The organism is Lacinutrix sp. WUR7 (assembly GCF_016864015.1).
Taxonomy (GTDB): Bacteria; Bacteroidota; Bacteroidia; order Flavobacteriales; family Flavobacteriaceae; genus Oceanihabitans.
In genome coordinates this window covers 2468358-2526028 of the sequence record NZ_CP045067.1, presented here as the reverse complement: position 1 = coordinate 2526028, position 57671 = coordinate 2468358, and the positions used below count along the sequence as shown (strand labels likewise).

Here is a 57671-nt window from a genome sequence, read left to right as displayed (position 1 = left end):
TACCGTAAAAGTGGTAATGCCTTATAGTAAAACCGAATTATTACAACAAGTCCCAAAGGGTTATGACGTTTTAGAGAAAGATTTCCCGCACCTTTCCTATAAAAGAAAAAGCATTAAAAAATCATTATTTAGTTTACCCTTAACTTTTATGGGGTTTTCTGGTTATTTAAATCCGCTTACCAATGAAGCCCAAGTAGATGCTTTAATACCTAAATATAAATTTCCCACCACTGCTTCGCATGAAGTTGCGCATCAATTAGGCTATGCTAAAGAAAATGAAGCTAATTTTATTGGATTTTTAGCAGCAACAAACAATCCGGATATCTACTTTAATTACTCTGGTTTTACTTTCGGATTAAAACATTGTTTATTGGAAGTCTACCGAAGAGATCCAGTTGCTTATGAAGCATTATTAGACAGTATACATCTTGGTATCATCAAGAATTACCAAGAAACACAAGATTTTTGGAATAGCTATCAAAATATCACAGAGCCTATTTTTAAACTATTCTACACCAACTTTTTAAAGGCTAACAACCAACAAGGTGGCATGAAGAGTTACAGTTATGTGGTGGCACTTTTGGTGAATTATTATCAAAGTGAAACGTTATAATTAGATGAATTTTTCATAAATTAGTAGTATTAAACCATATCTTATGAAAACGACACAAATACTAGTTACTCTTTTTATAAGCTCTTTTTCTTTTGCACAAACCTTAGAGCTAAAGAAAATAGAAAAGGAAAGTTATTCTTTTTTTGACAGCTATACTTTTGAAAAAATTCTGGTTTTAGAAAAAAATTTAAAAACAACAGCACCTTATAAAAAATTTGAAGCGATACCTACAGATAACTTAGTTTTTACGCCACAAAATTTTAATAGACTTACTGCGTATCCAGATTTCACTAGTTATACATTAAAAAATGAATTACGAAAAGTGATGTTAGAAATCCCAGGACAATACAGACCTATTAATCCAGATTCTTTTTAATTTTAAACTTAAAAATAGCATATAAAAAAAAGCGAACATTATGTAATGTTCGCTTTTTTTATGTGATTTAAAAGAACTCTTAGTTTGCGAATTCTCCCTTTTCAGGTTTAGCAAATGTACTAGATGGCATCGCTGTATTCGTAATTTGAACCTCTGTAAATTCTGTACTATGCTTAGCTTCGGTTGGTTTATCATCTTTAAAACCGTAACCTACAATTGTTTTAGGTAATAATACGCCATTCACTTTTTGCCAGTTATTATATCTTCTAAAGTGTAATTCTTTTTTATCTATTCCTGGTACAAAAGAAACGGTATAGCCTAACCATTCCATTTGGTAGGTTGTAGGGTTGTAATATAACACGTAACGATCTTCTGGAGTTTCACCAACTCCTGCGTTATAGGTTATTTGTATTCCTGGATATGTTACCCCTTCAAAAACTAAAGGCTCTGTATCTGCATAGTTAATTCCCTCATCCCCAAGAATAAAAGGCATCGCATAGAAATAGAACATTAAGTTATATTTATATTTCGCCATTTTCCCGTTGTACTCTCCTTCGGTTTTATTTACAAACCACGCTTTTTCACCATCAAAACCAATACTTTCTTTTGGGTTATCTACTAATCCTTCTCTTGAAATTAAGTTCGTAGTTATCACTTCTTTTCCGTCAGGCTTTTCCATAGTGAAAGCTAAGGATTTCATAGATTTCCATGTATCCATTCCGCCATGGGCATCAAATACTTTAGTCAGGTTTTCTGGATAGGTAACTGCTGGAGTTTCTTCTATTACTTCTTCTACACTCTCTGTAGCTTCTTCTGTCTTTGTGTTTTGCTTACATGCCAAAAATGTAATTAGTAAGGCAATTGCAAAAATGTAGTTTTTCATCAAATAGATTTTTTAGTTGGTAACTATGTCGAAAAGCGAAAATAAACATTACAAAAAAAGCTTCCGTTTAACGGAAGCTTTTATAACTTAAATTTAACGTATATACTTAATCAATAATTAGTTTTTCTACCATTTTAAAAGTTTTACTTTTCAGCTCTACAAAATACATTCCTTGTGATAAACTAGACACATTAAAAGTAATCTTATTTTCCTGAGAAACAGTACTTGGTTTACTTACTAATTTACCTTGCACATTATAGATGCTAACTAAAACATCTTCCGCTACAGCGTTATTAAATTGAATATTAACCATGTTATTTGCTGGATTAGGGTACATAGAATAACTAATTGCAGAAAATTCGCCTACAGAAAGCGTGGTAACAAATTCACTCTCAAAAGTATTTGTCGTAATTGCAGGATTAAAATCGAAATAGATATCTGCAACATTAGGAATTATATCTCCGTCTTGGTAACCAGCTAATGGTTTTATTCTAAAGTACACAAAACCATGACTGTTTGGCTCATCCATACTTTCGCTAGGTAAATTAATGTCCTCAAATTGCCAAGTTAAATTGTTGTCTACTCGCGTTACCATATAATCATGACTTGCATATAACATTTTAAAAGTACTAGCATCTAACTGTGCATCTAAAACATCTTCTACTCTAATATCTAAAGCTTCGGCAGTACCTAGGTTTTGAAAATTAATCGTGTAATACAAATAGTCTTCATTTGTAAAATCTTCCAACTTAATTTCTGGTCCGTGTGATTCAAATTTATTATTAGGATCATAGGAGTTCACCACTTCTTGGGTTAGTACAGATTCGTTATTACTAATATCGATATCCTCTACAGTATATACAGCCATATTTGTAACAAAATCTCCAATATTCAAGTTTGTAGGAATGTTCATTTCAATATTTACCAGCTCGTTATTACCAGGCATTAAATTATTAAAGTTTAAAATAAACCCTGTAGCTGTATTTGTTATTGTGTTTCCTGAATCTACATTATACACATTATTTAGTGTAACTGTTGCATCGTATGTAAACGCTACAGTACCAGAAGTTGTTGTACTTCCTAAGTTTTCAATAATTAAAGTGTTATTGTATACTATTCCAGGTCTTGGTGGCACATTAGATATTAAATAAACACCTACATCATCACAGTTTTGAATTGCGGTTATAGGAAAATCGATTTGAAGCGTTTCACCTCCTGTTACGGAAACATCTTCCATTAAAGTAAAAGTCTGACTTAAACAACCGCCATAACCTTCATAGATTGTAAAGCTAATATCATAGGTATTTGTATCTGCAAAATTCGGAATTGTAAAATGTCCTGTGGAAGCATGTACATAATTTAAAACACCATCATTATTAACTTCATAAGAAAACTCCCCTTCGGTAAAGTTAAATTCGGAAGCATCAAAAATAGCATTAGAATTTTCATCCATAAAAGCATTAACTTCTATTAACCCTAGTGTTCCAGCACAAGACGCGGTAAAATCCCAAGGATTATTAGCACAACTAGTAACAGAACCATCTGAAGTCACACCTACCGTTATAGAGTCGCCCGAAGACGTAAATATTAAACCTGATAAATCACCAACATTTCCATAACCTTCATATAAAATAGTGCCATCGGAATCTGTTATTACTAGTTCATCATAGGAATTCTCTGTCGTTCCAGAATTAAAAACAATAACTACTTGCGACCCATCTGTACTAGAAAAAAGAAACTGTGAAGTGTCATTATTCGTATAGCAATAGGTTTGATTTATGGTTTCTCCTGAAGCACAATCTATAATTTGATTAGGATCATTCTTGGTTGTAAAACTTTCTTCCGTACAATCTGTTGCTGGACCATTATCATTATAAGGTACAATAGTAACATAATATGTGGTTTCATACGTTAACATTCCAGGTTCGAAGGTTAATACATTCCCAACATCCACACCATCTAAAACGTTTGTTGCTCCTGGAGTTGTTCCCACATATAAGGTATATCCAGTTACCACTATTGTTGCAGCGTTCCAACTTAAGTCTGTATCTAAATCTACAGCAATAGCTTCATTTAAAGGTTCTATAAGTGAAGCATCACAATTTGGAAGCGCAGATGTATCTAGACAAGTTACGTCAAAATCCCACGGATCATTAGTACAACTAATAACAGAACCATCTGAAGTCACGCCTACCGTTATAGAATCACCCGAAGACGTGAAGACTAAACCTGTTAAATCCCCATTATCACCATAACCTTCATATAAAATAGTACCATCGGTATCTGTAATTACCACGGCATCATAGTTGTTCTCTGTCGTTCCAGAATTGAAAACAACAACTAGTGGCAATCCATCAGTACTAGTGAAAACAAACTGTGTAGTATCTTCATTGATATAACAATAGGTTTGGTTTACTACTTCTCCAGAAGCACAATCTACAGCTATATCTACTGTAGAAGGACAGCTTTCTACAAGTAATTCTAGTTCTACAATATCTGCACATTCCGGCACATTTGATTCCACTCTAACATAAATGGTTTGTGGATTTGTTGTATTCACATAGTCACTTGTAGGATAGATAATTCCTGCTCCATCTTGTGCTTGTTCTAAAGTTGTGTAATAAGATACCGAAGTGTTGTTGGGATCTAATCCTCCCAAGATCTCGTTCGTTTTTAAATCTAGATTAAAGGTTGCTTCATCATTTATACCACAGGCTACTAAAGGTGTTGGTTGTGTTGCTATAACAGCTTCACTTACCAAAATGGTTAAGTATAAAATACTGGAACAGGAAGAATTCTCATAATTTACACTCACATATATTGTTTGTGCATTTGTAATATTAGTATAACTGGTAGGATCTGCAATTTCATTTACTTGGTCCTCAGCATCTGTTAAGGATTCATAATAGGTAATTGATTCATTTATAAATTGAGATTCAATTACTGTTAAATCAAAAACGTTAATACCATCACCATCTGTTTCACAGGACACCAAAGGATTAAGACTTGTAGGTGTTGTAGTCACTACTAATTGGAAAGGTGCTATGGAATTGCAACCTGTAATAAGATTTGTTCCTCTTACAAAAACAGTTTGCGGGTTGCTAATGTTGGTATAATTATCTGCAGTCACAATACTATTTGTATTATTTTCTGCATCTTCTGGAGTTAGGTAAAAAGTTAACTCTACGTCCGAACCTCCATTTATTTGTTGGTCTATATGTGCCACTAAATCAAAGGATGCAACGTCGTTATATCCACATTGTACTGCATCACCAATACCGCTTAAATCTAAACCATTATCTACAAATAAATAGCATTGCACTATACTATAACATTCATCTGTTAAACCATTTACTCTAGCATAAACATATTGTAAGTTTTCAACTATATTCTCATAAACATCTGGTAGCTGATTTATCTCATATTCCGCATCATTCAAAGATGCATAGTAAGCAACCATATAATCTGGATTTTCCCAGGCTACTTCATTATTCATTTCTGTTAAATTAAATGTTGCAAATCCTCCGTTCGTTCCACATTCTATAAGATCTGCATCACCTAAATCTGGTTTAGCATTTACTATTAAATCAAAATCAGTAATTTCAAAGTTTCCAGAAATATTATTTTCCACTCTAGCATATATAGTAAATGGATTACTAGTATAGCTATTATAATTGCTTGTATATGCAATAGCATTTGTTGCATTTTCTGCATCTACTAAACTTTCATAATACGTAACAATACTACAAGTAGATCCTCCAGTAATTACATTTGTTTGCGTTGTTAAATTAAAATCTACATCAAACTCATAAGGTCTACAAACCTCCATGTTTTCTGGATCTTGTCCTATCAAACTGTTAGTCAGCATAACATCTTCTAGTATGGTATTCGATTCAAAACCATTTGGATCGTAATAGGTTATTTCAGCAGTGTACACTTCATCCTCTGTAGGACAAACATTAATACTAGCATCATTACTTACAAACTGATTAGAATTATCATACCATGTATATACATTTCCTGTATTATTTCCTCCGGTAGGGCTAAAACGCCAAGCCTCAATATTCGCCTCCCAAATTCCTGTATTTCTTCCTGGAGGAACCACCGCTTGTGTACCTGCAGGGTTTTGAATCCCTACAACTGCATTTCCATTATTCCAAGCACCACAAAATGGTTTGTTTAAAAGGAATACTTCAACAACATTTGTGGTTTCATGCAGCACAATCATTTGCGTTGTTCTTAAATCATTACAAGAATAATGTGCCATATCCAAAAAACTAACTACAAAGACTCTAAAAGGAGCCGTACCTTTAACCTCGTAAGCAATTTCGCCATTAACACTAGCATCCATATCATGTGCTGCACCAAAAATATTAGCATCACTCAATGCCGTATTCGTATTATTTGGTAAAGTCTCAGAAAACAACCAACCATTAAAACCATTAGCCTTAGAAGTATCAAATGAAACAACACCATTACCTCCAACTATTAGGTCACTATACGTATCCCCATAAAATGAAAAATCAAATGGAAGATTAAGAATACCACTCCATGAATCATCTAAATATAAAGCAGTTCCGAAATCTAAACCATTAAAACTGGATGGCGGATTAAAAGGAATAATATCTACCGTATAATTTGAAGTTTCCTGAATTAGCGGAAAATCAACCGTAAGGTCAGAACAACCTGTACTACAATCCAACTCTTGTGAAATATAAGAAGATTGCGAATAATGATTGAAACTAAATAAAACGGTAAGTAGTAATAAAAGTAATTTTTTATTCATAATAGTGTAAATTTGTGCTTACAATATAGGCAAATTAATGGATTTCAAACAAATAACAAGTACACAAAATTCTTACATAAAAGAACTTGTCCTTTTAAAAGATAAGTCTAAAAACAGAAAACAATCTAGGTTGTTTTTAATTGAAGGCGAACGGGAAATTTCATTAGCGATTAAAGGAAAGTATGAAATAACAACTATTTTGTTCTATCCCGAGTTGTTTTCTGAAGTAGCCTTAGATACGTTAAAAATTGGTGCTGCAGAAGTTATAGAAGTATCTAAAGAGGTATACCAAAAATTAGCGCATAGAAGTACTACGGAAGGTATTATTGCTATTGCCAAAAACAAACTACACAGTATTGAAAGTCTACAATTTAACACCCCAAACCCTTTACTTCTAATTGCGGAAGCGCCAGAAAAACCAGGGAATATTGGCGCTATTTTACGTACTGCAGATGCTGCAAATGTAGATGCTGTAATTATTGCAAATCCGAAAACCGATTTATACAATCCAAATATCATTCGCTCTAGTGTTGGTTGTTTATTTACAAACCAAATTGCGACAGGATCTACCGATGAAATCATTACTTTTTTAAACCAAAACAACATAGCCATTTATAGTGCTATTTTGCAAGAGGCAGTAAATTATCACGAACAAAATTACACCAATGCATCAGCAATTGTGGTTGGTACAGAAGCAGATGGATTAAGCGATGCTTGGCGAAAAGCCTCCAAACAAAATATTAAAATCCCTATGCAAGGAGAAATAGATTCTATGAATGTTTCGGTTGCTGCTGGAATATTGATTTTTGAAGCGAAAAGACAGCGGAATTTTAAATAAAATGTAAATGCTCCTAAATGTCAGCCTGAGCGCAGTCGAAGGCCATTAATACATCATTATGTTCTACTATGTTTACATTCTAAAATGTGCTGACAATTCCTATTATACCGGAATTACTAGTAATTTAGATAAACGCTTAAAAGAACATTCTTATGGAAAATACCGCGATTGCTATACGTTTAAAAGAAGGCCTTTAGAAATAAAATTCAATGAAGCGTTTGGTGATGTTTTACACCCTATTTATTTCGAAAAGAAAATTAAAAAATGGACTCGTGCTAAAAAAGAAGCTTTAATAGCTAGCGATTTTAACAGACTTCAAATTTTATCGGAATGCAGAAATGCTACGCATTATAAATATAAAGACAAATAAGTACTTCGACTGCGCTCAGTATGACAAATAGTTTCTATTTTAACACTTTCATAAATTAATCATGACACCTACTACACTTTTCTATATTATCCTTGCTATTTTAATTATCGATTTTATTATCGATAAAACGCTAGACGCATTAAACGCTAAACATTATAAGGATAAAGTTCCAGAAGAGCTACAAGATGTTTATGATGCCTCTGAATACAATAAATCGCAGGATTACAAGAAAACGAATTATACATTCGGAATTTTAACTTCTACGTTCTCTATAATATTAACACTAGGTTTTTTAATTTTTGATGGTTTTGAAGCTATCGATAATATTGCTAGAAGTTATTCTGAAAACCCAATTGTAGTTGCATTAATTTTCTTCGGAATAATTATGATAGGAAGCGATATACTCACCACCCCTTTTAGTTATTACCAGACTTTTGTTATTGAGGAGAAATTCGGATTCAACAAAACCACAAAAAAGACCTTTTGGTTCGACAAAATAAAAGGATGGTTCATGATGGCGATTGTTGGCAGCCTTATTCTATCTGCAATAATTTGGTTTTATGAAACCACAGGCAACCACTTTTGGCTGTATGCTTGGGCTTTAGTTACTGCTTTCACAGTTTTTATGAATATGTTCTACGCCAAACTCATTGTACCACTTTTCAACAAACAAACGCCATTAGAAGATGGAAGTCTTCGCGATAAAATCTCAGCCTATGCAAAAACGGTAGGATTTACACTAGACAAAATTTTTGTTATTGACGGCTCCAAACGAAGCACCAAAGCAAATGCATATTTCTCCGGATTTGGTAGCGAAAAACGCGTCACTTTATATGACACACTTATTAACGATTTAGACGAAGAAGAAATAGTTGCTGTGCTTGCGCATGAGGTTGGTCATTACAAAAAGAAACATATAATATTTAATTTGGTTGCTTCCGTTTTACTAACCGGTTTTACCCTTTTTATACTTTCCTTATTTATTTCAAAACCAATACTATCACAAGCTTTAGGCGTAGCTACTCCTAGTTTTCATATTGGATTAATTGCTTTCGGAATTTTATATAGTCCGCTTTCCGAAATCACAGGTTTATTAATGAATTGGTTTTCCCGAAAGTTTGAATACCAAGCAGATGATTATGCAAAAAACACCTACAAAGCCGAACCATTAATTACTTCCCTTAAAAAACTATCTAAAAATAGCTTAAGTAATTTAACGCCACATAAAGCATATGAATTTATGCATTATTCCCATCCTTCTTTATTAAAGAGAATTCAGAATTTGAGAAAATAATTTCTTCTTATTACATTTCATGCAACTTTAAACAAAAAAGGGTTGTGCATTAATTTTCTTTGTACTATTTTTAATACTTATGACAGATGTAGAAATAGAAAAAGAAAACGCAGCCATTACCAAAGCATATAAAGAACTGCTTAAGGTAAGCTACAGAACGCTTAGTACTGAAGATAAAAAACTAATCCGAAAGGCCTTTGAAGTTGCTGTAGACGCACACAAAGATCAGCGCAGAAAATCTGGTGAAGCTTATATTTTCCATCCCATTGCTGTTGCTAAAATTGTAGCACAAGAAATTGGATTAGATGCAACATCTATTGCTGCAGCGCTGCTTCATGACGTGGTTGAAGATAACGAAGACTATTCTATTCAAGATATCGAACAGCTTTTTGGTGAAACGGTAGCAAAAATTGTAGACGGACTCACAAAAATTTCTTCGCTTAATAAAGACATGGATGTTTCTATGCAAGCAGAGAACTTTAGAAAAATGCTACTCACACTTAATGATGATGTTCGTGTTATCATTATCAAAATAGCAGATAGGTTGCATAATATGCAGACTATGGAGTCTATGCGACCAGACAAACAGGTGAAAATTGCTAGCGAAACCCTTTATATTTACGCTCCTTTAGCACATAGAATCGGACTATATAATATTAAAACCGAACTGGAAGATCTTGGTTTAAAATACACCGAACCGGAAGTGTATAATGATATTTTGCTTAAAATGAAAGAAAGCAAAGAAGATCAAGATATCTATATCAAAGAATTTAATGATGTTATAAAAAATTCTCTAGATAAAGAAAACCTCAATTACGATATCAAAGGAAGGCCAAAATCTATTTTTTCCATTCGAAGAAAAATAGTGAATCAAGGTGTTTCTTTTGATGAAGTGTACGATAAGTTTGCAGTTCGTATTATTTATAAAAGTGATCCGGAAAACGAAAAATTTCTAGCTTGGAAAATCTATTCCATAGTAACCGATCATTTTAGACCAAACCCTACACGACTTCGCGATTGGATTTCCTCTCCCAAATCTACTGGTTACGAAGCATTACACATTACGGTAATGGGACCAAAAGGACGCTGGGTAGAAGTGCAAATCCGTAGTGAACGCATGAATGAAATTGCAGAAAAAGGATATGCTGCACATTATAAATATAAAAACAAAGAAGAAAAAGAAGATAGCTTAGAAACTTGGATAAACAGACTACAAGAGGCACTAGAAAATCATGGCGCAAATGCAGTAGATTTTGTAGAGCAATTTAAACTCAACTTATACTCAAAAGAAATTTTTGTCTTTACGCCACAAGGAGACTTAAAATCCTTACCAAAAGGTGCAACTCCTTTAGATTTTGCCTTTAGTATTCATACCGAAGTTGGTATGAAAACGAGAGGTGCCAAGGTAAATGGGAAACTGGTTCCATTAAGCCACGAATTAAAAAGTGGGGATCAAGTAGATATATTAACTTCGGAAAGTGCGAAACCGAATCCGAACTGGTTAGACTACGCCACCACAGCAAGAGCTAGAAGTAAAATAAAAACCGCCCTAAAAGAAAGCACAAAACTTGTTGCCGAAGAGGGAAAAGAGATTTTAAGACGAAAACTAAAACAGCTCAAAATCACTTTAAATGAAAATTCTATAAACGAAATGGTAAGTCATTTTAAACTGAAAACAAGTTTAGACTTATTTTATCGTGTTGGTTCTGGCGCTATAGATAACATCATGCTAAAGGAATACGCTTCGTCTAGAAGTAATGCTTTTGTTAGTTATATAAAGAATAAAATTTCTAGAAAAGTTCCGTTAACTAAAGAAGAGATTGAAAAAGACGAAATTACAAACAAATACGATTTACTTGTTTTTGGTAAAGAGGAAGAAAAGCTAGACTATAAATTAGCGGTTTGCTGTAACCCAATTCCTGGAGATTCTGTTTTTGGATTCTTGACTATAAACGAAGGAATTAAAGTACATAAAAAGAATTGTCCTAATGCGGTAAGCATGCAATCCAACTATGCATATAGAATTTTACCTGCCAAATGGATAGATTCTAGCCAACAAGATTTTTCAGCACAAATCATACTTTCAGGTATCGATAATTTAGGTTTAGTAAATAACATAACTAAAATGATATCTTCTAATATGCACGTTAATATGAAAAGCATAAGTTTTCAAAGTGATGACGGCATCTTTTCAGGAAAAATAAATGTCGTAGTGAAAAACAAAAACTTATTAACAAAACTTATGGATAACCTTAAAAAAATTAATGGAATTGATAAGGTTAAAAGAGTATAAAAAGTGTAAATTTACGCCGAAATTATGAGTGTAAAAACAGATACAAAAAACCAGGAAATTGTAAAGAATGTCTTTACTAAATTTCTTGAAAGCAAAGGACATCGTAAAACGCCAGAGCGTTACGCGATTCTTCAAGAGATTTATAATAGTGATGTGCATTTTGACATTGAGTCGCTGTACCTAAACATGAAAAATAAAAAATATCGTGTTAGTAGAGCAACTCTGTATAATACAATAGAATTACTTCTAGAATGTGCATTGGTAAGAAAGCACCAATTTGGGCAAAGCCAAGCACACTATGAAAAATCTTATTTTGATAAGCAACACGATCACGTTATCCTTACAGATACAGGTGAAGTCATTGAGTTTTGTGATCCAAGAATTCAATCTATTAAAAAAACAATAGAAGAAGTTTTTGATATTGAAATCACGAACCATTCACTTTACTTTTACGGTACAAAAAAAGCAACTAAATAACTAAATTATAATGGCAGTAGATTTACTACTAGGTTTACAATGGGGAGATGAAGGCAAAGGAAAAATTGTCGATGTTTTAACCGCTAACTACAATATTATTGCACGTTTTCAAGGTGGTCCAAACGCAGGACATACTTTAGAATTTGATGGCATTAAACACGTTTTAAGAACGATTCCTTCCGGAATTTTTCACGACGAATCTATCAATGTAATTGGTAACGGAGTTGTAATAGACCCTGTAGTTTTTGCTAAAGAACTTGAAGGTTTAGATCAATTTAATCTAGACTACAAAACCAAACTTATTATTTCTAGAAAAGCACACGTCATTTTACCAACGCACAGATTATTAGATGCAGCAAGTGAAGCATCTAAAGGAAAAGCAAAAATTGGTTCTACCTTAAAAGGAATTGGTCCAACATATATGGATAAAACCGGTAGAAACGGAATTCGTGTTGGGGATTTAGAACTTAGTGATTGGAAAGAAAAATACAGAGCTTTAGCGAATAAGCATGAAGCAATGATTGCCTTTTACAATGTAGATGTGCAATACGATTTAGAAGAAATGGAAGCAGAATTCTTTGAATCTGTTAAAGTTTTAAAAGAATTACAATTTATAGATTCGGAAGAATATTTATACCAAGCACAAAAAGCAGGAAAAACCATTCTTGCAGAAGGAGCACAAGGTTCTCTTTTAGATATTGATTTTGGTACGTATCCTTTTGTTACTTCAAGTAATACTACAGCAGCTGGAGCTTGTACAGGTTTAGGTGTTGCACCAAATCAAATTGGTGATGTATATGGTATTTTTAAAGCATATACAACCAGAGTTGGTTCTGGTCCTTTCCCAACCGAACTTTTTGATACCGTTGGAGAAGACATGGCAAGAATTGGTCATGAATTTGGAGCAGTTACAGGAAGAGCAAGACGTTGTGGTTGGTTAGATTTAGTTGCTCTTAAATATGCTTGTCAAGTTAATGGTGTTACCAAATTAATGATGATGAAAGGTGATGTACTTTCTGGTTTTAAAACCCTTAAAATTTGTACAGCATATAAATACAAAGGAGAAACGATTACACATTTACCTTATAATATAGAACCAGAAAATCTACAACCAATTTATACCGATTTTAAAGGTTGGAAGGAAGATTTAACAAAAATGACAGATAAAGCACAATTCCCAAAAGAATTGAATGACTATATCGCTTTTCTTGAAAAAGAATTAGAAATCCCTATTCATGTGGTTTCTGTTGGGCCAGATAGAGTGCAGACAATTTATATGTAGTAACATCATTGCGAAGCAATCTCTTATAACAAACAAAAACCTGTCAAGAAATTCTTCTGACAGGTTTTTTTAGTATTAAAAATATCTTAATCTGCAATAACACATCATAATAATAGTTATTTTTACCACAAATTATAGATTTTGAAGGTAAAACACATATATACATTATTACTATTTTTCTCTTTTGCTTTCGCACAAGCGCAACAACAGCAGATAGAAATTAAATACTCTGGATTTCTTGAATTTAAAGAAGAAGACACTCCTGGTTTAAAAATTATGACACGTGACGATTCTAGTCAAATTCATATTATACATGAAGGTGTAGATATGTGGTGCGACCAAGCACTACTCTACTCCAACGATAATTTTGTGGAAGCCTACGGAAACGTAAAAATGATACAAGGAGACAGTATTAATATGACTTCTAAATATGTAGAATACAGCGGAAAAACCAAGCTTGCATTTGCGAGTGGCGATGTTATATTAAAAGAACCAGCTTCTACCTTAACCACAGACACCTTGTATTTTGATCGCGCAAAACAACAATCGTTTTATAAAAGTGGCGGAAAAGTAGTGCGAGATTCTTCAGGAACGATTACCAGTCAAATTGGTCGTTATTATATGAATGCAAAAAAGTACCAATTTGTAAAAAATGTAAAACTGGTAAATCCGGATTACACTATTGATACCGAACGCTTGGATTTTTTCACCGAAACTGGTCATGCATTTCTTTATGGACCTTCCACTATTGTTACTGAAGAGAGTAAAATCTACTGCGAAAAAGGTTTTTTCAATACCGAAACCAAACAAGGTTACGCTGTGAAAAAATCAAGAATAGATTATGAAAATCGTATTTTTGAAGGAGATAGCATGTACTTTGATAACAACCGAAGTTTTGCTTCTGCAACCAATAACATAAAAGTTACAGACACCATAAACAATAGTATTGTAAAAGGGCATTATGCAGAAATTTACAAACTCAAAGATTCCGTTTTTATAACCAAACACGCTTTAGCTATTTCGGTACAAGAAAATGATTCTGTCTACATGCATGCAGACACTTTAATGGTTACAGGTAAGGCGGAAAAAAGAATTACAAGAGCGTATAAAAATGCTAAGTTTTTTAAAACAGACATGAGCGGAAAAGCAGATTCTATTCATGTAAATCATCAAACAGGATTAACACAGCTTATCAACTTAACTAATGTAAAATTAAACGAAGCATTTGTAACCAAAAGACAACCTATTCTATGGAATCTTGGTAACCAAATGACTGGTGATACTATTCAAATAAAATCGAATCCGAAAACGGAAAAATTAGATTCTCTTATAGTTTTTGATAATGCTTTCATTATTAGTAAAGACACACTTGGTGCAGGTTATAATCAAATTGTTGGAAAAATACTTATTGGCCTTTTTGATGAAGACAACACTCTAAAACAGGTAGACATTAACAAAAATGCGGAGTCTATTTATTTTGCTAGAAATGAAAAAAACGAATTAGTAGGAATTGACAAGTCTAAATCGGGAAGTATTATGATGCTATTTTCTAATGGAGACATTGATGAACTCCGAAAAATCAGACAAGTAGACGGAAAAACTTATCCGGAATCTGAATTTCCCAAAAACGTAAGAAAACTTAGAGGTTTTAATTGGAGAGAAGAAGAAAGACCTAAAAATGTGGAAGATCTCTTTAGCGACGACCCTCCATTAAACCTACCAATAATTAAAGGATTAGAAGACTATGTGCCTCAAGAAGATTTCTTTGACGATGCCATGTTAGAACGAATGGAAAAAGCAGATCAGTCGGAAGCAAAAAAATCTAAGACACCGGTTACTAGTCCAAAAGCATCTAGAAATCTACCTAAAAAGAACATAGCAAAAAGAGCTATGGCTCCTGCTCCTGCTGTACAAAAAGCAAAACCACAGTTAATAGAACCTAAAAAAGATTAGTCATTAAAGAAGATTTTTTAACATATCAAGCGCAAACTTCTACGCATCCTTTAGCCATGGAAATTTCTCATGCAGAAGGATCGTACATTTATGACGCAAACCAAAAAGCATATTTAGATTTTGTAGCAGGAGTTTCTGCTTGTACACTTGGACATAGACATCCAAAAGTAGTTGCTGCACTAAAAGAACAAATAGATAGTTATTTGCATGTCATGGTTTATGGGGAATACATTCAGAAACCTGCAGTAGAGCTTACCAAGTTAATAGCAAAGCATTTACCAAAATCTTTAGAAAAAACATATTTAACAAATTCTGGAACGGAAGCCATTGAAGGTGCTTTAAAATTGGCAAAACGAGCTACAGGAAGAAGTCAAATTATTGCTGCAAAAAAAGCATACCACGGTAACACCATGGGTTCTATGAGTGTTATGGGTTTTGAAGAACGCAAACAAGCATTCAGACCGTTACTTCCAGATGTTTCTTTTATTGGTTTTAATAACGAAAAAGATTTACAACAAATTACCACAAAAACGGCCTGTGTTATTTTAGAAACCATTCAAGGTGGTGCAGGTTTTATAGAACCAACAAACAATTACTTACAAAAGGTTGAAACACGTTGTAAAGAAGTTGGTGCACTTTTAATTTTAGACGAAATACAACCAGGAATTGGGCGTACAGGAAAGCTTTTCGGTTTTCAAAACTACAACTGTACTCCAGATATTTTAGTTACCGGAAAAGGTCTTGGTGGTGGCATGCCAATAGGTGCATTTACCACTTCATCAGCGCTTATGGATTTACTACAAGACAATCCGAAACTTGGCCACATTACTACTTTTGGTGGGCATCCTGTTATTGCTGCTGCTGCTTTAGCAACTTTAAAAGAAGTGACAGAAAGTAATTTAATTGACCAAACCTTAGAAAAAGAAGCCCTTTTTAGAAAGCATTTAGTACATCCGTTAATTACAGAAATTAGAGGAAAAGGCTTAATGCTTGCTGTACTAACTCCTTCCGCAGAAATAACAAATCAAGTTATTTTACGTTCTCAAGACGCTGGTTTAATATTATTTTGGTTGCTTTTTGAGCAAAAGGCAATCCGAATTACACCTCCATTAACCATTTCTAACCAAGAAATAATAGAAGGATGTGGCATTATTATTGCTATTTTAGATAGTATAAAACCGAAATAACACCTTATAACCTACTATTATTCAACTCTAAACAACAAAATCATTGCTGTTCATTACTTTGTTAAAAACATTTAAAGGATTACCACGTATTAACTGTTTAGAATAGTACATTTATTATAGTAGAACTATACAATTGCCTATGGAGTTTAGTCAAAACGACAACAACAATTTACCGCTTACAAAATTTGAATCGATGTTAAAAACAAACAACGTGTTGTTTTTCGATTCAGAGGAGTTCGAGAATATTATACATCATTATCTTAATCAAGGTAAGGTTGCATTAGCAAAAAAAGCCATCAAATTAGGTTTAGAGCAGCATCCTACTTCTGTAAATTTAAGATTGTTTAAAGTAGAAGTATATATATTTGAAAATGAACTTACCAAAGCAGATAAGCTCTTAAATGAGCTTCACAATCTAGAACCACAAAACGAAGAAATTTATATTCAGAAAGCAAACATCTTTTCTAAACAAGACAACCACGCAAAAGCAGTGGATGTATTAATAAGTGCATTAGAATTTGCAGATGACACCACAGATTTATACTCTTTAATAGGTATGGAATATCTGTTTTTAGATAAATTTGAAGAGGCGAAACAAAACTTCATGAAGTGTTTAGATCAAGATCTTGAAGATTACTCTGCACTATATAATATGATTTATTGTTTCGATTTTCTAGATCAGAATGAAGAAGCTATAGAATATTTAATTGAATATTTAAACACGAATCCTTATTGCGAGGTTGCATGGCATCAACTAGGAAAGCAATATTATACGATTAAAGATTACACAAAAGCACTTGCTGCTTATGACTTTGCAATTATATCTGATGATACTTTTGTTGGTGCATATTTGGAAAAAGGAAAAGTTCTAGAAAAATTAAAAAGGTTTGAAGAAGCCATAGAAAGCTACACCTTATCTTTACAATTAGACGATCCTACTTCCTTTGCTCTTTTACGTATTGCACAATGCTATGAAAAACTAGGAAAGGACGATTTAGCAGTACAATATTTTTATAAAACAGTACATGAAGATCCTTTATTAGACAAAGGTTGGATTGCTATTACTAAGTTTTATAACAAAAAGAAAAACTACAATAAAGCCTTATATTATATCAATAAAGCGATAAATATTGACACAGAAAATGTTGTTTATTGGAAGCTTTATGCAAAAATTAACCATCGTTTAAACTTTTTAGAAGAAGCAGAACGCGGTTATAAAAAAGCTTTAAAATTAGGTAATTACGAAGTCGATACTTGGATTGCTCGTGGAGATATCCTTTTAAAACTTGGTGAGCAAGAAGCTGCTATTTATAACTTTTTGCAAGCTGCAGAATTTCACCCAGAAAATGCAGAATTAGAATACCGACTTGGTGGTTTATACTTTCTACAACATGAAACGGAAAAAGGTACATTTCATTTAAAAAATGCAGTTCGTAATAATCAAGAATATGCTTTTATTATTGAAGAACTATTTCCTCAAGTTTTTGATAAACCAATGGTGAAAAAGCTACTAAAAGTAAAATAATACAAAAATTGTCTGCTTAAAATATTACCTTTGGTTTTAGCAAAAAATCAAAGTATGCAAAGACGTTTTATAGATTACTTAATCATATCTTTTAAAGGAATGGCAATGGGAGCAGCAGATGCTGTTCCAGGTGTTTCAGGTGGAACCATCGCATTTATTTCCGGTATTTACGAAGAACTTATAAATACTATTAGCAATGTAAATTTAAATACGCTAAAAGTTTTAAAAACCGAAGGAATTAAAGCTTTTTGGGAAAAAGTAAACGGTAATTTCTTATTAGCTCTTTTAACAGGAATGGTAATCAGTTTTGCTTCTTTTATGAAGCTTGCCAAATACCTTATCGAGCAACATCCCATTTTAATTTGGTCCTTCTTTTTCGGACTAATTATAGCAAGTATTCTTTTTATTGGTAAGCAAATCACAAAGTGGAACTTAGCAACTATTTTAGCGGTAATTGTAGGTGCCATTCTTGCATACTACATAACTTCATTGCCTTCAATGGCTAGTAATGATAATCCGTTTTTCTTATTTTTCGCTGGAGCAATTGCAATTTGCGCAATGATTTTACCCGGAATTTCAGGCTCTTTTATTTTAGTAATTCTTGGTGCCTATAAAACATTAAGTGTTGCAATAGACAGTTTAGATTTTAAAAAAATAGCCATTTTTGCTTTAGGTGCAATTGTAGGTCTACTCAGTTTTTCACGAGTTTTAAAATGGTTATTTAAACACTATCACAATATAACATTAGCTGTGCTAACAGGTTTCATTTTTGGATCCCTAAACAAAATTTGGCCTTGGAAAAAGACTATTTCTGTGATGCACGATACCACAAAAGAAGTGGTTCCATTTTCTACTGTTAGTGATTTAGGAACACTCTCTGTTTATCAAAAAGTAACTCAAGATTTTGAAAGCTATAAAACGATTGTAGAGAAGAGTATTTTACCCTCTAATTATTCCGATGTAAATCAAATAGACGCACAAGTACTTGTAGCAATGTCCTTAATGGTGGTTGGGTTTTTAACCATTTTTATACTAGAAAAAATAGGAAACAAAGTAAAATAAATGGAACAAACCAGAACATTTACAGACAAAATATTTCTAGTCTTAAAAGGATTAGGAATGGGAGCTGCTAACAAAGTTCCTGGTGTTTCTGGTGGTGTAGTTGCCTTTGTTGCCGGTTTTTATGAAGAGTTTATCTATTCACTTCAAAAAATAAATGGTAAAGCTTTCAAACTTTTAATTAACGGAAGATTTAAAAGTTTCTTCACTTATATTAATGGTCGTTTTTTAAGCTTATTGTTCTTCGGAATGATTATTAGCTATTTTAGTGTTTCCAAAATATTAGATTACTTAATAATGCACTTTGAGCTTTATGTTTGGAGTGTTTTCTTCGGAATGATTATAGGTTCCATATACTACATTAGTAAAGATTTTGAAGACTGGAATTTTAAAACCTATCTAGCGCTTTTTATAGGTATTACTATTGGCGTAAGTATTAGTTTTTTAGATCCTGCCAAAGAAAATGATAACCTTTGGTTTGTATTCTTTTGTGGTATTATTAGTGTTTCTGGGATGACACTTCCAGGTTTTTCTGGTTCTTTTATTTTAATTCTTTTAGGTAATTATGTACTGCTATTAGTAGATTCGGTAAATGCTTTGTATGATAGTTTTGCAGACATGATTAAAGGTGATTTTTCCTTTTTAAAAAACACAGAACGTTTAAGAATGCTAAAGGTACTCGTCGTATTTACACTAGGCTCTTTTGCTGGTTTGGTAACCTTTTCTCATGTATTAAGTTATATTTTAAAAAATTACAAAAGCATTACAACTGCTTCCATTATTGGTTTTATAGTTGGATCTTTAGGTGTCGTTTGGCCATTTAAAAAAACGGTTTATAAACTAAATGAAGATGGTGGCTTTTTAATAGATTCCGCTGGAAGAAAAATTATAGAAAACTACAAACGTTTTATACCAGAACTTAACTCAGAAACCTACCTTGCTATACTATATACTATTATTGGTATTGCAGTAGTTTTAGCTTTAGAGTTCTACGGACGAAAAACAAAAAAAACAAATGCGTAAATTCGGATTAATAGGAAAAAACATAGATTACTCATTCTCGCAAACCTATTTTGCTTCAAAATTTAAAGCGGAAGAAATTTCAGATGCAACCTATAAAAATTTCGATTTAGAAAACATCACAGACTTCCCTAGCCTTTTAGAAGACACCAATATTAAAGGTTTCAACATTACTATTCCGTATAAAGAACTTATCATTCCGTATGTAGACAAACTAGATAAAAACGCGAAAAAAATAGGTGCAATAAACACTATAAAGTTTACAAAAAAAGGAAAACTAAAAGGATACAATACCGATTACTACGGATTCAAAAACTCCATACTACCACACCTAAAACCACAGCATACGGCTGCACTAATTCTAGGAACCGGAGGCGCAAGCAAAGCCATTGCTTACGCATTAAAGAAGCTTAATATTACATATACCTATGTTTCTAGAAGCGCTACAAAAGAAAATCAAATTACGTACCAACAACTAACAGAACAAATTGTAAAAAACAACACCATAATAGTAAACTGTACACCTTTAGGCACCTATCCAGACATTATGGCTTGTCCGGATATTCCATATGAAGCAATTACAGAAAAACACTTACTTTTTGATCTTATTTACAATCCAGAAGAAACTACTTTTTTAAAGTATGGCAAGCAAAAAAATGCAACCATAATTAATGGTTACCAGATGCTACAATTACAAGCAGAAAAATCTTGGAAAATCTGGAATAAACAATAAATACTAGCAAACCTAAAAATTGATTTAGTTAATACTAGCTACTTTTTTGAAAGTATAAGCCTTGTTTAGTATCTTTAACCCTATAGTACTTTTACGAACCAATTATTTTTATAATGTCAGAGAAAGATAACCTGCTGCAAGCAGACGGAAAATTAGAAAATCAGTCTACAGAAAATTCTGCTAAAACAGAAGAAAAAAAAGTAACTGAACCAACAGAAAATCAGGAGATACCAGAAAGTCAAGATGAAGTATTAAATGAAATTGAAGCAGTAAATGCGGAAGATGCTGAAGATGAAGACACAAAAGGAAGGCACGAAATAGAAGTGAAAGACTATCACGCTATGGAACTAGAAGAATTAGTTGCAGAACTTGAAAGGTTGGTAAAAGACGAAAAAGCGCAAGCCATTAAAACCCACGTTGAAGAAATAAGAGCAGAATTTAAAACAAAATTCAATGTGCTTTTAGAAGATAAAAAAGAGGAGTTTTTAAACGAAGGAGGTAATGAAATCGATTTCCATTACTCTAGCCCAATACACAAACAGTTTAAAGAAACGTATTTTGTGTATCGTGATAAATTAAAAACACACTACCAAAGCATTGAAAAAAACCATAAAGATAATCTTGCAGAACGTTTACGTATTATTGAAGAAATAAAAGGTTTAATTAATGTAGAAGAAAACATAAATACAACCTACAAGTATTTTAAGGAGTTGCAAGAACAATGGCGAAATGCTGGTGCAATACCAAGAGATAAATACAATAATGCTTGGAACACCTACCATCATCACGTAGAAATCTTTTATGACTTTCTTCATTTAAACAGAGACCTTCGTGATTTAGATTTTAAACACAATCTAGATCAAAAACTAAAAATAATTGAAAGAGCTGAAGAATTAGCACAAGACGATAATTTAAATCGTGCTTTTAGAGAACTTCAAGTTTTACATAAACTGTGGAAAGAAGACCTTGGTCCTGTTGCAAAAGAAAATAGAGACGAAATTTGGAATCGTTTTAAAGCTGCCACCAAAATTATTCATGACAAACGTCAAGATTATTTTAAAGACTTAGATAAGATTTACGAACTAAATCTAGAAACAAAACACGCTATAATTTCTAAAATTGAAGCCATTTCTAAACAACCTGTAAAATCTCATAGTGCTTGGCAAAACAAAATAAAAGAAATTGAAACTTTACGAAAAGAGTTTTTTAGTGCGGGTAAAGTTCCTGTAAAAGTTAACGAAGCTACTTGGTCTAAATTTAAAGATGTTGTTAGAGATTTTAACAGAAATAAAAATACTTTTTATAAAGACTTAAAAAAAGAACAACACAATAACCTAGATAAAAAATTAGCTTTAATTAAAATTGCTGAAGAAAATAAGAATAGTGAAGATTTTGAAACCACTACACCATTAATGAAGAAGATTCAAAATGAGTGGAAAAATATTGGTCATGTTCCAAGAAGAGATAGTGACAAAATTTGGAAACAATTTAAAGGTGCCTGCAATCACTATTTTAACAAGTTTCATGCTACAAAAGATGCCGAAAACAAAGAAAGCTTAGAAATATACAACAAAAAGAAAGAGTTATTAGACACCATGAAAACACTAGAGATGAGTGGTGACAATAAACAAGACTTACAACTTATTAAAGATCATATTGCACAATGGAAGGCTTTAGGTGCTGTACCCCAAAATAAACGTTATATAGAGGGGAAATATAGTAAAGCTTTAGATGCTTTATTTGACGGTCTAAAAATGGATAAAGAGGAAGCTGAAATGATTAAGTTTGAAAACAAATTAGAAAACTTAAGCAATGCTAATGACAGTAGATTCTTAGATAATGAACGTTCTTTTATTAGAAAGAAAATTGATGAAGTAAAAGGTGAAATAAATCAGTTAGAAAATAATTTACTTTTCTTCAAACACGTAAAAGACGATAATCCTCTTGTGAAAGAAGTATACAAAAACATTGAAAAACATAAAAGTACTTTAGCACTTTGGAAAACAAAACTGAGTAAGATTAAAGAGCTGTATTAGTACAAATCTCCTTCTATAAAAGACTAAATCCTATTTGAATAAATAAATTATTCAAATAGGATTAGTTCCTAACTAAACTAACTAAACTAACTAAACTGTTATTTTTTAAGATAAAAAACAACTTTGATATAAGATGACACTTTAAAAGAATTTGATTCTGCTATTAATCTACTCATGAAAGTAGTGCCATTTAATAATATATACGGAGGAAACTTAATTTTGGATTACGAGAGTTAAAAAAAATTACATTTTTTTCGCTTCTTCCCAGAAAACATCCATCTCTTCTAGCGTCATATCTTTTAAGTTTTTATTTAAAGACTTCGCTTTTTCTTCTAAATATTGAAAACGTTTTATAAACTTCTTATTCGTGCGTTCTAATGCATTCTCTGGATTTATATTTAAAAATCTAGCATAGTTAATCATAGAAAACAAAACATCCCCAAATTCGCTTTCCATGGCTTCTTGGTTTTCTGCTTTTACTTCATCTTGAAACTCTTTAAGCTCCTCTTCTACTTTTTCCCAAACCTGTTGTCGTTCTTCCCAATCAAAACCAACACCAGCAACCTTATCTTGTATTCTATTTGCTTTTACTAAAGCGGGTAAACTTTTTGGGACACCTTCCAAAACACTATTTTTTCCTTCTTTAAGTTTTAAGTTTTCCCAATTTCGTTTAACATCTTCTTCATTTTCTACTACCACATCGCTGTAAATATGCGGATGTCTATGTATCAATTTATCACAAATACTATTGCATACATCTGCTATATCAAAGTCTTTTGTTTCGCTTCCAATTTTTGCATAAAACACAATATGCAGCAATACATCACCAAGTTCTTTTTTTACTTCTTCTAAATCCTTATCTAAAATAGCATCACCAAGTTCATAGGTCTCTTCTATGGTTAAATGACGTAAGGTTTCCATGGTTTGCTTTTTATCCCAAGGACATTGCTCCCGTAATTCATCCATGATAGTTAACAATCTATCAAAGGCTTTTAGTTGATTTTCTCTAGCATTCATAATTTGGTATTTTGGTAAATTTACAAACAAAAAATCCAACTACATGAGTTGGATTTTTAAAATATTATAGTTGAAAAGCTTATTCTTCTTCGTCTGAAGATGCTTCCTTTTTATCAAAGTCTAACATATTATGTTTTTCTAATAAATTATACCATTGAATAATTTTTTTAATATCACTAGCATATACTCTATCTTCATCATAATCTGGTAACACTTCAAAAAAGTATTCCTCTAATTTGTCTTTACTTTCTTTATGACTTATAGAAGTTGCTTTACCATTTTCTTTTGTTTTAATTTTACTTAAAACTTCTCTTAAAGGTAATTCTTCTTGTAATGTGTACACAGCAATTTCACTCAAAATGCTGACATTATGTTGCATATTAACAGAAATCTTTTTTTTGTCTAATAAAGATTCTGCAATAAAACCACCACGTGTTTGTGCTATTAATTTATATAATCCTGGTCTTCCAGAAATGGATAATACTTTATCTAAACTCATATACTTATTTTTTTAACGATGGCAAATATCAAGTGTTTGCCAATGCAAAACAAATTTTATCGTTTCTTTTTTTGATTAGGAAATTTCATTTTATAATCTATACCTATTTTCCCTTTAGATATGTTTGCCAGTTTACCTTTAATTAAACGCTTTTTTAATGAAGATAGTTTATCTGTAAACAAAACACCTTCAATATGGTCATACTCATGTTGTATCACTCGAGCTATTAAACCATCATACGTTTCGGTATATTTGTTAAAGTCTTCATCAAAATACTCAATAGTAATTTCTGGTTTTCTAAAAACATCTTCTCTTACATCTGGAATACTTAAACAACCTTCATTAAAAGGCCATTCGTCACCTTTTTCTTCTAAAATCTTTGGATTAATAAAGGTTTTTTTAAATCCTTTAAAAGCTTCTTGTTCTTCTTTGGTAAAAGAATCATCTTCTGCAAAAGGTTCTGCGTCTACGATAAACAAACGTATTGGCAATCCAATTTGCGGAGCTGCTAAACCAAGACCAAAAGCGCCATACATAGTTTCGTACATATTAGCAATTAAGTCGTCTAGTTTCGGGTAATCTTTAGAAATGTCTTTTCCTACTTTTTTTAAAACAGGATCTCCATAAGCTACAATAGGTAATATCATGAGGTTTTTTAAATAATTTCATACAAAAATACAATACTTACGGAACTACTTCGCTAAAAAGCATAAAAAAACTCCTTAAATTTTAAGGAGTCCTTTATATAATAGTCGTTTATTCTTAATTCATTATAATTACCTTTCTAGTAATTGTAGTGATATCTGTAATAATTTGAGCAATGTAAATCCCATTTTCTAAATTAGAAACATTGATGCTTACACTACTTAAATCGGATGTATCGGTGCTTAACATTTTCTTTCCAGTAACGTTATATATCTCTACTTTAACAGAAGTGTTAATACCTAATTTAATATTTAAGTTATCTCCACTAGTAACAGGATTAGGATATACTTTCATCATTGTTTTAAAAATCATTTCGAATTCTTCTGCAGATAAAGTACCTCCTGAATATTCACAAATAGAAAATCCGAAATCTACAGCAATATTACTAGTATCTGCTAAAGCAGCACCTGAAGTTAATTCATAAACAGACAATTCATCTCCACAAGAAGTTTGCGTAAACGTGGATGCACCAACACTTACTGTGGTTGGTCTATCCATACAGTCTGATGTTCCTGTATCATAAATAAAATAAAGATTTGATGCTGTTGCGAATCCCGTTGGAGCACAAAATTGAGCTTGAATTTGAGTTGCCGAGAATAATGCTAATACTAGCATTGTTAAGTAGTAATTTTTCATGTGTATAATAATTTGGGTTGTAGCAAATATATACTTGAAAATATATAACCAGTTAATTTTTAGACGACTGCAATAAAATTTTCGTTGTTCGGTTTTTTATTGCAAATTTCACCGATGAACTACTTGTTATTTTGTAAAATACAATGTAAAACCTTACATAGAATACAAATAACTCTGTAAAATAATGGTAGCACTAATCTCATCTACCAAAGCTTTATTTTTTCGCTTCTTTTTAGATAGACCAGAATCTATCATCGTTTGAAATGCCATTTTAGAAGTAAAACGCTCGTCTACACGTTGCATTGGCATATCTGGAAAAGCATTAGTGAATTTTTTAATAAAACCCTGAATAGCTACTTCACTTTCTGAAACCTCATTATTCATTTGTTTTGGTTCCCCAATAACAACCAATTCTACTTTTTCGGAAGCAAAATATTCTTTTAGAAAAGAAATTAGTTCTTTAGTATGCACTGTAGTTAAACCAGAAGCTATAATCTGTAATTCATCGGTTACAGCTATTCCCGTTCTTTTCGTACCAAAATCTAAGGCTATTATTCTTTTCATAGTACTGCAAATTTAAACTTAATTTTTAAGCTTCAATAGCGATACCATATTTTTAATGTAACCATTTACTTTTATCAATTATAGATTTATCTTTGCACAAGTATATTTTTAAACAAAAGAGGTTTCCGCTTTAACGGAAATGATAATATAATTTTAAATGAAGGCATTACAACAGCTTATTGAAGCAGCTTGGAACGATAGAGAACTATTAAAAGAACCACAAACTACATCAGCAATTAGAGAAGTTGTAAACTTACTAGACTTAGGAAAACTTCGTGTTGCAGAACCTACTACAGAAGGTTGGCAAGTAAATGAATGGGTAAAAAAGGCCGTAGTTTTATATTTCCCTATTCAGAAAATGGAAACTTTTGAAGTTGGTATTTTTGAGTATCATGATAAAATTCCGTTAAAAACGGGTTATGCAGAAAAAGGGATTCGTGTAGTACCGCATGCAGTAGCAAGACATGGTGCATATATTGCTCCTGGTACTATTTTAATGCCAAGTTATGTAAATATTGGTGCTTTTGTAGATGAAGGAACCATGGTAGATACCTGGGCAACTGTTGGTAGTTGTGCACAAATTGGTAAAAATGTACACCTCTCTGGTGGTGTTGGTATTGGTGGTGTTTTAGAACCTTTACAAGCAGCTCCTGTTATTATTGAAGATGGTGCATTTATTGGCTCTCGTTGTATAGTTGTTGAAGGCGTTCGTGTAGAAAAAGAAGCTGTTTTAGGTGCTAATGTAGTCTTAACTATGAGTACAAAAATTATTGACGTTACAGGAGATACACCAGTAGAAACTAAAGGTGTTGTACCTGCACGTTCTGTTGTAATCCCTGGCAGTTACACCAAAAAATTTAAAGCTGGTGAATTTCAAGTACCTTGTGCTTTAATTATTGGTAAACGTAAAGAAAGCACAAACAAGAAAACATCTTTAAATGATGCTTTACGTGAATATAATGTAGCAGTTTAATATGAATAAAACAAAAAATGTATTATGGACTGGTGGATGGGATTCAACCTTTAGAGTTATTCAATTATTTAATCGAGGATTAACAATACAACCTTTATATGTAATCGATTCTGGAAGACCTTCAAGATTTAAAGAAATAGAGACTATACATTTGTTAACTAAACAAATCCATGAAAGATTCAGCAATTCTAAAGGTGAAATTCTTCCCGTTAAACTAATTCCAAGAAAAGATATTCCGTCTAATTTATACTTAAAATTAGTCTATAAACTTATAAAGCATAAACGTAGAATAGGAAAGCAATATTATTGGCTTGCCTGTTTAGCTAAAGAATATAAAGGCTTAGAACAAGGTTTTCATAGAGAAGACAGAGACAGCTTGATCTATTTTAATGAGCTAGAAGAAATTATTGACGAAACAAATGGTAGAAATTGGGTTGCAAGTCCAAAAAACATGGATTTTTTAAGAAAACAAATTTTTAAAAACTATCGATTTCCTTTGGCTGACATCTCTAAATTAGAAATGAAACAATATGCTGAAGAGTATGATTTTATAGATATAATGAATAACACTTGGTTTTGTCATAGTTCTAATAAAAAACCTTGTGGAGAATGTGCTCCTTGCAAACAATATGTAATTGATGGATTTGGTTTTAGACTACAATAATCTAACAATGTCATTATAAAAATCTATAATTTATAGACTAAATAAAGTACAACTCTTAAAAGCCCTAGATTTTTGTTTTATATTTACCTAAACAATTAAATAATGCTAAAAAATATACGTAGAATATTTTTAAGACAGTTGCGAAAAATGAGGTTTTTACCTCCACCAATTTTTGCGAAGTTTTATTATGAATATCATACTGGCAAAAAATTAAACTTAAACAAACCAATAGAATTTAACGAAAAAATTCAATGGTATAAAGTATTTTATCATCCAAAAATATTAAATCAATTAGTAGATAAATATGCAGTAAGAAAGTATGTTGAAGAAAAAATCGGAAACAAATATCTTAATGAAGTATATGGCGTTTTTGAAAAAGCTGAAGATATAAATTATAAAAATCTACCAAATAAATTTGTAATAAAAGCTACTCATGCAAGTAGTTACAACTTAATTGTAACAAATAAAAATGACTTAAATCTAATTAAAACAACCAAATTGTTTAATAAATGGCTTTGCAAAAATCAATATTATAGAATGGGTCAAGAATGGGCTTATAAAGATGTACAGCCTAGATTAATAATTGAGAAAATTTTAAAAGAAGAAGGTAAAAGCTCACTTACAGATTATAAATTTTATTGTTTTAATGGTGTCGCTAAATTTGCAGATGTTCATTTAGATAGAGAAGAAAATCACCAACAAGGCTGTTATGATTTAAATTTTAACTTATTACCTTTTAGAAAAAAATCTAAAAACAAAAACATTTCTACAGAAATAAAAAAACCTAGCAACTATGATGAAATGATTAAATTATCTGAAACTTTAGCTGCTAATTTTCCATTTGTTCGTGTAGATTTTTATTCAATTAATGGAAATGCTATTTTTGGAGAAATGACATTTTACCCTTCAGATGGTAGAAAAGATTTCTTTCCTGATGAATACAATACTATTATTGGCGATTACTTTAAGCTTCCAACGCTAGAAAAAGGGCAAAAAGTTATTACTAAAATAAATTAATTTGTTTGATGCAATTAACTATGATTGAAGAAAATAAAAACACAGGACCTATTGATGTTGTAATACTTTGGGTGGATGGAAATGACGAAAAACATAAAGAAAAAATACGTCCTTATATAAAAGATTCTGAAAAATTAAAGACTAAAAAATTTAGAACGAGATATGATCAGGTAAATGAAATCAAGTTCACAATAGACTCCATTATAAAATATGCTTCGTATGTTAGAAACATATATATAGTTACAGATAACCAAACTCCAAGTTTTTTAAAAAATAGAAATACAGAAGATAAATATACTAAAGTTTCTATTGTAGACCATAGTGTTATTTTCGCTGAACATGGAGAATATTTACCAACATTTAATTGTAGACCCATTGAAAGTCTTTTATATAAAATACCAAATTTAGCAGAACATTTTATTTACTTTAACGATGATTTCTTTTTAATTAATAAAACAAAACCAACAGATTTTTTTAAAGATGGCTTGCCAATTTTAAGAGGGAAATGGTTGAAATTTGATAAAGATATATTTTATAAAAAATTTAAAAAAGCAAAGTTTGGTCATAAAACCATACAGCAAAATGCTGCAAAACTTTTAGGCTTTAAAAAATATTACAATTTTAAACACACACCACATCCATTAAGAAAATCTACTTTCGAAAATTATTTTGAAGCAAACAAAGAGGTTCTTATTAACAATATTAAACATAAGTTTAGAGTTAAAACTCAATTTACACCACAAGGTTTAGCAAATCATATAGAAATTAAAAACAAATCTTGTTTCTTTAAAAAAGATTTACAATTAATATATTTTAGATCGTACAAGAAAAATTTGCTATGGTACAAATACAAATTAAATAATAAAGGAAAAAACAAACTATTCCTAGGTTTACAAAGTCTAGACTTATGTCCTCCAAATATTTTAAAGTACATATTGCAATGGATGGAAAAACGAATGAGTTAAAAACTTATAGTTATCTTAAAAATATTTAAATTAGTTTTTATTCTTAAAAAAGAAAATGCAATACCACTTTTTAATTTATATATCTTACAGCTATGCACTACCAATTGGCATGCCTCTAGAAACTGAAATCACAAAACGTGGTTATACTGTAAAATGGTTTGCAGACATTGAAGATGGTAAAAAAGCAATACAACAAAAAAACAATGCTTTACAAACAATACAAGAAGTTCTAGATTATAAACCAGACATTGTATTAACAGCTACAGATAGTGTTGCCGATTTTATTACAGGATTAAAAGTGCAAGTGTTTCATGGTTTTAATGCACAAAAAAGACCTTCTAAGAAAAACACGTTTAGTCATTTTAGACTTCGTGGTTTTTTCGATTTGTATTGTACACAAGGTCCGTCTACCACAAAAGGTTTTAAAGCGCAACAAAAAAAGCATCCCTATTTTGAAGTTGTTGAAACAGGCTGGAGCAAAGTAGATCCTTTATTTCCAATAGAAAAAAGAGAAAGTAATAATACTATTATGATTGCTTCAACTTTCACCGAAAGTTTAAGTCTAGCATATAACGATTCCGTGTACCAAGAAATTAAAAGGCTATCTAGCGCTGGCACTTTTAATTTTATTATGGTTTTGCATCCTAAACTTCCAGAAGCTATAGTTAGCAAATGGAAATCTATAAATAATGAGCATTTTACTTTTTTCAACACAACAGATCTTACGCCTTTATATAAACAAGCAGATATTATGTTTGCTGATACAACTTCTGCAATTCAAGAATTTTTACTTCAAAAAAAACCAGTAGTTACCTTTAAACATACCTTTAATCACGATTACTTATTACATGTGCAACAAGCTATAGATTTAGAAAAAACGTTTCAAGAAGCTTTAGTGTATCCAGAAAACTTGATTAAAAATATTGAGAATTTCATACAAGATTTACATCCTTATTTTGATGGAAAATCTAGTGAGCGAGTAATAAGTGCTTCCATTTCATTTTTACATAAAGATAAAAGCTATTTAAAACAAAAACCCTTAAATTTGGTGCGAAAGTATAAAATAAGAAAACGCTTAAACTACTTTACTTTTAAAAGCTATAATAAAGCATATACTCTCAAAAAAAACAATGAATAAACTAACAGCAATTATTCCTACAGGAAATGAAATACACAATATAGAAGCTGTTATTGCATCTGTAAGTTTTGCCGATGAAGTACTAGTTGTAGATAGTTTTAGTACAGATGGTACTTTTGAAAAAGCACAAGAATTAGAAACCAAAGTAATACGTAGAGAGTACCAATATTCTGCTTCACAAAAAAATTGGGCTATTCCACAAGCTAAATACGAATGGGTTTTATTAGTAGATGCAGATGAGCGTGTCACACCAGAATTAAAAGAAGAAATACAAGCTATATTAAAACAACCAGAAATAGAACATGTTGCATATTGGATTGGCAGAATGAATCATTTCATGGGAGAACGCGTAAATTATAGTGGTTGGAGAAACGACAAAGTAATTCGACTTTTTAAACGTGATTTATGTACGTATGAAGATAAACATGTACATGCCGAAATTATAGTAAATGGTACTATTGGTAAGTTAGAAAGCAAGTTTTACCACAACACGTATATTACTTTTGATAAGTATTTAGAAAAAATGAATCGTTACGCTTGGTGGCAAGCTAGAGATTATGATAAAAAAACAGGAAAACTAACACCTTATCACTTTGTTATAAAACCTTTTTATGGCTTTTTTAAACACTATATTATGCAAAAAGGTTTTAAAGATGGCATTGTAGGCCTTACCATTGGTACTATACAAGCGTATGTGGTTTTTATGCGTTATGTAAAAATCTGGTTACTTCGTAGGGAAAGGAATTAATTTTTTAATATTATTTTTTCCAGAATTTCAATTTCTTTTTTAAGTCTCTTCTCCTATTGTGGCTATTTTGAAAATCTTCGGTTTCCTTCCACATAAGTTTATAAATAGTATCAAAATCTTCATTAGAAATTTTAGCATATTCATCGCTCATGGTTTTCACCATAGATTTTTGAACAGTTAATCGAGCAAAATTTTTAATTCTTGTTTCTAAAGGCATCGGTTTAAACTCCATTCTATTTAAGTCTACCAAATAAAATTGATACTCCTCTCCTACTTTTTTAATTAAAGTATTACCAGGTGAATGGTCTAAAAAGTTAATATTATTTTGATGTAACTTATAAGTAAACCTTGTAAAAGCTCGTAAAATAACTTCGTGATCTGGATAATTCAAATCTCTAGAAAGCTCTCTATACGTTAAATCACAATCCAATTGCTCACTCACATAATAACTTTTCTTAAATAAAAAAGGAGAAGGTAATTCAAAATAAGCAATAGGTTTTGGCGTACCAATTTGTAATTCCAATAATTTATTAGCGTAAATATAAGAACGTTCGGCTTTACTTTTTCTGAAATATTTATAAACTACCTGATTAACAACATTAGGAATTCGAAATGATTTTACATTAATGGTTAATTCATTTAACTTAAATAGTTTTAACGAATTTCGTTTCTGATTACCATAATCATCGCCTTTAGTATCAAAATTTTGAATATAATCTTTTAATACAGCTTCGAATTCTGAAAAATTACTTTTAATTTCGTAGTTCATATCGCAAAATTACAATTAGTTTTATGGATTCTATTCTATTCATTTAATAAAATTAGTTACACTTTTATAGTTATATATGCACAAAGAAATTAAAAACACCATTGAAATTCTAAAAAATGGCGGAATAATCTTATATCCTACAGATACAGTTTGGGGAATTGGCTGTGATGCTACTAATGCCGAAGCAGTTACAAAAATTTATAAGCTTAAAAAACGTATAGAAACCAAAGCTATGATTTGCTTAGTTGCAGATGAAAGAATGCTAACTAAGTATATAAAAAAAATACCCGACGCTGCACAAAGTATTTTTGATGTTGCCGAAAACCCGATTACCATCATTTATGATGATGCACAAAACCTAGCACCTAATTTAATAGCAAAAGACAAAACCATTGCGATTAGAATTCCGGATGATGAATTTTGCTACCAAATTTGCAGAAAACTTAATGGTGCAATTGTGTCTACCTCAGCAAATATTAGTGGTGCTCCTACTCCAAAATCCTTTAAAGAAATACCTCAAGAGATTATAAAAGGTGTAGACTATGTTGTAAATTTGCACCACGAAAAAAAAACAACAAAACCTTCGTCTATTATTAAATTAGGCAGCAATGGTATTGTTAAAGTTATACGAAAATAAAATTCAAACTTCAAGTATCCAATTCCAATTAATGAATTTGTTATTTGAAATTTAGTTTTTTGGAATTTTTTTTATGAATTACAAACACGCATTACAAAATAAAATATTCAAAATCATTTCGCAATCTGCAAAAGAACTACAGCTAGACAGTTATGTTATTGGTGGCTTTGTACGCGATTTTATTTTAAAACGAGGTACTGCAAAAGATATAGATGTTGTTGCTATTGGTAGCGGCATTGCATTAGCAAAACAAGTAGCAAAAAACTTACCCAACCAACCAAAAGTACAAGTATTTAAAACCTATGGTACTGCAATGCTTCGCTATGAAGACATTGAAATTGAATTTGTTGGTGCAAGAAAAGAATCCTATAACGAAGACAGCAGAAATCCCGTTGTAGAAAATGGCAGCTTGCAAGACGACCAAAACCGAAGAGATTTTACTATAAATGCATTGGCTTTAGATTTATCGGAAGAAAATTTTGGGGACCTTCTAGATCCTTTTCAAGGCATAGAAGATTTGGATGCAAAAATCATTAAAACGCCATTAAATCCAGATATTACGTATAGTGACGATCCATTGCGTATGATGCGAGCTATTCGTTTTGCGACACAGTTGGATTTTATTATTGAAAAAGATTCTCTTGACGCTATTAAAAGAAATAACGAACGGATACATATAATTACCAAAGAGCGTATTGTTGTGGAACTAAATAAAATTTTAGAATCTAAAAAACCTTCTATCGGATTCTTGTTATTAGAAGAAACCGGATTATTAAAACACATACTTCCTGAATTATCTGCTTTAAAAGGAATTGACGAAGTAGATGGTCAAAAACATAAAGACAATTTTTACCACACCTTAGAGGTGGTAGATAATATTGCTCCAAACACAGATAATCTTTGGTTACGTTGGGCTGCACTTTTACATGATATTGGTAAAGCGCCTACAAAAAGATTTAGTAAAAAAGTAGGTTGGACCTTTCATTCGCATGAATTTGAAGGATCAAAAATGGTGTATCGCTTATTTAAAAGACTAAAAATGCCATTGAATGACAAAATGAAGTTTGTCCAAAAAATGGTTTTTATGAGTTCCAGACCTATTGTATTAGCACAAGATGTTACCGATTCTGCAGTACGTCGTTTGGTTTTTGATGCTGGTGAATATGTAGATGATTTAATGACACTTTGCGAAGCAGATATTACTACTAAAAATCCACATAAATTTAAGAAATATCATAACAATTTTAAGATTGTTCGTGAAAAAATTGTAGAAGTAGAAGAAAGAGATAGTGTTCGTAATTTTCAACCCCCAATATCTGGTGAAGAAATTATGAAAGCTTTTAATTTGAAGCCTTCCAAAGAAATCGGACTTATTAAAGAAGTGATAAAAGAAGCTATTTTAGAAGGAGAAATCCCGAATGAATTTGATGCCGCTTTTCAATTAATGCTAAAAGAAGGAGCACGTTTAGGACTAACAAAAAGCGAGTAGTTGGCAGTGTTCCGTAAGTAAAAAAACAAAAAAATGGATTTAGTTAGAACGAATTCTGAAAATAACGACTTTGTTTACTTAGTAAAACAACTAGATTCCTATTTAAAAATAACTGACGGAGAAGAACACGACTTCTATAACCAATACAATAATATTGATGTTTTACAACATGTTATTGTAGCATACATAGATAATAAGCCTGTTGGTTGTGGTGCTTTTAAAGAATTTCATACAAGTAGCGTAGAAATAAAACGCATGTTTACAAAACCGGATGCAAGAGGAAATGGCATTGCTGGTAAAATACTACAGGAACTAGAAAATTGGGCTAAAGAGTTACAGTATAAAACCTGCATTTTAGAAACAGGAATTAGACAAGTGGAAGCAGTTTCCTTTTATAAAAAGAGTAAGTATAAAATCATTTCTAATTACGGTCAATACGTTGCTATGGAAAATAGCTTATGTTTTGAAAAAGAATTAATTCAACAATGAAAAAGGACAATAAAAAAGTAATCTACTGGCTGTTTACTGGCTGTTTATTAATCTTCGTTATGGTAGTAGTTGGAGGTATTACTAGATTAACAGATTCTGGTTTATCCATCTCTAATTATAAATTAATAACAGGAACTATTCCTCCTATTGGCGAAGCTGCATGGCAAGAAGCTTTTGCGTTATACCAGCAATATCCAGAATTTCAAAAACTACATTCCCATTTTACATTAGAAGATTTTAAAAGTATTTATTTCTGGGAATGGCTACACCGCGTCATTGGTCGTTTAATAGGCATGGTTTTTATCATTCCATTTTTATACTTTTTAGCAACCAAACAGCTTAGCAAAAAAACAATAAAAAAATGCATCGTACTTCTTGTTCTTGGAGGCTTTCAAGGTTTTTTAGGTTGGTATATGGTAAAAAGCGGATTAGTAGATAAACCAGATGTAAGTCATTTTAGATTGGCAGCACATTTAACCACTGCCTTTTTAACTTTTGCCGCAACATTATGGGTTGCTCTTGATTTAATATTTCCAGAGAAAAAAGCTGTTGACAAAAAGTTTAGAAATCTTATTGGTATTGGTTACATCCTATTAATTTTTCAAATTATTTACGGCGCTTTTGTAGCTGGTTTAAAAGCCGGGTTACTACATAACCATTGGCCTTTAATGAACGAAGGTAAATTTATGCACGAAACCGTCTATATCCTTCATCCGTTTTATAAAAATCTTATTGAAAACCCAAGTGGTATTCAGTTTATACATCGAACAGTTGCCTATATAGTCGTTATTTTCATTTTCATTATATGGTTTCAAGCAAAAAAGAAAACAACTACTAGATATCAAAAAATAGCAATCCATTCCTTATTAATATTGGTCGGATTTCAATTTTTACTAGGTGTACTAACCATTATATATCAAGTACCATTAGTATTAGGTGTTGCACATCAAATTGGCGCTTTTTTCTTATTAAGCGCTATGACATTTACACTGCATCGTTATAGTAGATAAAGTAAAAAACGCTTTAATTAAAATACCAAAAGTTGGAATTTAGTTCTTGGTTTTTAGAGTATGGAAATCGTATCTTTGCAAAATAATATTTTACCATGATTTACAGATTTAGAGTAGTACTAGATAATGACACCGAAGAAGATATTTTTCGTGATTTAGAAATCCGCGAAACAGATACTTTAGAAGACTTACATAACATCATCACCCAGTCTTTTGGTTTTGACGGATTAGAAATGGCTTCCTTTTATATAAGTAACGATACTTGGGAACAAGGCGAAGAAATCTCGATGTTTGATGTTAGCGAAGGTGCCAATGCTGTGCGTTTAATGAACGAAACTGCAATTAACGATGTAACACATGAGATGGCTACCAAACTAATTTATGTGTACGACTTTTTAAGCATGTGGACCTTTTATGTGGAGCTAGCTGAAATTGTAGAGGAAGCCGAAGGACAAGATTACCCAAACTTGATGTTTGTGCATGGTCAAATTCCGGATGAAGCGCCTATTAAAAACTTTGAAAGTGATGATTTAGATGAATTTGACGAGTTTGATGATGGTTATGATATTAACGATTATGACAATCTAGACTTTGAAGAAAACTGGAACTAAATAAAGTTCTATTATAAAATTTTAAGCACTCTAATTTAAATAATTAGGGTGCTTTTTCATTTTAATCTGTAACATTTTTCGGCTTCCTTCGTCTTACCTATAACTAATCAAACCTTAATACTTTGGAATCTATTCTTACGATTAATAACCTTACCAAAAAATTTGGCTATCTCACAGCAGTAAAAGACCTTTCGTTTACTATAAAAAAAGGAAACGTTTATGGTATTCTTGGACCAAACGGAAGTGGGAAATCTACAACATTAGGAATTGTCTTAAATGTGGTAAACAAAACGCAAGGAGATTTTAAATGGTTTGATGGAACGGTATCTACACATGATGCATTAAAAAAAGTGGGAGCCATTATTGAGCGTCCTAACTTTTACCCATACATGACAGCTGCTCAAAACCTAAAACTGGTTTGCAAAATTAAAGGCGTTGATTATTGTAAAATTGAAGAAAAACTAGCTGTTGTTGGTTTAGAAGATAGAAAAGACCACAAGTTTAACACCTATTCTTTAGGTATGAAACAACGTCTAGCTATTGCTTCGGCTTTATTAAATGATCCTGAAATATTAATTCTTGATGAGCCGACAAACGGATTAGACCCGCAAGGGATTCATCAAATACGTAAAATAATACAAGATATTGCAGCAAAAGGAACTACCATTCTTTTAGCTTCTCACCTACTCGACGAAGTAGAAAAAGTATGCTCGCATGTTGTAGTACTTCGTAAAGGAGAAAAATTATATTCTGGTCGTGTAGACGAAATGATTTCGAGCCATGGTTTTTTTGAATTAAAAGCCGACAAACAAGAAGATTTAATAAAGCTATTAGAAAGTAATACTACTTTTAAAAACATAAAAGTGGAAAACGGTTTAATTACTGCCTTTTTAAATGCACCAATGGATGCTTCAGATTTCAATAAGTTGATGTTTGAAAAAGGAATCGTATTATCCCATTTAGTACAACGAAAAGAAAGTCTTGAAGAACAATTTCTTCAGCTTACAGACAAAAACTAATTCATCCATTTATACTGAACTTGTTTCAGCACCAAAACCAAACCCATGTTACGACTATTAAATCTTGAATTACAAAAACTACTATTAAATAGAGCTAGTAGAGTACTTATATTTATATCCTTTATTTTACCGTTTACCGTATTAATTCTTTCCTCTATAAAAATAAACTTCTTTGGCTTTTTTACATTAGAATTGGGCGAATTAGGTATTTTTAACTTTCCTATCATTTGGCATATTACCACGTTTTTTGCCGCACAATTCAAATTCTTTTTTGCCATTGTTGTAGTAAGTATGATTGGGAATGAGTATAGCAATAAAACCATAAAACAGAACTTAATTGATGGTTTAAGTAAAAAGGAATTTATACTCTCTAAGTTTTACACCATTGTATTCTTTTCCTTAATAGCAACTATTTTAATAGCAGTAGCTTCTTTTTGTATTGGTATGTACTATTCTAGTTATACCGAAGCGAGTATCATTTTTAGAGAAACTAATTTCTTAGTAGCCTATTTTGTGAAGCTTGTTGGTTTTTTTACCTTATGCTTATTCTTTGGTATGCTTGTAAAACGCTCGGCATTCGCGCTAGCTTTCCTCTTTGTTTTATACATTTTTGAGTATATCATTTTAGGATTGATTACTTGGCAAGCTAATTTTGAATTGGCAGAAAAAATTCAGAATTTCTTCCCTTTAAAATCTATGTACAAACTAATAGACCAACCTTTTCAACGTATCATGATGACCAAGTTTCCAGACAAAATGGATCTTACTTATGATTATGCTGTACATGGGAACGAAATTGTTATTGTACTATGTTGGACAGCCATTTTCTTATTTCTATCCTATAGAATTTTAAAAAATAGAGATTTATAGCCTTTCAAACAAAAGCCATTTTAACATTCATCACCTTATATTCAAATAAAAATGTAATATCTTTGGTAGCTATTGCTATATAAGATGAAAAAAATATTATACCTCCTTTTTTTAACATATTCTCTAACCTATTCTCAAGACCAAGCATCTAACTGGTATTTTGGGGATAATGCGGGTATTAGTTTCGATAATAATACAGGAGCGGTAACCGCTTTAACAGATGGTTTATTAAGAACAGACGAAGGTTGTACAAGTATTTCGGATAATGATGGAAACCTTCTGTTTTATACAGATGGTATTACGGTATATAATAGGAACCACCAAGTGATGCTAAATGGTAATACCTTATATGGAAACCCTTCTAGTACACAATCGGCTATTATAATTCCAAAACCAGAAGATCCTAATATATTTTATATTTTCACACAAGGAACAACTTACCAAAGTCAACCCGACAGAGGCTTTAATTATTCTGAAGTAGACATGACTTTAGCTGGAGGCTTAGGGGGTTTGACTACTTTAAAAAACCAACGTTTGCTATATAAAGCTTCGGAAAAATTAAGTGCTGTTCTTAAAGACTGCGTCTCTGGAAATATTTGGGTAGTTTCCTATGCGGATAATGATGCGCTTACAAATCCGAGCGCTACAGACTCCAATAATAATACGTTTTATGCTTTTGAAGTAAGCCCAACAGGAGTAAACACCAATCCTACTATTAGTACTACGGGAGGAACTATATCTGAAAGAAGAGGTTATTTAAAATTATCACCAGATGGAACAAAATTAGTTTCGGCAAACATTCGTAGAGGTTTATTTCTTTTTGATTTTGATGTAACGGATGGTTCTGTATCTAACCCGCAATTATTAAACATAAACTCAGCGGGTCTTAATGGTGCCATTTACGCTTATGGTGTGGAATTTTCTTCCAATAGTGAACTTCTTTATATTAGTACATATAATGATTATTCTAGTACAAGTTCTAGTCAGAATGATAATCCAAACAATCATAAAAGTGCCTTGCTTCAATTTGATTTAACAGCAGCAAACATAGCTGGTAGTCAAGTTACTATTGAAAGTAAACAAGGATTTAGAAGCGCATTACAATTAGGTCCTGACAATAAAATATACAAAACTGAAAGTAGCACCTATAACACAGGTTTACCAAATTTAAGCACCATAGAGGCTCCTAATACTTTAGGTATTAATTGTAATTACACACTTAATACAATAAGTTTAAATGGCCGATTAGCAAGACAAGGTTTACCGCCTTTTATTTCTTCCTTCTTTTCTGAAAAAATTGATATTATAGATAATACTTCCACAACACAAAACATACAATTACCATTGTGTATTGGAGAAAACTACACTTTGGTTGCTGAAGTTATTCCTGGAGCGACTTACACTTGGACAAATAATGGTATTCCCATTGCGACGCCAACAGTTCCAAATGAATTAACCGTATTTACAGATGGTAATTATGAAGTATTAATAGAAATACCTGGAAATGATTGTGAATCTAAAGAAGGACAAGCAATTGTAAGTTATTATACACCTCCTGTTGCTAACCAACCTTTAGATCTTTCCGTTTGTGATGACAATAATAATGACCAATGGGCTTTTGATTTCACTTCTCAAAACGCGGACATATTAGGAACTCAGGATTCCCGTAATTTCAGTGTTCATTATTTTGCAAGTCAAGAAGACGCAGATGATTTTGACAATGAAATCATAGGTTCCTATGATAATCAAGATAATCCGCAAACTATTTTTGCTAGAATACAAAACATAGCGTACTCTGGTTGCTATGATACCACTTCTTTTACCATTAAAGTATTTAAAACACCTACTGCTAACTTTGTAGATAACTTTACTACTTGTGATGACGATGTGGATGGTGATGATACTAACGGACAAATAGAAGTCGTGCTTACCGATTTTGATTCGGAAGTCTTAGGTACTCAAAACATAGCAGACTATGCTGTTTCGTATCATGATTCACAGGCAAATGCAGATAGTGGAAATACTCCATTAGCAAATACCTACTATACACAAACGCCATTTCTAGAAAGAATTTTTGTAAGAATTGAAAACAGATTAAATTCGGAATGTTATGACACTACCTTTTTTGATGTCATTGTAAATCCGCTTCCAAGTCGTTTTGATAGTAGCCTAATTCAGTGTGATGAAGATGGTGTTACAGACGGATTTACAACATTTAATCTTACAGAAGCTGAAGATGCTTTAACTGGAGGTGCTACAAATGTTTCGATTACATACTTCCGCTTATTACTAGATGCTGAAAGTGAGCAAAACGAATTAGATGCAACAAACTATCCCAATACGCTAAATCCGCAAGAAGTTTTTGCCCTAATAAAATATGACACAACAGGATGTACTTCTATTGCAAAGCTTACATTAGAAGTAAGTACAACACAAATACTAGATTATAATGCACAGCCAGCTTGTGATGAATTAGATTCTGAAGATGGAATAAACTCCTTTGATTTAGATGTATTCACAACAGACATACAAACAATTAATAGTATCACTTTTCCTGTAAACTATTATGAAAACTATAACGATGCGCTTTTGGAACAGGATGCATTAACTTCTCCATATCCCAATACAAATCCGTATACTCATACCATATATGCAAGAGCAGAAAATGGTAATTCATGTTATGGTATTAGCGAAGTGAATCTAACGGTAAACAAGCGTCCGCAACTTATAGAAGATGAAACTACTTTTTATTGTTTAAACGCATACCCGGAAACAGTTCCTATAGAAAGCGGTGTCATTGGTGACCCAAACGATTATACGTATTCTTGGTCTACAGGAGAAACTACAAATCAAATTCAGATTAATCAAGTAGGAACCTATACTATAACCGTTACCAATGCTGATAATTGCGAAAAAAGTAGGACTATTACGGTAGAGCCATCCAGTATTGCAAATATTGAATCTGTTGACATTATAGATGCTAGCACAAATAATACAATAACCGTTAATGCTTCGGGAGATGGAGAATATGAATATGCCCTTTTTAATGATGCAGGTTTACATACGTATTATCAATCTAGTCCTATATTTACCAATGTAACTCCTGGAGGAATTTATACGGTTTCCGTTAGAGATATAAAAAATGGTTGTGGTGTTGAAAAAGAAATAATTTCTGTTATCGGTTTCCCTAAATTCTTTTCACCAAATAATGATGGTATTAATGATTACTGGCAAGTTTATGGTGTTTCTAGTCTTTTTCAGCCAAATTCAAAAATTAAAATATTTGATCGTTACGGTAAACTATTAAAGCAAATTAGTCCAATTGGTCAAGGTTGGGATGGTACATTTAATGGTGGTGTTTTACCAAATGATGACTATTGGTTTTCGGTATTACTTCAAGATGGTAGAGAATATTTCAATCACTTTACCTTAAAACGATAATACTACTAAAAAATTTACAACAGTTATTTTTTAGTATAAAAGCAAATAAAGAACATACTAATTTTTGCGAAAATTTTCATTGAATCTATTTTTGCAAACACTAATATATTTATTTAGAACCCAATATTTATAGAGGAAATTCATCCCATTTCAAATAAATTATTAATCTGGTAATTCCATTCAATTACCAAAACACTTTACTAGAAAAATACTACCTTTAACGTAAAAATATTTGTATACAGAAACCGTTTAAACTACTTATTCCTTTATAAGTTAAACGAGTAAAGTTTAAACTATTTATAATACTCTAGCAATAATGACTAAGAATTTAAAACAAATCATTTTATTCAGTTTAATACTGTTAAGCTTAAAAGGTTATACGCAAAACGAAGCAGCAAACTGGTTTTTTGGGGAACAAGCTGGAATGACTTTTAATAATGGTTCTCCTGTTAGTATTCTTGGTGGCGAATTAGAAACAGAAGAAGGATGCTCTACTATTTCAGATAAATATGGAAATCTTTTATTCTATTCTGATGGTATAAACGTTTGGAACAAAAACCATATTATTATGCCTAATGGAAATGGTCTTTTAGGTGATTTTTCAAGTACACAGTCTGCCTTAATTGTACCAAAACCAAATTCCGATGCTATTTTTTACCTTTTTACAGTAGATGACAAAGCTGGTGTTAATGGTTTACGTTATTCTGAAGTAGATCTAACTTTAGATAATGGCTTAGGAGATATAACATCCAATAAAAATATTCTTTTAACAACACCAACTGCCGAAAAAATAACTGCTGTTGAACATGCCAACGGTGTAGACATTTGGGTAATAAGTCACAAATGGAATAGTAATGAATTTATTGCTTATCTAGTTTCTAATTCCGGAATTAACACTACACCTATTATTAGTGCTATTGGTTCTATGCATAACGACGTAAATAATAGTATTGGTTATTTAAAAGCCTCTCCAAATGGACAAAAAATTGCTTGTGTTAAATCTTTTGAGAATAACGAAACACAGATTTTTGACTTTGATGCTTCTACAGGTATTTTAACAAATCCGATTACAATTTCAAATTATACTTCCAATAATTTTGGTCCTTATGGTTGTGAGTTTTCGCCAGATAGTAAACTACTATATATCTCAGAAATAGATAGAAACAATAACAGTTCTAAAATCCATCAATATAACTTACTTCCTTATACAGAAAGCGCTATTATTAGTTCCGATATAATAATTGCTCAAGAAAACATTGATTTAGGTGCTTTACAGCAAGCTTTAGACGGGAGAATATATATAGCTAAATATGGTTCCCAATATCTTGGAGTAATAACAAATCCTAATGAAATTGGTTTAGCCGCAAACTACATCTCGGAAGGCTTATACCTCAATGGAAATGCTAGTCAATACGGCTTACCTCCTTTTATACAATCTTACTTTTACGCAACCAATGTATTCTCAAATACATGCTATGGTGATACTACATCTTTTGAAATAGAATCTTCTTCTATTATAAATAACATTACTTGGAATTTTGGGGATCCTGCATCTGGAACCGACAATACCTCAACTTTAACGAACCCTACACATATTTATTCAACCCCTGGCGATTATACAATAACTATTTCTATAGATACAGCTGGTGAAACACAAACGATATATAGAAATTTGAATATTTCACAAACACCACCAACATTAAATTTAAACCCACTAATGAGCTGCGTATTGCCTTTAGAAAATGCAGAGTACAACTTATTATCTGCCATACCAACTAGCGCTACGAATAACAATATTTCGTTTTTTGAAAACCAAAATGATGCAGAAAATAATATAAACGCAATTTTCAATATTACCAATTACGAAAACTCATTAAATCTGAATACAATTTATGTAAGACTAGAAAATAACAATTTTGGTGATTGTTATAGCGTTAGTGAACTAGAATTAATTGCTAATTTAATACCCGAAATTGAAGAAACGGAAACGGTAATTTTTTGTAAAAATTCGGGATTTGATTTTGCCACCTTAACGGTAGGAAATCTTCCTGGGATATTAAGTGATTATTCCTTTTTATGGTTAGAAACCCTAGAAACCACACCTGAAATTCAAGTCACAGAATCTGGCATTTATACGGTTCGAATTACAAACCTATCTTCTATTTCTCTCGAAAATCCTGAAGGTTGTTATTCCGATAGAACCATAACAGTAAATGCCTCAAGTATTGCTACTATTCCTCCTATTGAAATATTCAATAACAACTCCATAAACATTACAGCTATTGGACTTGGAGATTATGAATATGCGCTAGACGATATCACAGGACCATATCAAGACAGCAATACATTTCTAGCTATTGATGGAGGTTCACATACTGTTTATGTTAGAGATAAAAACAGTTGTGGTATCGAAAAACAGTCTGTTGCATTAATTGGTTTCCCACCATACTTTACTCCTAATAATGATGGCTTTCATGATACTTGGCAAATCTCTGGTGTTTCTGAAACCATACAACCCAATACTACAATTAGAATATACAATCGTTATGGTAAACTTATTAAACAGATAAGTCCTACTAGTCTTGGTTGGGATGGTACCTTTAATGGGCAAAAAGTACCAAATGATGATTATTGGTTTGCTGTTACATTACAAGATGGAAGAGAATATTTCAATCATTTTGCTTTAAAACGATAAAATCAATCGCGTATAATTACATAGCACACCATGAAAACGCGTTGTACCTTATTATTTATCTTGCTATTTGTCAAAAGCCTTTTTCTGGTTCATGCACAAGAGATAACCCTGTTTCAGCAATTTAATGGGCATTACGACTATTTAGCTATTGGTAACACGTTAAATCCTGAAGAAAATAACCAAAGTACTTTTTGTCAAATCCTTCCAGCTTCACAAGCATTTTTACAAATGCCAGCAAACACAACCATTAAGGCAGCTTTCTTGTTTTGGGCTGGATCTGGAGAAGGAGATTTTGAAGTGTCCCTAAACAACATTCCTATTACCGCCGAAAACGTGTACAACGTTAATTTTGAAGACGATAACTTTGGTACATTACCCTATTTTTCTTGCGCTACTAATATTACAAATCTAATAACAACTCAGGGTAACACGAGTTATGAATTAACGAATTTAGATATTTCAGAGACACTATCAAGCAATCCTGGATACTGTGTGAATAGAACCAATTTTGCAGGATGGAGTATCTACATTATATACCAAGATAATGCACTTCCATTAAATCAAATAAACTTGTTTTTAGGATTAGATATTATTAACCGAAACGTACAAGAAAAAACCATCCTTTTAGATAACCTGAACGTTTTAGACACCCAAGGTGCAAAAATTGGTTTTCTCGCTTGGGAAGGAGACAATGCCTTAAATCTTGGAGAAACCTTATCTATTAATAATACCATAATTTCTAATCCGCCATTAAATTTAGCGAACAATGCTTTTAATGGCACCAATACCTTTACGAATTCGGCTAACTTTTATAATGCCGATTTAGACGTATATTCCATTCAAAATAATATTGCTACTGGAGACACCTCAGCAACCATAAAGTTAACTACACAAGCAGATTTAATTATTTTAAATAACATCATTACCGTTTTAAACAGTCAACTACCAGATGCTACAATAGCTGTTAACCAATATTCTATTCCTTGCTATAGCAAAACTATAGACCTAGATTATACCGTCTATAATATAAACAGTACCGCAACATTACAAGAACAAACTCCAATTGCGTTTTATGCAAACAATCAACTTATTGCACAAAGCACCACGGAAAATGAAATTGCTATAGATGGTTTTGAAAACGGAAATATTTCACTCACCATACCAGAGAACATTCCTGATGCTTTTATATTAACTATTGTTGTGGATGATATAGGAAATGGTAACGGGATGGTTTTAGAGTTAAACGAAACCAATAATATAACCACAGAAAACATACAACTTATTCCGCTACCAGAAATTATAGAATTGGAAAACATGTTAAGTTGTGACCTTGGTTTTAATACGGCATATTTTAATCTCACCAACCAATTAGAATTAATCCAATATGAAGATATAAATACGATTCGTTTTTATGAAGAATTTGAAGACCTAGTAAATAACGAAAATAATATTCTTAATCCAGAAAACTATTCAAGCATTGCAAGTCCTCAAATTATTTATATTAAGGATGCTGCTGAAGAATGTTATACCATTTATCAATTTAATCTAATAACTGAGAACTGTCCTCCTATTATTCCGGAAGGATTTTCACCCAACAACGACAATGTAAATGATTGGTTTAATATTCAAGGTTTGTATGATATTTTTGAACGACATGAACTGCAAATATATAATAGATATGGCACACTAATATTTGTTGGAGACAACTCTAAACGATGGGAAGGAACAGCCAATCGCGGATTAAATAATCAAAATAAATTACTTCCTGTTGGTACTTATTTTTACGTACTGAACTTAAACGATAGCAACTATAAAATCATGACAGGATGGGTTTATTTGAATAGATAGTGAATTCAATGACAGGTATTTCATCGATTTTATTTGCGTTTAATCTAATTTTAGTGTATTTTTGACCTCTAGAATTAAAGTCCAATAAATTGAAAAAGAGCCAAATAAACACAAACCCTCCACTAAAGCTAGTACTTACGTGTATTTTAATAGGCATCAGTTTTATGCAGGATTCATTCTCGCAACAAATTTCCATAGATAATTCACAAACACCACAACAACTTATTGAAAATAGTTTAATTCAAGGTTGTGTTGAAGTTTCCAATATAGTTTCTAACGTAAACGGAAGTGTAAATGGATTAACTAGTTATGGTTATTTTGAAAAAGGTACTTCCAATTTTCCTTTTGAAAATGGAATTCTATTATCTACAGGAAATGCTACTTCTGCTGGTAATTCCACAAATGCAAATAACATGCATGATGGGGAAAGCTCTTGGGCTACCGATCCAGATATAGAAACTGCTCTTGGTATTTCGAATACCTTAAATGCAACATCTATTGAATTCAATTTTATTTCAGTTACCAATCAAATTCAGTTTAATTATATTTTAGCTTCCGAAGAATATTACGCAACCTATCCTTGTGAATACTCAGATGGTTTTGCTTTCCTTTTAAGAGAAGTTGGTACAACTACTTATACTAACATTGCTGTTCTACCGGGAACTAACATTCCTGTAAACACAAGTACCGTACACGATGAAATTGTTGGTCATTGTGCTGCAGAAAACGAAATGTACTTTAATGGCTATAATATTGGAGATACAAACTTTAACGGACGAACAACCGTACTTTCTGCTACAGCAAGCATTATTCCTAATGTACAATACCAAATTAAATTAGTTATTGCAGATCAAGATGACCAGAATTATGATTCTGCTGTTTTTATTGAAGGAAATAGTTTTAATGCAACCGTAGATTTAGGAGCAGATATTACAACTTGTGCCGATTCGGTTACCATAGATGCCGACACGGATAACTCTTTAGCAACATACGAATGGTTTTTAAATGGCACGTTAATTCCTAACGAAACACCTCCACATATAAAAACCGTGACACAATCTGGTTTATACCAAGTGGTCGTTACTATGCCTATTGGAGACAGCGTTTGTGAGATAACAGATGAAATTCTTGTTACATTAAGCTCAGAGCAATCTGCTGGAAATATTGCAGATTATGAAATTTGTGATGACCTTAGTAATGATGAAGAAGAAACCTTTAATCTTTCTACAATGCATGGACAAGTCTTGGCTTCGGTACCTCCATCAAATTACAATATTAGTTATTATACCTTGAGTACAGATGCACACAGTGGAAACAATCCAATAACTACTCCTATAGTAAACGCTAGTAATCCGCAAATAATTCATGTAAGAATTGAAGATACAGATAATGGTTGTTTAGCATTTACTACATTTAATCTAGTAGTAAATCCTTTACCTATAATTACAGACCCAACACAATTAGATGTTTGTGATGATGCAACTTCAGATGGTTTTACAACCATAGACTTCTCGGATAAAAATGATGAAATTACTGGAGGAAACACCGCATACACAGTAAACTATCATTACTCGCAAACCGATGCAGACAATGTAGTAAATATAATTCCTTTACCGTATACAAATATCAATACAACAGAACAACTTTTTGTCAGTGTTGTAGATGCTTCTACCGGTTGCGTGAGTACAACAACCCTGGTAATTAATGTTTTAGAAAACCCAGATATTAACACAGATGCACAGCAAATTAACGCATGTGAGCCAGATGATGATGGTTTAGCTTCTTTTGATTTATCCACCATAATTCCAGATGTATTAGAAGGCTTAACAGATGTTACCGTTACATTTCATGTAACGTATGCTGATGCACAAACTGGAGATAACCCAATTACAAATTATCAAAATTTTAATAATACAATACCAAATACACAAATTGTATTTATTAGAGTAGTAAGTAACGCTACCGGTTGTGCTTCTATATCTACAGTAGAACTACATGCAAACTTATTACAATCTGGAACTGCCATTAGAGATTTTAGCAAATGTGACGATGCTTCTAATGATGGTATTGTTGAATTCAATTTAGATGCTGTTGGCAATATAATTGCAAATAATGTAGAAGATGCTACTGTTACTTTTTATGAAACAGAAAACGACCAAACCGCTGATCAAAATGAAATTGACAAGTCGGTACCTTACACAGTAACAGAGAATCCGCATACTTTATATGTTACCATTGAAACACCTGAATGTATTTATTTTTCAAACATTAATCTAATTATTGATCCAGCAACCATTATTCAACCATTAGATACGGTAGATTATTGCGATACAGATGATGATGGTTATACCTCTATTTCTCTAGAAGATTTTAACGATTATGTAAGTATTGGAATCGCAAATGCTGCTGTAAAATATTTTTTAACTGAAGAAAATGCCGATAATAATGAAAACGCATTACCTCCTTTTTACACAAACACAACAAATCCGCAAATAGTATATACACGAGTTAGAAATACTGTCACTGGCTGTTATGATGTTGCCGAGTTAGAAATACAAGTGATTCCCGCTCCTACGGTTATGCAACCAATTGATATTGTTATTTGTGATGACGATTATGATGCTTCGTATATTGTAAATCTAGAAGATAAAATTGGAGAAATAGTAAGCAATACTTCCGATTTAACGATCACTTTTCACACTTCCGAAAATAATGCAAATGCAAATACAGGTGCTATTACTAACACGACTGCATACAATGCTAATACGCAAACCATTTATACACGAGTAGAAAGTAACATCACCACTTGTTTCGCTCTTGTTGTTTTTGAAATAATAGTAAACACACAACCTCTTTTTACTACAATTACTAATTTTAGACATTGTGAAACAGATGGAGATCAAACAGGAGATTTTATTTTTAATGAAAAAGATGTTGAAATCTTAAATGGACAACCTGGTAAACAGGTTTTATATTTTGAAAACGCACAAGATGCAATAGACAGAACAGCAACAAGCATTATAGATAAAAACGATATATATCAAAATACAGCCAATCCGCAAAGAATATATATAAGAGTAGAAAATATTTCGGATCATGATTGTTTTGACACCTCTTCTTTTTTAATTGAAGTAGGATTAATTCCAGAATACACAGCACCTTTAGATTTTATAGTTTGTGATGATATTGCAAATGATGGAAAAGAGACTTTTGATTTTTCTGAAAAGGTCGCGGAAATGTCTGCTTCAAGCACAGAAGATTTAACCATTACATTTTATACTTCTTTTGACGATGCTGAAAATGAAGAAAACAGCCTTCCGCTAGAATACGAAAACACAGAAAACCCACAACAAATCTATGCTAGAATAGATAACGGAACGTATTGTCATGGTATTTCAGAATTCGGATTAAACATTATACAAGTACCAAATGTGAGCCCTACAGGTCCTTTACAAAAATGTGATACAAATACCGACGGATTTATAAATTTCGATTTAACAAACGTGGAAGTAGATGTTTTAGGTGTTAGACAAGATGATATTGCAATAACCTACCATCCTTCTTTTAACGATGCAGAAGCACATACCAATATAATTAACAACCCAAGTAATTATACCAATACTAGCAATCCGCAAACAGCATATATTAAAATTACTAGTACGGTTTCTAACTGCTATGTTGCTGTGCCAATAGAATTAATTGTAGACGTTCCTCCTAGTATTAATACTGTTTCCATTTTTGAAACATGTGATAATGTTGACAAAACCTATAACCTTTCCGATACCATAGATTTTTTAATAGACGATGTAACCAATATTGCTGTTACTTTTTATAGCAATCTTACTGATGCACAAAATGCACAAAATCCGTCAAACGATGCGTATATCTATGCTACAAATAATGACACTATTTATGTAAGAGCAGAAAACACAAATTCACATTGTTATTCTACTTCGTCTTTCAATTTGCATGTAAATAGTAGTCCGATTACAAATACGTTAACCGACTTACAAACTTGTGATGATGATTATGACCAAATACAACTCTTTAATTTAGAGGTACAAACAGCCATCGTTTTAGGAAGTCAAAATCCAAATGATTATACAGTTTCTTACTTTGAATTAGAAGAAGAAGCTATGGACAACGATAACGAAATTACCGATTTAAATTACTACGCTTTTAACGGACAAACCTTTTACATTCGTATTGAAAACAAAAACACTTTATGTTATAGCATCACTAGTTTTAATACTATTGTAGAGAGAAAACCGGTTGTAGAAATTGAAGATCAAACAATATGTTTAGAAAGTCTTCCGCTTATTGTTAGTGCGAATACAGGTTTTAGTAGTGATGCGTATTCTTGGTCTACGGGTGCTACAACTTCAGAAATTGAAATAACAGAAATTGGAAGTTATTCAGTAACCGTTACTACAGATTTTGGTTGTCCAACTTCTGCAACTTTTAATGTGATAGAGTCAGAACAAGCAACTATTGAGTTTACCGAACAAGTAGATTTTTCAGACCCAAATAATATTACTGTAACCATTAGTGGTATTGGTGATTACTTCTACATTCTAGATAATGGTCCGGCACAAGAATCTAACTTTTTTAATAATGTAACACTTGGGCCGCATATTATTACTGTTTTAGATGCTAATGGCTGTGCTTCTGCTACTAAAGAAATTGTAATTATTGACACACCACTTTTCATGACACCAAATAACGATGGTTATAATGACACTTGGCATATTACAGGCGTTAACCAACTTACAGGAACCATTGTATATATTTTTGATAGATATGGAAAACTATTAAAAACATTGTCGCACACTTCTCCTGGTTGGGACGGAACGTACAGAGGACAAAAAATGCCAGCTAGTGATTATTGGTTTCTTGCCGAAGTAATTCAAGATGGAAAGAAATTTGAATTAAAAGGTAATTTTACACTTAAACGATAAATACAGGTCGTAAATTTCTTTAACATATCATTTTCCTTATAAAACCTAACACTTCTTTATATTTGCAATCCAATTATATGTAATGAAGAATTGCTTTACGGTTTTATTATCACTTTTTACTTGTTTGCTATTTTCACAAAACATACAAGTAGATAACAATACCTATACCCCACAACAACTTATTGAAGACATTTTAATTAATAGCGAATGTATTAGTAATGTTGTTGTTACTAATGTAGAAGGTGGCAATTTTAATGGAACAGACCAAAGTTATGGTTATTTTGATGCTTCAGGAACAACCTTTCCCATAAGCAATGGACTGGTTTTAAGTACCGGAAGATTATCTAACGTTCCAGGACCAAATACGAGCTTAAGTGATGATAATGCTTCTGGATGGTCTGGCGATAGAGATTTAGAAACTGCTTTAAGCGAGAACAATACTATAAACGCAACCATTTTAGAATTCGATTTTCAATCGCTTAGTAACCAAATAAGTTTTCGTTATTTATTCGCTTCCGAAGAATACCAAGAAGGAGATAATAGTACCTGTCAGTATTCCGATTTGTTTGGCTTTTTAATTCGTCCAACAACCTCTACAAACTATACCAATATAGCGTTAGTCCCAGGAACCAATACGCCTGTAAAAGTAACCACTGTGCATTCTGGTATCCCAGGTGCTTGCAACCCAATTAATGAAACTTTTTTTGGAGGTTGGAACGATGCTTCTGCTCCTATAAATTTTAACGGACAAACAGCCATACTTACAGCCACAGCAACCATTACCCCTAATGTAACTTATCATGTTAAACTAGTAATTGCAGATGAGCAAAACTATAGGTATGATTCCGCAGTTTTTTTAGAAGCGGGAAGTTTTACATCCGATATTGATCTTGGTTTAGATAGACTTTTTGCTACAAGAAATCCTTTATGTGAAAACGAAACTTTAGATTTAGATGCTACACAAACTGGAGCTACAGGGTATACTTGGTTTAAAAACAGCTTACCAATTGCAGGAGAGACCAGTCCCACTTATACCGTTCTAGATGCTGGTACCTATAGCGTTACCATTACCTATCCTACTACCTGCGTAACCTCTGGAGAAATTACAGTAGAATACGCAACAAACCCTATTATTAACGACGCTACATTAATTGCTTGTGATTTAAACCAAGACGGAATCACAACCTACAACCTATTCGATGCGCAACAAGATATGGTCACCGATAGCAGAGATACTATCACTAATTTTTATCTCTTTGAAATAGATGCAGAAGACGAAATAGATGAAATTCCTAATGCAGCAGCTTTCGAAAACACTATGGTTTTACAAACCGTTTTTGCTCGTGTAGAAAATGATTTTGGTTGTTACGCTGTCGCGGAATTGCTTTTAGATATTTCAAACAATGTGGTTACTATTCCACCATTTTCAGCATGTGATAATTTCCTTGTAGATGGTTTTACCGAATTTGATTTAAACCAACTACGCTCTCAAATTGAAACACAAGTTCCTGCAGGATCTAGCATTACTTTTTATCCTACGGAAGCAGATTTACAAGCGGAAATAAATAGTATCAACGGAAACTACACCAACATCATCCAAGATACAGAAACCATTTATGTCCGTATCACCAACGGAAGCAGTTGTTTTGCTATTAGCACAGTAATGCTATCGATGAAATACACTCCTATCCTTTTAGAAGATGAAACCACAAACTACTGTTTAAATAATTACCCAAACACCATCCCATTAGAAGCCGGACTGTTAATTGGTGCTCCTGGAGATTTCACTTACCAATGGCTATTCAATAACAACACTATAACATTTACAACCGAAACCATAAACATTAATGAAACTGGAACATATACGGTAATAGTAACACATCCAGATGGTTGTTCTGCAACTAGAGATATTATTGTCGAACCTAAAGATACAGCCTTTGTAGAATCTGTTTCGGTATCTGGCGTGGCGCCAAACAATACCATTAATCTTACTGTTTCCGGATTTGGAGATTATGAATTTGCATTAGACGATAGTAATGGAATATACCAAGACAGCAATATATTCACTAATATTTCCGCAGGAGAACATATCGCATACATACGAGATAAAAATGGTTGTGGTACAACTAAAGAAGTTATTTACGTTTTAGGTTTCCCTACGTATTTCACACCAAATGGAGATTATTACAATGAAACTTGGATGCCATTAGGTGTCGATTTAGATTTTAAAGCAACCATGATTATTCAAATTTTTGATAGGTATGGTAAACTTTTAAAACAAGTAAGTCCACAAAGTCAAGGTTTTAATGGTACATTTAACGGCGAAAATTTACCGTCGTCAGATTATTGGTTTGTAGTTAGTTTTTCTAACGGAAAAACCTACCGAGGACATTTTGCTTTAGTACGCTAATTATTGTTTATAATTGCACTCTATTGACTATTATATTTTTTATTATTTTTACCACCCTTAAAACTAATTAATGAAAAAAACTATTACCCTATTCTGTTCTATTGCTCTTTTATTATTTACTATTACTAGTACATCAAGCAATACCAATCTTGTTAAAAACATAAATAAAACAACAGAATGCCCTGCTGCTGTTATTACCTCTTTTTCTCCTTCTTCAGGACCAGAAAATACATTAATAACCATTACTGGAAGTAATTTCAGCACTGCAAATACGGTAGCATTTGGAGGAATAAACACTACTTTTAATATTATTTCAGATACAGAAATAACCGCTTTTATTCCTGCGGGAACTAGTGCTTCTGCTACTATTTCTATCATAAGTACTGGAGGCTGCACAGGAACATCTACGTCAAACTTCACGTTGTTAGCTTCAGAATGTACTACTGCAGAAATTTATATTTCAGAAATTTATGATGCTGTTTCTGGAGATTACGCCGTTATAGAATTGTATAACCCTACCAATGCTCCTGTAGTTATTGATAACATCTATGAGATTGTGAGATATGGTGATATTGGAAATACTGCTCCAAATAATATCTTTAATAATATCACAGGAACGATAGCTCCTTTGAGTACTTTTATTATTCAAATGGGAAGTAGTGGTTCTGATTGTCCTTCATTAAGTGTAGATTTTAATATTCCCACAGGAATTAATGACAATGATGAATTTGAACTTTTAAAAAATAGCGTCATCATAGATAATGTGCATGCACCAAACGAAAGAGGTTATAGTATTATCAGAAATGCAGACGCTACCATTCCACAAACCACGTATGATAGCAATGATTGGTCTATAAGCTCTCAAGAAGATTGTTCCGATTTAGGTGTACATACTGCTGATGCCATTCCAGATAACACACCAAATATTACACATCCAACGTCACAATCTATTTGTGAAAATGGATCAACTACTTTTACAGCTTCTGAGGATTCTGGAACATTTTCATACCAATGGAAAACACTTAACGCTTCCGGAAACTGGGTAAACGTAACCAATAACACGAATTATTCAGGCGCTACAACGGGTACATTAACCCTTAATAATGTTCCTGTTAGTTTTGATAATAACCAATATTATTGCGAAATCACTTCACCTTCTTGTACGCTGATAACCAATGCAGCCCAATTAGAAATTAATGTGATTAATCCACCAACATTAGAGTGTTGGCAGACTGCTACATTTAATAGCACAACGTGTGATTGGATAATAACTGGTACGCAAGATCCAATACCAACAGGTTTAGCATGTTGGGAAACTGCTACATTCAACACTACAACTTGTGCTTGGGAAGTCACTGGAACCCAAGACCCAATCCCTACTGGTTTAGCATGTTGGGAAACTACAACATTCAATAATACAACATGTGCTTGGGAAGTTACTGGAACGCAAGCCCCTATGCCTACTGGTTTAGCTTGTTGGGAAACTACAACATTCAATAATACAACATGTGCTTGGGAAGTCACTGGAACGCAAGATCCTATGCCTACAGGTTTAGCATGTTGGGAAACTACTACATTCAATAATACAACATGTAGCTGGGTAATAACTGGAATACCTATTGATTTTGATTTATCACTTTCAAACATTACCATCGTTGATAACACGATAACAGTAAACATGACAGATATTAGCATAAACTATATTTACATTGTAGATTCTGGTGCTTCTCAAGAAAATCCAACCTTCACAGATCTTGCTAATGGCCTTCACACCTTAGAGGTTCAAGATGAAAATGGTTGTGTTTCTAAATCTATTTCTTTTGAGGTTCTTGTTAATCTGGATGCCATAGTAATTCCTAACGGATTTTCTCCAAATGGAGACGGAATTAACGAATGGTTTAATATTCAAGGACTTTATGACACCTACACAAATCATAGTCTAGAAATTTATAACCGTTACGGATCCCTTATTTTCAAAGGAAACAACGATAATAAATGGTACGGAAAAGCGAATAAAGGTCTTTTAAGTACAGATAAAACACTCCCGGTAGGAACTTACTTTTATGTATTACACCTTAACGATGCCAATGCTTCGAAACAAAGATATATAGGTTGGGTATACCTTAACAAATAACGTATAGTTTAAGTATTCTTTATTAATCTAATATTTTATCATATATTTAGGAGCCTTATTTTTCAAATAAGGTTCCTTTTTTTATAAGGTAACATTCACATAACATAAGACTAATTAAATATTAATTATTTTTGCGCCCTAATTATAGCTAATGAAACGTATTAAACTTTTACTTGTTTTTATTTGTACTTTTTTTATTTACAATGCAAGCAACGCCTTTAACACCAACAAAAATATAACTGATAATACAAAGGCTTCTAGCTTTTGTCCTGCTCCAGTTGTAACTTCTTTTTTCCCTTCTAGCGGACCAGAAGACACATTAGTTTACATTAGCGGAAGTGATTTCACTACTGCAGCAACAGTAGCATTCGACGGAATAAGCGCAACGTTCACTATAATTGATGACAATGAAATAGAAGCTTATATTCCTGCTGGAATTTCAGCCTCTTCCAATATAACTATTACTAGTACTGGTGGCTGTGTAGGAAACTCGGTAACAGACTTTACTTTATTAGCTTCCGAATGTACTACTGCAGATGTTTATATTTCAGAAATTTATGATGCAAATTCTGGAAGTTATGCCGTTATAGAATTATACAACCCAACCAATGCTCCTGTTGTTTTAGATGGCGTTTATATTATTGAGCGTTTTGGTGATATTGGAAATGCTGCACCAAGTCATACCTATAATGTATTAGGAACCATACCTCCTTTAGACACTTTTATTATTATATTAGGAAGTGGTTCTGATTGTCCTTCATTAACTGCTGATTTTAATGTTAGCACAGGTATTAACGACAATGATGAGTTTAAACTTTTTAAAAACGGTACCTTAATCGATATTGTTAATGCTCCTGCTGATAGAGGATATACCATTATTAGAAATCCCGATGCTGCCGTAACCCAAACTACTTATACTGCTAGTGATTGGTCTATAAATTCTAACGAAGATTGTTCCGACTTAGGTTCGCATACCGCAGATCCAATTCCGGATAATACACCAACGATTACAAATCCAACTTCACAAACCATTTGTGAAAATGGCACTGCTACTTTTACAACATCTATATCTGGTAGCGAAACATACATCTACCAATGGAAAGTTTTAAACAGTGCTGGAAACTGGATAAATGTAGTTAATGATACGAATTACTCTGGAGCTACAACAGCTACTTTAACCATTACAAATGCACCTTCAACTTTTGATGCGAATCAATATTATTGCGAAGTGACTTCGGCTAGTTGTGATTTAGTTACGAATGCTGCGCAGTTAGAAATTAATAATATGGCAAGTACACCAATATTAGCATGTTGGGAATCGGCAACGTATGATAGCGCAACCTGTTCTTGGGTAATAACAGGAACGCAAGCTCTAGCACCAACTGGTTTAGAATGTTGGGAAACAGCTACATTCAATACTACAACCTGTGTTTGGGACGTAACTGGAACACAAGCTCTAGCTCCAACTGGTTTAGAATGCTGGCAAACAACAACATTTAATAGCACTACTTGTGCTTGGGACATAATTGGGACGCAAGATCCAATGCCTACTGGTTTAGAATGTTGGGAAACAGCAACATTTAATACTACAACCTGTGCTTGGGTAATTACAGGAACACAAGCAGCAGCACCAACAACTT

At 32.3% G+C, this 57671-nt stretch carries 43 protein-coding genes (2 of these 43 cut by a window edge); 35 read left to right on the top strand and 8 right to left on the bottom strand.

Annotated features, from left to right (window positions below):
- Nucleotides 1-613 carry the 3' portion of a DUF3810 domain-containing protein gene (locus FG167_RS10925; RefSeq protein WP_203458307.1) on the top strand. Its footprint begins 455 nt before the window's first position, so only the last 613 of its 1068 coding nucleotides appear in the window; the start codon falls outside the window, past its left edge; its stop codon occupies nt 611-613.
- A 43-nt stretch (nt 614-656) separates the two neighbouring features.
- The gene (locus FG167_RS10920) at nt 657-989 is read left to right on the top strand and encodes a hypothetical protein (protein ID WP_203458306.1); all 333 of its coding nucleotides are present in this window, start codon (nt 657-659) and stop codon (nt 987-989) included.
- Between the two features lie 79 nt (nt 990-1068).
- Here the strand turns inward: FG167_RS10920 and FG167_RS10915 are convergent, their stop codons facing one another.
- Nucleotides 1069-1872 carry a DUF6503 family protein gene (locus FG167_RS10915; protein WP_203458305.1) on the bottom strand — a complete coding sequence of 268 codons (804 nt, stop codon included), beginning with the start codon at nt 1870-1872 and terminating at the stop codon, nt 1069-1071.
- 106 nt (nt 1873-1978) lie between these two features.
- Complete coding sequence (locus FG167_RS10910) at nt 1979-6658, bottom strand: T9SS type A sorting domain-containing protein (RefSeq protein WP_203458304.1); 4680 nt, start codon at nt 6656-6658, stop codon at nt 1979-1981.
- Nucleotides 6659-6695: 37 nt separating this feature from the next.
- Here FG167_RS10910 and FG167_RS10905 point away from each other — a divergent pair, with 37 nt between their 5' ends.
- The 13 genes from FG167_RS10905 (at nt 6696) to FG167_RS10845 (ending at nt 22725) form a co-directional block, all read left to right on the top strand.
- Nucleotides 6696-7496, top strand: a complete 801-nt coding sequence (locus tag FG167_RS10905) for an RNA methyltransferase (protein WP_203458303.1) — start codon at nt 6696-6698, stop codon at nt 7494-7496.
- A gap of 58 nt (nt 7497-7554) precedes the next feature.
- The gene (locus tag FG167_RS10900) at nt 7555-7866 is read left to right on the top strand and encodes a GIY-YIG nuclease family protein (protein ID WP_370568379.1); all 312 of its coding nucleotides are present in this window, start codon (nt 7555-7557) and stop codon (nt 7864-7866) included.
- Nucleotides 7867-7927: 61 nt separating this feature from the next.
- A complete protein-coding gene (locus FG167_RS10895) occupies nt 7928-9160 on the top strand; it encodes a M48 family metallopeptidase (protein ID WP_203458302.1) in 1233 nt (410 codons plus the stop codon).
- Nucleotides 9161-9239: 79 nt separating this feature from the next.
- Nucleotides 9240-11453, top strand: coding sequence for a bifunctional (p)ppGpp synthetase/guanosine-3',5'-bis(diphosphate) 3'-pyrophosphohydrolase (locus FG167_RS10890; protein WP_203458301.1), 2214 nt, complete (start codon nt 9240-9242; stop codon nt 11451-11453).
- Between the two features lie 24 nt (nt 11454-11477).
- Entirely contained in the window at nt 11478-11930 is a 453-nt protein-coding gene (locus FG167_RS10885) for a Fur family transcriptional regulator (protein ID WP_055445421.1), read from the top strand.
- 10 nt (nt 11931-11940) lie between these two features.
- On the top strand, nt 11941-13212 hold the full coding sequence (locus tag FG167_RS10880) for an adenylosuccinate synthase (protein ID WP_203458300.1): 1272 nt from the start codon (nt 11941-11943) through the stop codon (nt 13210-13212).
- Nucleotides 13213-13353: 141 nt separating this feature from the next.
- The gene (locus tag FG167_RS10875) at nt 13354-15165 is read left to right on the top strand and encodes an OstA-like protein (RefSeq protein WP_370568378.1); all 1812 of its coding nucleotides are present in this window, start codon (nt 13354-13356) and stop codon (nt 15163-15165) included.
- 2 nt (nt 15166-15167) lie between these two features.
- Entirely contained in the window at nt 15168-16352 is a 1185-nt protein-coding gene (locus FG167_RS10870; RefSeq protein ID WP_203461099.1) for an aspartate aminotransferase family protein, read from the top strand.
- A 139-nt stretch (nt 16353-16491) separates the two neighbouring features.
- A complete protein-coding gene (locus FG167_RS10865) occupies nt 16492-17877 on the top strand; it encodes a lipopolysaccharide assembly protein LapB (protein WP_203458299.1) in 1386 nt (461 codons plus the stop codon).
- 54 nt (nt 17878-17931) lie between these two features.
- A complete protein-coding gene (locus FG167_RS10860; protein ID WP_203458298.1) occupies nt 17932-18939 on the top strand; it encodes a DUF368 domain-containing protein in 1008 nt (335 codons plus the stop codon).
- Entirely contained in the window at nt 18940-19959 is a 1020-nt protein-coding gene (locus FG167_RS10855) for a DUF368 domain-containing protein (protein ID WP_203458297.1), read from the top strand.
- Nucleotides 19952-20689 (top strand): shikimate dehydrogenase, encoded by a 738-nt coding sequence (locus tag FG167_RS10850; RefSeq protein WP_203458296.1) that lies wholly within the window; start codon nt 19952-19954, stop codon nt 20687-20689. The genes FG167_RS10855 and FG167_RS10850 overlap by 8 nt, the downstream gene beginning before the upstream one ends.
- 113 nt (nt 20690-20802) lie before the next feature.
- Nucleotides 20803-22725 carry a DUF349 domain-containing protein gene (locus tag FG167_RS10845; RefSeq protein WP_203458295.1) on the top strand — a complete coding sequence of 641 codons (1923 nt, stop codon included), beginning with the start codon at nt 20803-20805 and terminating at the stop codon, nt 22723-22725.
- A 243-nt stretch (nt 22726-22968) separates the two neighbouring features.
- Here the strand turns inward: FG167_RS10845 and mazG are convergent, their stop codons facing one another.
- The 5 genes from mazG to ruvX all read right to left on the bottom strand — a co-directional run bounded on the left by mazG (nt 22969) and on the right by ruvX (nt 26146).
- Complete coding sequence (mazG, locus tag FG167_RS10840; RefSeq protein ID WP_203458294.1) at nt 22969-23742, bottom strand: nucleoside triphosphate pyrophosphohydrolase; 774 nt, start codon at nt 23740-23742, stop codon at nt 22969-22971.
- Nucleotides 23743-23821: 79 nt separating this feature from the next.
- Nucleotides 23822-24241 (bottom strand): DUF5606 domain-containing protein, encoded by a 420-nt coding sequence (locus FG167_RS10835; protein WP_203458293.1) that lies wholly within the window; start codon nt 24239-24241, stop codon nt 23822-23824.
- Between the two features lie 56 nt (nt 24242-24297).
- Entirely contained in the window at nt 24298-24888 is a 591-nt protein-coding gene (gene def / locus FG167_RS10830; RefSeq protein WP_203458292.1) for a peptide deformylase, read from the bottom strand.
- A gap of 115 nt (nt 24889-25003) precedes the next feature.
- The gene (locus FG167_RS10825) at nt 25004-25582 is read right to left on the bottom strand and encodes a T9SS type A sorting domain-containing protein (protein ID WP_203458291.1); all 579 of its coding nucleotides are present in this window, start codon (nt 25580-25582) and stop codon (nt 25004-25006) included.
- A 153-nt stretch (nt 25583-25735) separates the two neighbouring features.
- Nucleotides 25736-26146, bottom strand: coding sequence for a Holliday junction resolvase RuvX (gene ruvX, locus FG167_RS10820; RefSeq protein WP_203458290.1), 411 nt, complete (start codon nt 26144-26146; stop codon nt 25736-25738).
- 157 nt (nt 26147-26303) lie between these two features.
- Here ruvX and FG167_RS10815 point away from each other — a divergent pair, with 157 nt between their 5' ends.
- The 6 genes from FG167_RS10815 to FG167_RS10790 all read left to right on the top strand — a co-directional run bounded on the left by FG167_RS10815 (nt 26304) and on the right by FG167_RS10790 (nt 31651).
- Nucleotides 26304-27119, top strand: a complete 816-nt coding sequence (locus FG167_RS10815) for a 2,3,4,5-tetrahydropyridine-2,6-dicarboxylate N-succinyltransferase (RefSeq protein WP_203458289.1) — start codon at nt 26304-26306, stop codon at nt 27117-27119.
- 1 nt (nt 27120) lies between these two features.
- On the top strand, nt 27121-27783 hold the full coding sequence (locus tag FG167_RS10810) for a 7-cyano-7-deazaguanine synthase (RefSeq protein WP_203458288.1): 663 nt from the start codon (nt 27121-27123) through the stop codon (nt 27781-27783).
- A gap of 147 nt (nt 27784-27930) precedes the next feature.
- Nucleotides 27931-28800 carry an ATP-grasp fold amidoligase family protein gene (locus FG167_RS10805; protein ID WP_203458287.1) on the top strand — a complete coding sequence of 290 codons (870 nt, stop codon included), beginning with the start codon at nt 27931-27933 and terminating at the stop codon, nt 28798-28800.
- Nucleotides 28801-28808: 8 nt separating this feature from the next.
- A complete protein-coding gene (locus FG167_RS10800) occupies nt 28809-29765 on the top strand; it encodes a stealth family protein (RefSeq protein WP_239004474.1) in 957 nt (318 codons plus the stop codon).
- A 55-nt stretch (nt 29766-29820) separates the two neighbouring features.
- Nucleotides 29821-30903: a CDP-glycerol glycerophosphotransferase family protein gene (locus tag FG167_RS10795; protein ID WP_203458286.1), complete on the top strand. Its 1083-nt coding sequence runs from the start codon at nt 29821-29823 to the stop codon at nt 30901-30903.
- On the top strand, nt 30896-31651 hold the full coding sequence (locus tag FG167_RS10790) for a glycosyltransferase family 2 protein (RefSeq protein ID WP_203458285.1): 756 nt from the start codon (nt 30896-30898) through the stop codon (nt 31649-31651). The genes FG167_RS10795 and FG167_RS10790 overlap by 8 nt, the downstream gene beginning before the upstream one ends.
- Nucleotides 31652-31661: 10 nt before the next feature.
- Here the strand turns inward: FG167_RS10790 and FG167_RS10785 are convergent, their stop codons facing one another.
- Nucleotides 31662-32420, bottom strand: coding sequence for a lipopolysaccharide kinase InaA family protein (locus tag FG167_RS10785; RefSeq protein WP_203458284.1), 759 nt, complete (start codon nt 32418-32420; stop codon nt 31662-31664).
- Between the two features lie 76 nt (nt 32421-32496).
- On the opposite strand from FG167_RS10785, the gene FG167_RS10780 reads away from it, so the two are divergent.
- The 14 genes from FG167_RS10780 to FG167_RS10715 form a co-directional block, all read left to right on the top strand.
- A complete protein-coding gene (locus tag FG167_RS10780; protein WP_203458283.1) occupies nt 32497-33057 on the top strand; it encodes an L-threonylcarbamoyladenylate synthase in 561 nt (186 codons plus the stop codon).
- 73 nt (nt 33058-33130) lie between these two features.
- Nucleotides 33131-34546 carry a CCA tRNA nucleotidyltransferase gene (locus FG167_RS10775; RefSeq protein WP_203458282.1) on the top strand — a complete coding sequence of 472 codons (1416 nt, stop codon included), beginning with the start codon at nt 33131-33133 and terminating at the stop codon, nt 34544-34546.
- Between the two features lie 33 nt (nt 34547-34579).
- Nucleotides 34580-35035 (top strand): GNAT family N-acetyltransferase, encoded by a 456-nt coding sequence (locus FG167_RS10770; protein WP_203458281.1) that lies wholly within the window; start codon nt 34580-34582, stop codon nt 35033-35035.
- The gene (locus FG167_RS10765; RefSeq protein WP_203458280.1) at nt 35032-36045 is read left to right on the top strand and encodes a COX15/CtaA family protein; all 1014 of its coding nucleotides are present in this window, start codon (nt 35032-35034) and stop codon (nt 36043-36045) included. The genes FG167_RS10770 and FG167_RS10765 overlap by 4 nt, the downstream gene beginning before the upstream one ends.
- 95 nt (nt 36046-36140) lie before the next feature.
- Entirely contained in the window at nt 36141-36656 is a 516-nt protein-coding gene (locus FG167_RS10760) for a hypothetical protein (protein ID WP_203458279.1), read from the top strand.
- 122 nt (nt 36657-36778) lie between these two features.
- Entirely contained in the window at nt 36779-37675 is an 897-nt protein-coding gene (locus FG167_RS10755) for an ABC transporter ATP-binding protein (protein ID WP_203458278.1), read from the top strand.
- A 45-nt stretch (nt 37676-37720) separates the two neighbouring features.
- Complete coding sequence (locus FG167_RS10750; RefSeq protein WP_203458277.1) at nt 37721-38545, top strand: ABC transporter permease; 825 nt, start codon at nt 37721-37723, stop codon at nt 38543-38545.
- An 84-nt stretch (nt 38546-38629) separates the two neighbouring features.
- A complete protein-coding gene (locus FG167_RS10745; RefSeq protein WP_203458276.1) occupies nt 38630-41986 on the top strand; it encodes a T9SS type B sorting domain-containing protein in 3357 nt (1118 codons plus the stop codon).
- 316 nt (nt 41987-42302) lie between these two features.
- The gene (locus FG167_RS10740) at nt 42303-44681 is read left to right on the top strand and encodes a T9SS type B sorting domain-containing protein (RefSeq protein ID WP_203458275.1); all 2379 of its coding nucleotides are present in this window, start codon (nt 42303-42305) and stop codon (nt 44679-44681) included.
- A gap of 30 nt (nt 44682-44711) precedes the next feature.
- Nucleotides 44712-46529 carry a gliding motility-associated C-terminal domain-containing protein gene (locus tag FG167_RS10735; protein WP_203458274.1) on the top strand — a complete coding sequence of 606 codons (1818 nt, stop codon included), beginning with the start codon at nt 44712-44714 and terminating at the stop codon, nt 46527-46529.
- A gap of 164 nt (nt 46530-46693) precedes the next feature.
- Nucleotides 46694-51487, top strand: a complete 4794-nt coding sequence (locus FG167_RS10730; protein WP_203458273.1) for a T9SS type B sorting domain-containing protein — start codon at nt 46694-46696, stop codon at nt 51485-51487.
- 82 nt (nt 51488-51569) lie between these two features.
- Nucleotides 51570-53897, top strand: coding sequence for a T9SS type B sorting domain-containing protein (locus FG167_RS10725; RefSeq protein ID WP_203458272.1), 2328 nt, complete (start codon nt 51570-51572; stop codon nt 53895-53897).
- A gap of 70 nt (nt 53898-53967) precedes the next feature.
- The gene (locus FG167_RS10720; RefSeq protein WP_239004374.1) at nt 53968-56031 is read left to right on the top strand and encodes a gliding motility-associated C-terminal domain-containing protein; all 2064 of its coding nucleotides are present in this window, start codon (nt 53968-53970) and stop codon (nt 56029-56031) included.
- Between the two features lie 151 nt (nt 56032-56182).
- A protein-coding gene (locus FG167_RS10715) for a T9SS type B sorting domain-containing protein (RefSeq protein WP_203458271.1) crosses the window boundary here: on the top strand, nt 56183-57671 show its 5' portion. Its footprint extends 1043 nt past the window's final position; the window shows 1489 of its 2532 coding nt (coding positions 1-1489); the start codon lies at nt 56183-56185; the stop codon falls past the right edge of the window.

Excerpts from the sequence above, each read along its gene's own strand:
- FG167_RS10920 (WP_203458306.1), top strand. The coding sequence starts at position 657 with ATGAAAACGACACAAATACTAGTTACTCTTTTTATAAGCTCTTTTTCT.
- FG167_RS10915 (WP_203458305.1), bottom strand. The coding sequence starts at position 1,872 with ATGAAAAACTACATTTTTGCAATTGCCTTACTAATTACATTTTTGGCA.
- FG167_RS10910 (WP_203458304.1), bottom strand. The coding sequence starts at position 6,658 with ATGAATAAAAAATTACTTTTATTACTACTTACCGTTTTATTTAGTTTC.
- FG167_RS10905 (WP_203458303.1), top strand. The coding sequence starts at position 6,696 with ATGGATTTCAAACAAATAACAAGTACACAAAATTCTTACATAAAAGAA.
- FG167_RS10900 (WP_370568379.1), top strand. The coding sequence starts at position 7,555 with ATGTTCTACTATGTTTACATTCTAAAATGTGCTGACAATTCCTATTAT.
- FG167_RS10895 (WP_203458302.1), top strand. The coding sequence starts at position 7,928 with ATGACACCTACTACACTTTTCTATATTATCCTTGCTATTTTAATTATC.
- FG167_RS10890 (WP_203458301.1), top strand. The coding sequence starts at position 9,240 with ATGACAGATGTAGAAATAGAAAAAGAAAACGCAGCCATTACCAAAGCA.
- FG167_RS10885 (WP_055445421.1), top strand. The coding sequence starts at position 11,478 with ATGAGTGTAAAAACAGATACAAAAAACCAGGAAATTGTAAAGAATGTC.
- FG167_RS10880 (WP_203458300.1), top strand. The coding sequence starts at position 11,941 with ATGGCAGTAGATTTACTACTAGGTTTACAATGGGGAGATGAAGGCAAA.
- FG167_RS10865 (WP_203458299.1), top strand. The coding sequence starts at position 16,492 with ATGGAGTTTAGTCAAAACGACAACAACAATTTACCGCTTACAAAATTT.
- FG167_RS10860 (WP_203458298.1), top strand. The coding sequence starts at position 17,932 with ATGCAAAGACGTTTTATAGATTACTTAATCATATCTTTTAAAGGAATG.
- FG167_RS10855 (WP_203458297.1), top strand. The coding sequence starts at position 18,940 with ATGGAACAAACCAGAACATTTACAGACAAAATATTTCTAGTCTTAAAA.
- FG167_RS10850 (WP_203458296.1), top strand. The coding sequence starts at position 19,952 with ATGCGTAAATTCGGATTAATAGGAAAAAACATAGATTACTCATTCTCG.
- FG167_RS10845 (WP_203458295.1), top strand. The coding sequence starts at position 20,803 with ATGTCAGAGAAAGATAACCTGCTGCAAGCAGACGGAAAATTAGAAAAT.
- mazG (WP_203458294.1), bottom strand. The coding sequence starts at position 23,742 with ATGAATGCTAGAGAAAATCAACTAAAAGCCTTTGATAGATTGTTAACT.
- FG167_RS10835 (WP_203458293.1), bottom strand. The coding sequence starts at position 24,241 with ATGAGTTTAGATAAAGTATTATCCATTTCTGGAAGACCAGGATTATAT.
- def (WP_203458292.1), bottom strand. The coding sequence starts at position 24,888 with ATGATATTACCTATTGTAGCTTATGGAGATCCTGTTTTAAAAAAAGTA.
- FG167_RS10825 (WP_203458291.1), bottom strand. The coding sequence starts at position 25,582 with ATGAAAAATTACTACTTAACAATGCTAGTATTAGCATTATTCTCGGCA.
- ruvX (WP_203458290.1), bottom strand. The coding sequence starts at position 26,146 with ATGAAAAGAATAATAGCCTTAGATTTTGGTACGAAAAGAACGGGAATA.
- FG167_RS10815 (WP_203458289.1), top strand. The coding sequence starts at position 26,304 with ATGAAGGCATTACAACAGCTTATTGAAGCAGCTTGGAACGATAGAGAA.
- FG167_RS10810 (WP_203458288.1), top strand. The coding sequence starts at position 27,121 with ATGAATAAAACAAAAAATGTATTATGGACTGGTGGATGGGATTCAACC.
- FG167_RS10805 (WP_203458287.1), top strand. The coding sequence starts at position 27,931 with ATGAGGTTTTTACCTCCACCAATTTTTGCGAAGTTTTATTATGAATAT.
- FG167_RS10800 (WP_239004474.1), top strand. The coding sequence starts at position 28,809 with ATGCAATTAACTATGATTGAAGAAAATAAAAACACAGGACCTATTGAT.
- FG167_RS10795 (WP_203458286.1), top strand. The coding sequence starts at position 29,821 with ATGCAATACCACTTTTTAATTTATATATCTTACAGCTATGCACTACCA.
- FG167_RS10790 (WP_203458285.1), top strand. The coding sequence starts at position 30,896 with ATGAATAAACTAACAGCAATTATTCCTACAGGAAATGAAATACACAAT.
- FG167_RS10785 (WP_203458284.1), bottom strand. The coding sequence starts at position 32,420 with ATGAACTACGAAATTAAAAGTAATTTTTCAGAATTCGAAGCTGTATTA.
- FG167_RS10780 (WP_203458283.1), top strand. The coding sequence starts at position 32,497 with ATGCACAAAGAAATTAAAAACACCATTGAAATTCTAAAAAATGGCGGA.
- FG167_RS10775 (WP_203458282.1), top strand. The coding sequence starts at position 33,131 with ATGAATTACAAACACGCATTACAAAATAAAATATTCAAAATCATTTCG.
- FG167_RS10770 (WP_203458281.1), top strand. The coding sequence starts at position 34,580 with ATGGATTTAGTTAGAACGAATTCTGAAAATAACGACTTTGTTTACTTA.
- FG167_RS10765 (WP_203458280.1), top strand. The coding sequence starts at position 35,032 with ATGAAAAAGGACAATAAAAAAGTAATCTACTGGCTGTTTACTGGCTGT.
- FG167_RS10760 (WP_203458279.1), top strand. The coding sequence starts at position 36,141 with ATGATTTACAGATTTAGAGTAGTACTAGATAATGACACCGAAGAAGAT.
- FG167_RS10750 (WP_203458277.1), top strand. The coding sequence starts at position 37,721 with ATGTTACGACTATTAAATCTTGAATTACAAAAACTACTATTAAATAGA.
- FG167_RS10745 (WP_203458276.1), top strand. The coding sequence starts at position 38,630 with ATGAAAAAAATATTATACCTCCTTTTTTTAACATATTCTCTAACCTAT.
- FG167_RS10740 (WP_203458275.1), top strand. The coding sequence starts at position 42,303 with ATGACTAAGAATTTAAAACAAATCATTTTATTCAGTTTAATACTGTTA.
- FG167_RS10735 (WP_203458274.1), top strand. The coding sequence starts at position 44,712 with ATGAAAACGCGTTGTACCTTATTATTTATCTTGCTATTTGTCAAAAGC.
- FG167_RS10730 (WP_203458273.1), top strand. The coding sequence starts at position 46,694 with ATGCAGGATTCATTCTCGCAACAAATTTCCATAGATAATTCACAAACA.
- FG167_RS10725 (WP_203458272.1), top strand. The coding sequence starts at position 51,570 with ATGAAGAATTGCTTTACGGTTTTATTATCACTTTTTACTTGTTTGCTA.
- FG167_RS10720 (WP_239004374.1), top strand. The coding sequence starts at position 53,968 with ATGAAAAAAACTATTACCCTATTCTGTTCTATTGCTCTTTTATTATTT.